Source organism: Enterobacter sp. B79-1 (assembly GCF_057444735.1).
This window is the reverse complement of the sequence record NZ_JBYAZJ010000004.1, coordinates 282,707-339,392: the sequence shown is the minus strand read 5'-3', so window position 1 is coordinate 339,392 and position 56,686 is coordinate 282,707. Positions and strand designations below refer to the sequence as shown.

Genomic DNA, 56,686 nt, shown 5'->3' with positions numbered 1-56,686 from the left:
ATAAGCGTTCTGTATTCCACTGCTGCTTAATTGATCTGGTATAACAGGTATAAAGGTATGTCGTTATAACAAACACACGTTCGATTGAGGTAACTATGGCAACGCAATTACGCGGCGTAATGGCCGCACTCCTGACCCCGTTTACTCAGCAGCAAATGCTGGATAAAGAGAGCCTGCGCCGTCTGGTGCAGTTCAATATTGAGCAGGGCATCGACGGGCTTTATGTGGGTGGCTCAACGGGAGAGGCTTTTGTGCAAAGCCTTTCAGAACGCGAGCAGGTAATGGAGATCGTGGCGGATGAGGCGAAGGGGAAAATCACCCTCATTGCCCATGTTGGCTGTGTCAGCACCGCTGAAAGCCAGCAGCTGGCAACGGCTGCCGCCCGCTTTGGGTTTGACGCCGTGTCCGCCGTCACACCGTTCTACTATCCCTTCAGCTTTGAAGAACACTGCGACCACTACCGTGCAATTATTGATTCCGCGGATGGTTTGCCAATGGTGGTCTATAACATCCCGGCGCTGAGCGGCGTCAAACTGACCCTTGACCAAATCAACACGCTGGTGACGCTGCCGGGTGTTGGCGCGCTGAAGCAAACCTCTGGCGATCTCTTCCAGATGGAGCAGATCCGCCGCGCGCATCCGGATCTGGTGCTCTACAACGGCTACGATGAGATCTTCGCTTCCGGCCTGCTGGCAGGCGCTGACGGAGGGATCGGCAGTACGTACAACATTATGGGCTGGCGCTATCAGGCGATCGCTAAAGCGGTTCGGGAAGGGGATAACGCCACCGCGCAGCGTCTGCAAGGCGAGTGCAACAAGGTTATCGACCTGCTGATTGGCGCTGGCGTCTTCCGTGGTCTGAAAACGGTGCTGCACTATATGGACGTGGTCTCGGTACCGCTGTGCCGCAAGCCGTTTTCACCCGTGGACGAAAAATTCGTGCCCGCGCTAAAAGCCCTGGCAGAGCAGCTAATGGCGGAAAAACGCTAACGCATTACGTAGGCCGGGCAAGGCACAGCCGCTGTCCGGCAAAACGACAGAGAAATCGTCGGGAGAGTGAAATGAGTATATCTACCCAAAGCATCCCGTGGTACCGCCATCTTAGCCGCCCGCAGTGGCGTGCCTTCTCCGCTGCCTGGCTGGGATATTTGCTTGATGGCTTCGATTTTGTACTGATTGCCTTAGTTCTGACGGAAGTGAAAAGCGAGTTCGGCCTGACGACGGTGGAAGCCGCGAGCCTGATTTCGGCGGCCTTTATCTCACGCTGGTTCGGTGGCCTGCTGCTGGGGGCGATGGGCGATCGCTATGGCCGCAAGCTGGCGATGATTACCAGCATTGTTCTTTTCTCCTGCGGCACCCTGGCCTGCGGGCTTGCGCCGGGCTACGTCACCATGTTTATCGCCAGAATGGTGATCGGCATGGGGATGGCGGGCGAATACGGCTCCAGCGCAACCTACGTGATCGAAAGCTGGCCAAAGCAGCTGCGCAACAAGGCGAGCGGCTTTTTGATTTCCGGTTTCTCCGTGGGGGCCGTCATCGCCGCACAGGTCTACAGCCTCGTGGTTCCCGTCTGGGGCTGGCGCGCGCTGTTCTTAATCGGCATCTTGCCTATCGTCTTTGCCCTGTGGCTGCGCAAAAACATCCCGGAAGCCGAGGACTGGAAGGCGAAGCACGCTGGCAAAGCGCCGGTACGCACGATGGTCGATATTCTTTATCGCGGTAAGTACCGCGTAATCAATATTGCCATGACGCTGTTTGCCGGTGCGGCGCTGTGGCTCTGCTTTGCCGGAGAGCTAAACAACGTTGGGATGGTGGTCATTCTGGGGCTGCTGTGCGCCGTCGTTTTTATCAGCTTTATGGTGCAAAGCAGCGGTAAACGCTGGCCTACTGGCGTAACGCTGATGGTTGTGGTGTTGTTTGCCTTTCTCTATTCATGGCCAATTCAGGCGCTGCTGCCAACCTATTTGAAAACGGAGCTGGCCTACGATCCGGCTACGGTGGCCCGCGTGCTGTTCTTCAGCGGATTTGGTGCGGCGGTGGGCTGCTGCGTAGGCGGTTTTCTTGGCGACTGGCTGGGCACGCGTAAAGCGTACGTCTGCAGCCTGCTGGCCTCGCAGCTGCTTATTATTCCGGTGTTTGCGATCGGCGGCGCGAATATCTGGGTGCTCGGGCTGTTGCTCTTTTTCCAACAGATGCTGGGTCAGGGCATTTCCGGGATCTTACCTAAGCTCATCGGCGGCTATTTCGATACCGACCAGCGGGCGGCCGGGCTTGGATTTACCTATAACGTCGGCGCGCTGGGCGGGGCGCTTGCACCGGTGATCGGCGCTCTGCTGTCCCAGCGGATGGAGCTGGGAACCGCGCTGGGATCGCTCTCCTTTGGCCTGACATTTGTCGTGATCCTGTTGATCGGCCTCGATATGCCGTCCCGCGTTCAGCGCTGGATCAGGCCGGAAGCGCTGCGCACTCACGACGCCATCGACGGTAAACCGCTGAGCGGAGCCTTTCCTGCGGGCGCGGTCAAACGCGAGCAGGTGATGAAATGACGACGCTGGCACTTGATATTGGCGGCACGAAGCTCGCTGCCGCCCTGGTTGAAGGGGACGTTCTGTTGATGCGCAGGGCGTGCCCGACCCCCGGCAGCCAGACGCCGGGCGCGCTTGAGGAGGCGCTACGTGCCCTGGTTTTACCTCTGGTAAGGCATGCCGGGCGCGTGGCGGTGGCATCGACAGGGATTATTCATAACGGCGTGCTCACCTCCATTAATCCGGCCAACCTGGGTGGCCTGGATCACTTTCCGCTGGTCGCCTTTCTGGAAGCTGCCACGCAATTACCGGTCACGGCGGTTAACGACGCGCAGTCCGCCGCATGGGCAGAGTTTTGCGCGCTGCCCGTGAGGGACGATATGGTGTTCCTGACGGTTTCAACTGGCGTGGGCGGCGGCGTTGTACTCAACGGAAAACTTCAGACGGGCAGCGGGGGGCTGGCCGGGCATCTTGGGCATACGCTGGCCGATCCCGCCGGGCCGCTTTGTGGCTGTGGACGAAGAGGATGCGTTGAAGCCATTGCCTCAGGCCGGGGCATTGCTGCTCAGGCGCAGGGCGAACTGGCAGGGCTGGATGCAAAGGCGATATTCAGCCGGGATACGACGCAGGCTCGCAGGCTGGTGGCAAATTCGGCACACGCGCTGGCGCGACTGATCGCCGACGTTAAAGCCGTTACCGACTGTCAGGTTATCGTGGTCGGCGGCAGCGTGGGGCTGGCGGAAGGGTATCTCCCTCTGGTGAAAGCCTATTTATCGCAGGAGCCAGAAGTGTATCAGGTGCCCCTTCGGGCGGCGCATTATCGTCACGACGCCGGGCTATTGGGCGCGGCGCTGTTAGCTACAGGAGATGCATTATGATGATGGGAGAGCTGCAGTCACTGGCATCGTCGGGCCTGCCCGCCGCACTGGTGAATGCTCTCACGCTGGCGGTTGCCGCCCGGCCAAAGGAGAAAGCGCCGGGTCACTACGAACTGCAGGGTGATGCTATCTTTATGAATGTTATGCAGTTTGCTACACAAGCCCCGGAGCTGAAAAAGGCAGAGCTGCACGCGGAGTATATTGATATCCAGCTCCTGTTAGCCGGTGAAGAGCGGATTCTGTTTGGCGTTGCGGAGTCCGCGCGCGGGTGCGAGGAAATGCATAGCGCCGAGGATTATCAGCTTTGCAGCCGCATTGAAGGGGAGCAGTCGGTAGCGTTAAGACCGGGGATGTTCGTGGTGTTTATGCCGGGGGAGCCGCATAAGCCAGGGTGCATCACCGACTCGGTGGGAGAGATTAAAAAGGCCGTGGTGAAGGTTCGCGCCAGCCTGTTAACCGCATAAAAAAGCCGGATGGTTTTCCATCCGGCTCGATCTTTTACACTTCCAGGTAGTTCAGTATACCGTCAGCGGCTTTACGCCCTTCGGCAATCGCCGTGACCACCAGGTCAGAACCGCGAACAATATCGCCACCGGCGAAGATTTTCGGGTTGCTGGTCTGGAATGCGTTGTCGCTGCCTTCAGGTGCAATCACGCGGCCCTGTGAATCCAGCTCAACGCTGTGCTTCGCAAGCCATTCCATGCTGTGAGGACGGAAACCAAACGCCATGACGACGGCATCGGCCGGGATCACATGTTCGGAGCCTGCCACGATCTCCGCGCGACGACGGCCTTTCGCATCCGGCGCGCCCATCTCAGTGCGCGCCATCTTCACGCCGCTCACTTTACCGTTAGCATTCACTTCAATGCCCAGAGGCTGGATGTTGAACTGGAACTCCACGCCCTCTTCACGCGCGTTTTTCACTTCGCGTTTAGAGCCCGGCATGTTCTCTTCGTCACGACGATAGGCGCAGATCACGTGTGCCGCGTTCTGACGAATAGACGTACGCACGCAGTCCATCGCAGTATCACCGCCGCCCAGCACCACCACGCGTTTGCCTTCCATGCTGACGAACGGCTCATCGGCGGTTTCGCCGTAGCCCATGATCTGCTTGGTGTTGGCAATCAGGAACGGCAGGGCATCATAAACACCTGGTGCCTCTTCGTTTTCCAGACCGCCGCGCATGGACTGGTAGGTGCCCACGCCGAGGAACACGGCGTCGTAATCCTTCAGCAGGTCGTCGAGCTGCACGTCGCGGCCCACTTCCACATTCAGTTTGAACTCAATGCCCATGCCGGTGAAGATTTCACGGCGACGGGTCATGACCTCTTTTTCCAGCTTGAAGGCCGGGATACCGAAGGTCAGCAGACCGCCGATTTCCGGATGACGGTCAAAGACCACCGCCTTCACGCCGTTGCGGGTCAGCACGTCCGCACAGGCCAGGCCCGCCGGGCCCGCGCCGATGATGGCCACGCGCTTGTCGGTTTGACGCACGCCGGTCATGTCCGGGCGCCAGCCCATCTCGAACGCTTTATCGTTGATATAGCGCTCGATGTTGCCGATGGTCACCGCGCCAAATTCGTCGTTCAGCGTACAGGAGCCTTCACACAGGCGGTCCTGAGGACACACGCGGCCGCACACTTCCGGCAGGGTGTTGGTCTGGTGAGACAGCTCGGCGGCTTCAAAAATACGTCCTTCGTTGGCCAGTTTCAGCCAGTTTGGGATGTAGTTGTGGACCGGGCATTTCCATTCGCAGTAAGGGTTACCGCAGGACAGGCAGCGGTCTGCCTGTGCTTTGGCCTGGCCTTCTGAAAACGGCTCGTAGATTTCTACAAATTCAATTTTGCGGATCTTCAGCGGTTTCTTTGGCGGATCAACACGCTGCAGGTCGATAAACTGGTATACGTTCTGGCTCATCTGAATTCCTTACTGCGCCTGCACGCGCAGCTCTGCTGCGCTACGACTACGGTGACCCAACAGGGCTTTAACATCGCTGGACTTCGGTTTAACCAGCGCGAATTTCGCTGAGAACGCAGGCCAGTTCGCCAGGATCTCTTCACCGCGCGAAGAACCGGTATGCTGCACATGCTCGGTAATCAAGCCGCGCAGGTGTTCTTCGTGGATGGCCAGCGTTTCAACGTCCAGCACTTCCACCAGTTCCGGGTTCACGCGTTTGCGGAACTCACCGTCTTCGTCCAGGACGTACGCAAAACCGCCCGTCATGCCCGCGCCGAAGTTCACGCCGGTTTTACCCATTACGCAAACAATCCCGCCCGTCATGTATTCACAACCGTTATCGCCAATGCCTTCCACCACGGTGATAGCACCAGAGTTACGCACCGCAAAACGCTCGCCCGCACGACCTGCTGCGAACAGACGACCGCCGGTCGCGCCGTACAGGCAGGTGTTACCGATGATGCTCGCTTCATGGCTGCGGAAGGCTGAGCCGACCGGAGGACGCACCGCCAGCAGACCGCCTGCCATGCCTTTACCGACGTAGTCGTTGGCATCACCAGTCAGGTACAGCTCAACGCCGCCTGCGTTCCACACGCCGAAGCTCTGACCCGCGGTACCGCTGAAGTGCGCAGTAATCGGATCCGCCGCCAGCCCCTGGTCACCGTGCGTTTGCGCGATATAACCGGAGAGGGAGGCACCCACGGAGCGGTCGGTGTTGCGGATATCAAACCAGAACGTTTTGCTCTGCTTGTCGTCCACGTACGGTTTCGCCTGCTGCAGCAGCTGCGCGTTCAGCACGCCGTTATCGAACGGCGGGTTGTTCTCGGTGCAGTAAACCGCTTTGCCAGGATGCGGCTGTGCGGTTTCCAGCAGCTTAGACAGCTCCAGCTTCTGCTGCTTCGCGGTGAAGCCTTCCAGCTCTTTCAGCAGGTCGGTACGGCCAATCAGGTCCACCAGGCGTTTCACGCCCAGCTGCGCCATCAGCTCGCGGGTTTCACGGGCGATGAAGTCAAAGTAGTTGGTCACTTTGAACGGCAGGCCGTGATAGTGGTTCTTACGCAACTTCTCGTCCTGGGTAGCTACGCCGGTTGCGCAGTTGTTCAGGTGGCAAATACGCAGGTATTTACAGCCCAGCGCAACCATCGGGCCGGTACCGAAGCCGAAGCTTTCCGCGCCGAGGATTGCCGCCTTGATAATGTCGAGGCCAGTTTTCAGACCACCGTCCACCTGCAGACGGATCTTGTGACGCAGGCCGTTCGCCACCAGCGCCTGCTGGGTTTCCACCAGGCCAAGCTCCCACGGGCAGCCCGCGTATTTCACGGAGGAGAGCGGGCTTGCGCCGGTACCGCCGTCGTAACCGGCGATGGTGATCAGGTCAGCATAGGCTTTCGCCACGCCGGTAGCGATGGTGCCGACGCCCGGTTCGGAAACCAGCTTCACGGAGATCATCGCTTTCGGGTTGACCTGTTTCAGGTCGAAAATCAGCTGCGCTAAGTCCTCGATAGAGTAGATATCGTGGTGCGGCGGCGGGGAGATCAGCGTCACGCCCGGTACGGAATAGCGCAGTTTGGCGATGTAAGGCGTGACTTTATCACCCGGCAGCTGACCGCCTTCGCCCGGTTTAGCACCCTGAGCGACTTTAATCTGAATCACGTCGGCATTGACCAGGTACGCAGGCGTCACGCCAAAGCGACCGGATGCCACCTGCTTGATACGGGAGACCTTGTTAGTGCCGTAACGCGCTGGGTCTTCACCGCCTTCGCCGGAGTTAGAGTTGCCGCCGATGCTGTTCATGGCTTCCGCCAGCGCTTCGTGGGCTTCCGGGCTCAGCGCGCCGATGGACATCGCCGCGGTATCGAAGCGTTTGAACAGCTCGGTTGCAGGCTCTACGTCGTCGATGCTGACGGCTTCGTCACCCGGGTTCAGGGCAATGAGGTCGCGCAGCGTTGCCGCCGGACGGTTGTTTACCAGCTCAGCGTACTGCTGATAATCGCTGTATTCACCGCTCTGAACCGCCTGTTGCAGCGTGCGCACCACGTCCGGGTTATAGGCGTGGTATTCGCCGCCGTGAACGTATTTCAGCAGACCGCCCTGATCCAGCGGCTTACGTGCCAGCCAGGCGCGTTTTGACAGGTTCACCAGATCCTGCTGGAAGTCAGCAAAACCGGCGCCGCCGATGCGGCTGATCACGCCCTGGAAGCAGAGATTTGCGACATCGTCATGCAGGCCGACCGCTTCAAACAGCTTCGAACAGCGGTAAGAGGCGATAGTCGAGATGCCCATTTTGGACATGATCTTGTACAGGCCTTTGTTGATGCCGTTGCGGTAGTTCAGCATTACCGCGCGGTAATCTTTGTCGATCGCGCGGGTATCCACCAGACGGGCCAGCGTTTCGTAGGCCAGATACGGGTAGATCGCCGTCGCGCCAAAGCCTAACAGCACGGCAAAGTGGTGCGGGTCGCGGGCGCTGGCGGTTTCAACAATGATGTTGGCGTCGCAGCGCAGGCTCTTATCGACCAGACGCGTCTGGATAGCACCCACCGCCATTGGCGCAGGTACCGGCAGACGGTTTTTCGCGATATTGCGGTCAGACAGCACCAGCAGAACGGTACCGTTACGCACCATCTGTTCAGCTTTATCACACAGCGCATTCACCGTCTCTTCGAGGGTCGCCTCGGTCACGTCGAACGTAATATCGAGCGTGTCGGCGCGGTAGTGATCCTCTTTCAGCGTAGTGAGCTGTTTGAAATCGGAGTACAGCAGGATCGGCGATTTAAAGGTCAGACGGTGCGCCTGGCCTTCGGCTTCGCAGAAGACGTTCATCTCGCGGCCGATGCTGGTTGCCAGCGACATCACGTGCGCTTCACGCAGCGGATCGATCGGCGGGTTGGTGACCTGCGCGAACTGCTGACGGAAGTAGTCGTAAATAATGCGCGGCTGGCTGGAGAGCACGGCAAACGGGGTATCGTCACCCATGGAGCCGACCGCTTCCTGACCGTTTTCACCCAGTACGCGGATGACGGAGTCAAGCTCTTCCGCGCTGTAGTTAAACTGCTTCTGGAAGCTTGCGAGGGTATCGTCGTCCAGCTCGCGGCTGCCCACTTCTTCGTCCGGCAGATCTTCGAACGGCACCAGACGACGGACGTTTTTCTCCATCCACTCTTTGTACGGATGGCGGCTTTTCAGATCGTTGTCGGTTTCGGCGGAGTGCAGGATACGCCCACCGCGGGTGTCGATAACCATCAGCTCGCCCGGACCGACGCGGCCCTTCTCGACCACTTCGTCAGGCTGGTAATCCCAGATCCCGACCTCAGACGCGCAGGTGATGAGCTTATCTTTGGTGATGACGTAGCGCGCCGGACGCAGACCGTTACGGTCCAGGTTACAGGCGGCAAAACGGCCGTCGGACATCACGATGCCAGCCGGGCCGTCCCACGGCTCCATGTGCATGGAGTTAAAGTCGAAGAACGCGCGCAGCTCAGGGTCCATATCCGGGTTGTTCTGCCATGCCGGCGGCACAAGCAGACGCATGGCGCGCACGATGTCCATCCCGCCTGCCAGCAGCAGTTCCAGCATGTTATCCATGGAGCTGGAGTCAGAGCCGGTTTCGTTCACGAACGGCGCGGCATCATGCAGGTCAGGGATCAGTGGCGTCTGGAACTTATAGGTACGGGCGCGGGCCCACTGGCGGTTACCGGTGATGGTGTTGATCTCGCCGTTGTGCGCCAGATAGCGGAACGGCTGAGCCAGCGGCCAGCGTGGAACGGTGTTGGTGGAGAAGCGCTGGTGGAACAGGCAAATGGCCGATTCCAGACGCAGATCCGCCAGGTCCAGGTAGAAGCGCGGCAGGTCAGCCGGCATACACAGACCTTTATAGATGTTCACCAGGTTAGAGAGGCTACAGACGTAGAACTCTTTATCGTCCTGGAGACGTTTTTCAATGCGGCGGCGGGCGATAAACAGACGGCGTTCCATATCACGCGGACGCCAGCCCGCAGGCGCGTTAACGAAAATCTGTTCAATACGAGGCAGCGAGGAGAGGGCGATTTCACCGAGCACCCCTTCGTTGGTTGGCACATTGCGCCAGCCGACAATCGACAGGGTTTCACGCTGAAGTTCTTCTTCGACGATGCGGCGTGAGGCAGCAGCCTTTTCAGGATCCTGGTTCAGGAACAGCATGCCGACAGCGTAGTTTTTGGCTAAACGCCAGCCGCGCTCTTCCGCTACGATGCGGAAGAAACGATCCGGTTTTTGCAGCAGCAGGCCGCAACCGTCGCCGGTTTTACCATCGGCAAGGATGGCGCCACGGTGCTGCATTCGGGCCAGTGCGTGAATAGCAGTACGCACTACCTTGTGGCTAGGTTCGCCTTCTATGTGGGCGATCAGGCCGAAACCACAGTTATCCTTCTCAAGGGATTTATCGTACAACATATCAGTGAACCTCCCCAGGCTCGTCGGGCTTCCCACTGAACTTTACCGTGGCGCACAGGCACAGAAAGAGCATGGCGACGGGGTTTGCGTTTCATACGCGGACCTCGCATTCGCCCTCTTTTTCATCCTTTCGCGCAGGTAAACAAGTTTGAGGACTTGCTTCAGAGGGAATCTCAATTACTGCATAAATATGATGAGCAGGCCGCTCATCCAGAAAGCTTCCAGCGGATTTCCAACTTATCGGGAATTGGTACACAGGTCAAATGGCAATCTTATTTATACAAAAATGTGCTAAAGAGAGTTTATCTGATTGTAATTAAAGGGTATTTAACTATTTTTACATTGATTGTATGCCCTGACAGGACGCAGCGGAGTGTGATCTGACTCACTATATGAAAGCGGTATTATCAATGTAGCGTGCTGAGTAGCCGTTTTATAGCAGAATAATAATCTGGCATTGAATGCAAGCCCGCATAAACCCACTGTTTTTCAGTGATGGCGCTATAAATGAAAAAAACAATCAGAACATAAGGAAAAGTAATCACGAATGGCGTGAATGGAATTGCAGTAATCTTGAGTATTTATTCATATGGATAAAGGCCGTCCAGGGCGATTGATCCAGGTCATCGCCGACAGAGGCTAAAAATGGCAGGCTTGTCCCCTTTCTCCGGGACGGTCTATCAGATTATGCAGTTACAGAAATTAGTCAATATGTTTGGTGGGGATCTTTTGCAGCGATACGGACAAAAGGTTCATAAGCTGACGCTGCACGGCGGGTTTAGCTGCCCGAATCGCGATGGCACCATCGGGCGCGGCGGCTGCACCTTCTGTAACGTTGCGTCCTTTGCTGACGAAGCTCAGCAGCATCACTCTATCGCGGAACAGCTCGCGCATCAGGCGAGCCTGGTGAACCGCGCGAAGCAGTATCTGGCCTATTTCCAGGCCTACACCAGCACGTGGGCGGAGGTGCAGGTGCTGCGCTCGATGTATCAGCAGGCGGTCAGCCAGGCTAACATCGTAGGGCTGTGCGTGGGGACGCGCCCGGACTGCGTACCGGACGCGGTGCTGGACCTGCTCAGCGAGTACAAAGAACAAGGCTACGAGATCTGGCTGGAGCTGGGCTTGCAAACCGCGCACGACAAAACCCTGCACCGCATCAATCGCGGTCATGATTTCGCCTGCTACCAGCGCACCACGCGGCTGGCCCGTGAGCGTGGGCTGAAAGTCTGTTCGCATCTGATTGTTGGGTTACCCGGCGAAGGTCAACAGCATGGTCTTGAAACGCTGGAAAAGGTGGTTGAGACCGGCGTGGACGGCATTAAGCTGCATCCGCTGCATATCGTTACGGGAAGCATTATGGCGAAAGCCTGGGAAGCAGGGCGGTTAAGCGGTATTGAGCTCGACGACTATACGGTGACGGCAGGGGAGATGATTCGCCACACGCCGCCGGAAATTGTCTACCACCGCATCTCCGCCAGCGCCCGCCGTCCAACGCTTCTGGCACCGCTATGGTGTGAGAACCGCTGGACGGGGATGGTGGAAATCGACCGCTATCTACAAGAGAACGGTGTACAGGGGTCGGCGCTTGGCCGCCCGTGGGTTCCCCGTCTACCGGCGACGGCCGCCTAACAGGCTTCCCAGCATGCCGCGCACTATCTGATTGGTGACCTGTCGTGCGGCGCTTTTCGCCATGGTTTGTACCACGCCGTCGCGCTTGCCGCCGCGCGGCCCGGTGCTGCCGAACAGGATGTCTTTGAGCCCCCCGAGAATACCGTCATCCACGGCGACAGACTGCCCTTTTGCGGCAGGCGCATCCTGCGATTCCGTTGTCGCCTGAACCCCTTTTTGCAGCATCTCGAACGCGGACTCCCGGTCCACTTCGTCTTCGTACTTTCCGTAAACCGGAGAGTGGTTAATCAGGCCGTTGCGTTCATCGTCGGTAACCGGCCCCATGCGCGAGCAGGGCGCGATCACCATAGCGCGTTCCACCACGGACGGGCTGCCCTTTGCATCCAGGAACGAGATCAGCGCTTCACCGGTGCCTAACGCCTGAATCGCCGCTTCGGTATCAAAGGCCGGATTGGCGCGCATGGTTTGCGCGGCGGCTTTTACTGCTTTCTGATCTTTTGGCGTAAAGGCGCGCAGGGCGTGCTGCACGCGGTTACCAAGCTGACCGAGCACGTTATCCGGGATATCCGACGGGTTTTGTGACACAAACCAGACGCCAACGCCTTTGGAGCGGATCAGGCGAATGACCTGTTCAATTTTATCCAGCAATACCTGCGGCGCGTCGTTAAACAGCAGGTGCGCTTCGTCAAAGAAGAAGACCAGCTTCGGTTTTTCCAGATCGCCCGCTTCGGGTAACTGTTCGTACAGTTCGGAGAGCATCCACAGCAGGCTGGCGGCGTAGAGCTTTGGCATCTGGTAGAGCTTTTCTGAACTCAGAATGTTGATGATGCCTTTGCCGCTGCTGTCGGTGCGCATCCAGTCTTTGATATCCAGCATCGGCTCGCCGAAGAAGTGTTCGGCCCCCTGTTGCTCCAGGGTCAGCAACCCACGCTGAATGGCCCCTACCGAGGCGCTGCTGATGTTGCCGTACTGGTTCTGGAAGGATTTGGCGTTATCGCCGATATACTGCGTAATGGCGCGCAGATCTTTGAAATCAAGCAGAAGCAGTCCCTGATCGTCGGCAATGCGGAAGATAATGTTCAGCACGCCGGACTGTACGTCGTTGAGGTTAAGCAGACGGGCCAGCAGCAGCGGGCCGAGATCGGAGACGGTGGCGCGCACCGGGTGGCCTTTTTCACCAAAGATATCCCACACTACCACCGGATTGCTGTGCGGCGTCCAGTCCGTGATGCCAATATTCTTCAGCCGTTCGAGCAGTTTTTCAGAGGCCGTCCCTTCCTGAGCCACACCGGTTAAATCGCCTTTCACGTCAGCCATAAAGACCGGTACGCCAATCTCCGAAAGCGACTCCGCCAGCTTTTGCAGGGTGACGGTTTTTCCCGTCCCGGTCGCTCCGGTGATCAGACCGTGGCGGTTCGCCATCGCGGGCAGTAAATACAGCTCTTTTTCCAGCGTCCGGGCGATTAACAATGGTGTACTCATGATGCGCTTCCTCTCTTTGTCCTGGGTGGAGTATAGGCAACCTGGCCGCAATTTGGTTGAGTAAATTCCTGACTTTGCGGCGCATTATCCAGCGCGGACTATGCTTTTGCATACGGTTCACAACATTTTGGGAATGTATGTCCAGATTCTTTTTTAATGATCGCAAACAACTGGTCAACGATGCTATTGAAGGCATTCTGATTTCTGCTCCGCACGGAAACCTCGTCAAGCTTGATGTTGATCCTGCCATTCGAATTGTTGCGCGCGGTGACTGGGATAAAAGCCGCGTAGCGGTGATCTCCGGTGGGGGTTCCGGCCACGAACCGGCGCACGCTGGGTTTGTCGGAAAAGGGATGCTCACGGCGGCGGTATGTGGCGACCTGTTTGCCTCGCCGAGTGTGGATGCGGTGTTGAATGCCATTGTGGCGGTCACGGGCGATCGCGGCTGCCTGCTGATCGTCAAAAATTACACCGGTGACCGCCTGAATTTTGGTCTGGCGGCAGAAAAGGCCAAACGCTACGGCCTGAAGGTGGAGATGGTGATTGTGGCGGACGATATCGCGCTGCCGGACAACAAGCAGCCGCGCGGTATTGCCGGTACGGCGCTGGTGCATAAGATTGCGGGCTATGCGGCGGAGCACGGGAAATCGTTGAGTGAGGTGCGGGATATTGCGCAACAGGCCTGCGACAACCTCTGGAGCCTGGGCGTTGCGATGCAAACCTGCAACCTGCCGGGCAGCGATGATGAAGAGGGGCGCATCAAGCAAGGCCAGGTGGAGCTGGGGTTGGGTATTCACGGCGAGCCGGGGGCCTCCGTCGTGGATACACAAAACAGCAAAGACATTATCGACACGCTGGTCACGCCGCTTAAGGCGCAGGCCGGTGAGGGGCGCTTTGCGGTACTGATTAACAACCTCGGCGGCGTTTCTGCGCTCGAAATGGCGCTGCTGACCAAAGAGCTGGCGCATTCGGCGCTGAAAAAGGACATTGGGTATTTGATTGGCCCGGCGCCTCTGGTGAGCGCGCTGGACATGAAAGGCTTTTCTCTGACGCTGCTGAAGCTCAACGATTTCTTCGAAAAGGCGATTCACGCCGAGGTCGAGACGCTGGGATGGCAGAAGCCCGTGCCGTTTGCACCTTTGCGTACCGTTGCGCATAGCGCTATTCACGATCGCGTGGAATATAGCCCGTCGGAAAACCCGCAGGTGAAGGAGTACGTATCTTCAGTGACGAAGACGCTAATCCAGCTGGAAAATCGCCTTAACGCGCTGGATGCCAAAGTCGGAGACGGTGATACGGGCTCCACATTTGCGCAAGGCGCGCGGGATATTGCGCAGCGTCTGGAGGATCGCAAGCTCCCGCTTGATAACGTATCGACGCTGCTGCTTCTGGTGGGCGAGCGGCTGGCCACGGTGATGGGCGGATCGAGCGGGGTGCTAATGTCGATCTTCTTTACCGCGGCCGGTCAAAAGCTTCACGATGGCCAGCCGCTGCCCGAGGCATTGCTCAGCGGGCTGGCGCAGATGAAGCAATACGGTGGCGCAGATCTCGGCGATCGTACCCTGATCGACGCGCTGCAGCCGGCGCTGGAGGCGTTGCGGAAAGGCGATATCGAGTCAGCGGCGAAGGCCGCACAGCAGGGGGCTGAAGCGACTGCGAAGATGATGAAAGCGGGCGCGGGGCGCTCGTCGTATGTGAATAAAGAGAACCTGGACGGGGTAATGGACCCGGGGGCGGTCGCGGTGGCAGAGGTGTTTTCTGCACTGGTGCGATAGGTGAGAATAGCCCGGTGGCGCTGCGCTTACCGGGCCTACAAAATCAGATCCAGGCCGGGTAAGGCGAAGCCGCCACCCGGCACTGTCACATCAAAAATCCGCTTTCAACACCACGCGGTAGCGGGCTTTGCCGTCACGCACGTGCTGGATCGCTTCGTTGATTTTCGACATTGGATACAGTTCGGTGGTCGGGGCCACCCTGGTGCGTCCGGCAAACTTCATCAGTTTGCGCAACTCAAACGGCGTACCGGTCGCGGAGCCTGACACGCTGCGATCCCCGCCGATCAGGGTAAACGCCGGCACCGGCAGCGGCTTCATTACCGCACCCACGGTGTGGAAGTTACCGCCGTAGGCCAGCGCTTCAAAGTACGGCTGCCAGTCAAGATCGACATTCACGGTGTTAATGATCAGATCAAACTGACCCGCCAGCGCGTTCAGTGCTTCCGGATCGCGGCTGTTCACCACTTTATCCGCACCCATCGCCAGCACTTCTTTCTCTTTCGCCGGGTTAGAACTGAATGCCGTCACTTCGCAACCCATCGCATGCAGCAGTTTGATGGCGATATGGCCCAGGCCGCCAATACCGATCACGCCCACACGACTGGTGGCGGTGATATGGTGCATCAGCAGCGGTTTGAAGACGGTGATACCGCCACACAGCAGCGGACCGGCGGATTTGATATCAATGCTGTCCGGCAGCGGGATGACCCATTGCCAGTCGGCGCGCAGCTTGTCGGCAAAACCGCCTTTATTCAGGATGGTGGGAACGGCGCCTTCGAGGCAGTTGATTTGGTTGCCGCTGATACAGGCGTCGCAGTGACCACAGCTGCGTGCCGTCCAGCCAATGCCCACGCGCTGGCCTACCTTCAGCCCTTTGTCCTGCGCGGCGCTACCGAGCGCCACGACGCGGCCAATGACTTCGTGCCCGGCAACCAGCGGGTAGCTGGAGAAGCCCCATTCGTTGTCGATCATCGAGAGATCCGAGTGGCAGATCCCGCAGTAATCAACCTGTACTTCGACGTCTTCTGCTTTTAGTTCGCCCGCATCGTACTCGTACAGCTCAAGTTCTGCACCCGCCTGCGGTGCGGCGTAGCTTTTTATCTTCGACATCGTGTTTCCCCTGTTATGGTGTGAACTGTGAGTGTAGAGCATCCAGTTTACAGCCGCTTAACAGAAGAGGGCAGGAACGAAAGTTACAGACTTTTCAGCATTCTGACTTCGCAGTCAACGTGGCCGGTACAGCCTAGCGGCGCATCGATATGCTCAAAGCCGAGATGCTCATACAGGCCGATGGCCTCTTTGAGGAAGGCGGTGGTTTCGAGGTAACAGCGTTTGAAACCCTGAGTGCGCGCATGTTCCAGGGCGACCAGCGCCAGCTTTTTCGCCAGACCCTGTCCGCGAACCGACGGCAGAAAATACATTTTCTGCAGCTCACAAATATCCGGCTCGCTGCAGCTCAGTGGTGCCACGCCGCCGCCGCCCACGACCTTGCCATTCTGCTCAATAACCCAGTAGGCATGGCCAGGCTGGTTGTACAGATGGAAAAGCTCATCGAGATTAGGATCGGCCACGGTGTAGCCTTTATCGGCTGTCAGGCCATATTCGGCGGAAACCGCGCGGATAACAGCGGCAATGGCCGGGTTGTCCTGCTCAGTGATCCGACGCATTGTCGTCGCGACGGGGGTAATCACGCTCATAGCATTACTCATGACAAAAATTGACACACAACTGCTGTTAATAGCACCGCAGAAAGGGGAGTGCAAGCGAGGAGTTTTCAGGAAGGTTACCCCTTACACCCTGAAGCGTAAGGGGTAAAAGCATTACAGGGCGGCAATAACCGCCTGCTGCTCAATCAGTTTGGTCTTCGCATCAGCGAAAGCAACCAGACGTTCACGCTCTTTGGCGATGACCGCTTCCGGCGCGCGGGCCACAAAGCCTTCGTTCGCCAGTTTGCTTTCGATTTTGCCAATTTCCACGTCGACTTTCGCCACTTCTTTCGCCAGACGCGCCAGTTCGGCGTCTTTGTCGATCAGGCCTGCCATCGGGATCAGCAGCTCGGCACCGTCGATGATTTTGGTCACGGAAACCGGACCTTTTTCATCAGCAGGCAGCACGGTGATGCTTTCCAGACGCGCCATGGTCTTGAGGAAGGTATTGTTCTCGCTGACGCGACGCACAGCAGCCTCGCTGCAGCCGCGCAGCAGCAGCTCCAGCGGTTTGCCCGGGGCAATGTTCATTTCAGCACGGATGTTACGTACCGCAACGATCGCCTGTTTCAGCCACTCGGTGTCCGCAGACGCCGCTTCATCAACCTTCGCCGCATCGAATTCCGGGAACGGCTGCAGCATGATGGTGTCAGCGTTGATGCCTGCAATCACCTTCACGCGCTGCCAGATGGTTTCGGTGATGAATGGAATGACCGGATGCGCCAGGCGCAGCAGACCTTCCAGAACGGTAATCAGCGTGTTGCGCGTGCCGCGCAGCTCCGCCTCAGAACCACCGTTCATCACCGGCTTCGCCAGCTCCAGATACCAGTCACAGAACTGGTTCCAGGTAAATTCGTACAGGATGCCCGCGGCGATATCGAAGCGGTAGCTGTCCAGCGCGTCGCGGAATGCTTTCACCGTCTGGTTGAATTCCGCCAGGATCCAGCGGTCCGCCAGAGACAGCGTCATCTCGCCGCCGTTGAAGCCGCAATCCTGATCTTCGGTGTTCATCAGCACGAAGCGGCTGGCGTTCCACAGCTTGTTACAGAAGTTACGGTAACCTTCCAGACGCTTCATGTCCCAGTTGATATCACGGCCGGTAGAGGCCAGCGCCGCCAGGGTGAAGCGCAGGGCGTCGGTACCGTGAGACTCGATCCCGTTCGGGAACTGCTTCTCGGTGCGCTTGCGGATTTTCTCAGCCAGCTGCGGCTGCATCATGTTGCCGGTACGTTTTTCCAGCAGGTCTTCCAGAGAGATACCGTCAACCATGTCCAGCGGGTCAATAACGTTACCCTTGGACTTGGACATTTTCTGCCCTTCGTCGTCGCGGATCAGACCGGTCATGTAGACGGTATGGAACGGAACCTGCGGCTTGCCGTCTTCGTCTTTGATGAAGTGCATGGTCATCATGATCATGCGGGCGATCCAGAAGAAGATAATGTCGAAACCGGACACCATCACGCTGGTTGGGTGGAACTGACGCAGCGCGTCGGTGTTTTCCGGCCAGCCGAGCGTGGAGAAGGTCCACAGCGCGGAGGAGAACCAGGTGTCCAGCACGTCTTCGTCCTGACGCAGGGCAACGTCAGCGCTCAGGTTGTTTTCCTGACGCACTTCGTCTTCGGTGCGGCCAACGTAGACATTGCCTTCGTTGTCGTACCATGCCGGGATGCGGTGACCCCACCACAGCTGACGGGAGATACACCAGTCCTGAATGTCGCGCATCCAGGAGAAGTACATGTTTTCATACTGCTTCGGCACGAACTGGATGCTGCCGTTCTCAACCGCTTCCACAGCCGGTTTCGCCAGCACGTCGGCACGCACGTACCACTGGTCAGTCAGCATCGGCTCGATAACCACGCCGCCACGGTCGCCGTACGGCACGGTCAGATCGTGAGGTTTTATCTCTTCCAGCAGGCCGAGCGCGTCGACGGCAGCCACAATCGCTTTACGCGCGGCAAAACGTTCCAGCTTCTGGAACTCAGCCGGGATGTCGCTGGAGTAAACGTCAGACTCTTCGCCTTTGGTGTCGTACACTTCTGCGCTTTCACGGATATCACCGTCAAAGGTCAGGATGTTGATCATCGGCAGGGCGTGACGACGGCCGACTTCGTAGTCGTTGAAGTCGTGCGCTGGGGTGATTTTTACGCAGCCGGTGCCTTTTTCCATGTCGGCGTGTTCGTCGCCCACAATCGGAATACGGCGGTTTACCAGCGGCAGCACCACGAATTTGCCGATCAGATCTTTATAACGCGGATCTTCCGGGTTAACGGCTACGCCGGTATCGCCCAGCAGGGTTTCCGGACGGGTCGTGGCGACCACCAAGTAATCTTTGCCGTCGGCGGTTTTCGCGCCGTCGGCCAGCGGATAGCGGATGTGCCACATGGAGCCTTTAGACTCGCGGTTTTCCACTTCCAGGTCAGAGATGGCGGTGCGCAGTTTCGGATCCCAGTTTACCAGGCGCTTGCCGCGGTAAATCAGGTCTTCTTTATACAGGCGCACGAAGACTTCTTTCACGGCGTTGGACAGGCCTTCGTCCATGGTGAAGCGCTCGCGCTCCCAGTCCACGGAGTTGCCGAGACGGCGCATCTGGCGGGTAATGGTGCCGCCGGATTCTGCCTTCCACTGCCAGATTTTGTCGATGAACGCGTCGCGACCGTAGTCGTGGCGGGTTTTACCTTCTTCAGCGGCAATTTTACGCTCAACCACCATCTGGGTTGCGATACCCGCGTGGTCAGTCCCCGCCTGCCACAGGGTGTTTTTACCCTGCATGCGCTGGTAGCGGATCATGGTGTCCATGATGGTCTGCTGGAAAGCATGTCCCATATGCAAACTGCCGGTGACGTTCGGCGGCGGGATCATGATGCAGAAGGACTCTTTGCTTTCGTCGCCGTTAGGCTTGAAATAGCCCTGCTGTTCCCAGTGCTCGTAAAGCGGCTGTTCGATATCGCGTGGGTTATATGTCTTTTCCATTATTTCCAGGTTGCCGTATTCAGGTTAAAACCAGCCAGGCGGTACGCTTTATAGCGTTCGCGCGCCAGTTGTTTCAAAGATTCTTCGTAAGGGACAAAGTCTACCACTTCTGTGAAAGCGGTGGCAAAATCTGCAAAGTCTACCCGCAGGCTAATGAGAATATCGCGCGCGCTGCTGTTGCGCTTCTGCGGCCAGGCAATTTCAACCGGCGCGCCACCGCGCGGGCCTTCGCCCGACAGGTTATGCGGCACAAAACTCTCCGGCGGGCGGGCCCACAGCGCTTCATCAAGGCGAATCGCCTGCTGCTCATCTTCACAGGCAATCAACACGCGTTTACCTGCGCGCCAACGTTCTGCGGCAATGTCACACACCAGCTGTTCGACGGCGGTGAGGCCATCCTGATGCGTGTCGTTGTCCAGAAGGTAGAACGTTGCATTCTTCATATATGGGGCTTCTTGTCGTGGATTTAAATGCAAAGCCGGGTGGCGCTACGCTTACCCGGCCTACGGTTGAGTGACGCTGTAGGCCGGGTAAGGCGAAGCCGCCACCCGGCGTTTTTCATCACTCGTCGCCGTTAAAACCCGCACGATTAAGCAGGAACTGCGACAGCAGCGCGACCGGACGACCGGTTGCGCCTTTGGCTTTACCGGAACGCCATGCGGTGCCCGCGATGTCCAGGTGCGCCCAGTTGTACTTGCGGGTGAAGCGCGCCAGGAAGCAGCCCGCGGTGATCGCACCGCCAGGACGACCGCCGATGTTCGCCATATCCGCAAAGTTGGACTCCAGCTGCTCCTGGAACTCATCGCCCAGCGGCAGACGCCACGCGCGGTCACCGGCCTGTTCGGACGCGCCGATAAGCTCGTGTGCAAGCGGGTTGTGGTTCGACATCAGGCCGGTGATGTGGTGACCCAGCGCAATCACGCAGGCGCCGGTCAGCGTTGCCACGTCGATTACCGCTTCAGGTTCGAAGCGCTCAACGTAGGTCAGCACGTCGCACAGCACCAGACGGCCTTCGGCGTCGGTATTCAGCACTTCAACAGTCTGGCCGGACATGGTGGTCAGGACGTCACCCGGACGGTAAGCGCGACCGCCTGGCATGTTTTCACAGCCCGCCAGCACGCCGATGACGTTAATCGGCAGCTGAAGCTCAGCGACCATGCGCATGACGCCGTAAACCGCCGCCGCACCGCACATGTCGTACTTCATCTCGTCCATGCCTTCGGCAGGCTTGATGGAGATACCGCCGGAGTCGAAAGTCAGGCCTTTACCGACCAGCACGATCGGGCGCGCGTCTTCGGACGGGTTGCCCTTGTACTCAATCACCGACATCAGAGATTCGTTCTGCGAGCCGTTGCCGACCGCCAGATAAGAGTGCATTCCCAGCTCTTTCATCTGCTGTTCGCCGATGACGCGAGTGATGACATTCTTGCTGTAGGAATCCGCCAGCTGACGCGCCTGAGAGGCCAGGTACGCGGCGTTACAGATGTTTGGCGGCATGTTGCCGAGATCTTTAGCGGCTTTAATACCGGCGGCAATCGCCAGACCGTGCTGAATAGCGCGCTCGCCGCTGGTCAGCTCACGGCGGGTAGGCACGTTGAAGACCATTTTACGCAGCGGGCGGCGCGGCTCGCTTTTATTGGTCTTGAGCTGGTCGAAGCTGTACAGGCTCTCTTTTGCGGTTTCGACGGCCTGGCGCACTTTCCAGTAGGTGTTACGGCCTTTGACGTGCAGTTCAGTCAGGAAGCAGACGGCTTCCATTGAGCCGGTATCATTCAGGGTATTAATCGTTTTCTGAATCACCTGCTTATACTGACGCTCATCCAGCTCACGCTCTTTGCCGCAGCCAATCAGCAGAATGCGTTCGGACAGGACGTTCGGAACATGGTGCAGTAACAGCGTCTGCCCAGGTTTACCTTCCAGTTCGCCACGGCGCAGCAGGGCGCTGATGTAGCCGTCACTGATTTTATCGAGTTGTTCGGCGATCGGGGAGAGTCGGCGCGGTTCAAACACGCCCACAACGATGCAGGCACTCCGCTGTTTCTCCGGGCTACCGCTTTTTACACTGAACTCCATGCACTACGCTCCTGAATCTTAAAGACAACGGCGGCAGCTACGGATAGAATTGAAACCTTTCGTAACTCATGTCCGCGGTTGTGGTGACTTCGTGTTAATCTTACGTTACTACGGTTTCGGCACGTCATTAAATGTTCTGAAGCGCGAATCCGCCGGGTTTTTTAATCTTAGCGATGATTTCGACGACTCAAGAGAATAAATGACGTTTAAGCCATGAAACAAGCTAAATTCCTGCAAAAGACGAGTTTTAACGGGCGTATTTAAAGTGATAATCATAAGATATCTGGTGCGGGAGACGCTGAAGAGCCAACTGGCGATCCTCTTTATCCTTCTTCTGATCTTTTTCTGTCAGAAGCTGGTCAAGATCCTCGGCGCGGCGGTTGACGGTGAAATCCCAACAAATCTGGTGCTTTCTCTGCTCGGATTAGGCGTGCCTGAAATGGCGCAGCTCATTCTGCCGTTAAGCCTTTTCCTCGGTTTACTGATGACGCTCGGTAAGCTGTATACCGAAAGTGAAATCACGGTGATGCACGCCTGCGGCTTAAGCAAAGCCGTGTTGGTGAAAGCGGCTATGGTGCTGGCGTTGTTCACGGGGATCGTTGCTGCCGTAAACGTCATGTGGGCAGGCCCGGCGTCATCTCGTCACCAGGACGAAGTGCTGGCGGAAGCAAAAGCTAACCCGGGGTTGGCCGCGCTGGCACAGGGTCAGTTCCAGCAGGCCACCGACGGTAACTCTGTTCTCTTTATCGAAAGCGTTGACGGCAGCCGCTTCAACGATGTGTTTCTTGCTCAGTTGCGTACTAAAGGTAACGCCCGTCCTTCCGTGGTGGTCGCCGATTCTGGTCAACTGGCACAGCGTAAAGATGGTTCCCAGGTTGTGACCCTGAACAAAGGGACGCGCTTTGAAGGCACAGCGATGCTGCGCGATTTCCGTATCACCGATTTCCAGAACTACCAGGCGATTATTGGTCATCAGGCCGTCGCGCTCGATCCGACTGACACCGAACAGATGGATATGCGTACCCTGATCAACACCGATACCGATCGTGCGCGTGCTGAACTGCACTGGCGCATCACGCTGGTATTCACCGTGTTTATGATGGCATTGATGGTTGTTCCGCTGAGCGTGGTGAATCCGCGTCAGGGACGCGTGCTGTCGATGCTTCCGGCCATGCTGCTGTATCTGGTGTTCTTCCTGCTCCAGACGTCAATTAAGTCCAACGGTGGCAAAGGGAAAATTGACCCGGTTGTCTGGACCTGGGTAGTGAATGGTCTGTATCTGCTGCTGGCGGTGGGCCTCAACTTGTGGGATACGGTGCCAATGCGTCGAATCCGTGCCCGGTTTACGCGTAAAGGAGCCATCTAATGCAGGCATTTGGCGTTCTTGACCGCTATATCGGTAAAACGATTTTTACCACCATCATGATGACCCTGTTCATGCTGGTGTCGCTCTCCGGCATTATCAAGTTTGTCGACCAGTTGAAAAAAGCCGGGCAGGGGAGCTATGACGCGCTGGGCGCGGGGATGTATACCTTGCTCAGCGTGCCAAAAGACGTGCAAATCTTCTTCCCGATGGCGGCCTTGCTCGGCGCGCTGCTGGGGCTGGGGATGCTGGCGCAGCGTAGCGAACTGGTGGTGATGCAGGCTTCCGGCTTTACCCGTATGCAGGTTGCGCTGTCCGTCATGAAAACCGCGATCCCACTGGTGCTGTTGACCATGGCGATTGGCGAGTGGGTGGCGCCGCAGGGCGAACAGATGGCGCGTAACTACCGCGCTCAGGCCATGTACGGCGGCTCACTGCTCTCAACGCAGCAAGGTCTGTGGGCGAAAGACGGTAATAGCTTCGTCTATATCGAGCGCGTGAAAGGTGATGACGAACTGGGCGGTGTGAGTATTTACACCTTTAATGATGAACGTCGTTTGAAGTCTGTGCGTCACGCCTCCTCTGCAAAATTTGATGCTGAACACAAACAGTGGCGTCTCTCTCAGGTGGATGAATCTGACCTGAACGATCCGAAACAGATCACCGGGACGCAGACGGTTTCCGGTACCTGGAAAACCAACCTGACGCCGGACAAGCTGGGCGTGGTTGCGCTGGATCCTGATGCGCTCTCTATCAGCGGCCTGCATAACTACGTGAAGTATCTGAAGTCGAGTGGACAAGACGCCGGGCGTTATCAGCTCAATATGTGGAGCAAAATTTTCCAGCCGATGTCTGTCGCGGTAATGATGCTGATGGCGCTGTCGTTTATCTTCGGTCCATTGCGTAGCGTGCCGATGGGCGTGCGCGTCGTGACCGGTATCAGCTTCGGATTTGTGTTCTACGTCCTCGACCAGATCTTCGGTCCGTTGACGCTGGTTTACGGTATCCCGCCGATTATCGGTGCGCTGCTGCCAAGCGCCAGCTTCTTCCTGATCAGCCTCTGGCTGCTGCTAAAACGTTCCTGATTGTTCTCTCCTCGCTTCCGGTTTGCCGGAAGCGAGGCTAATCTCCTGTTTCACCCCGCACTTTTTCTCACAACCTTCAACGCCTCGCTGCGAATTTGAGTATTATTGAGCGATAACGTCGTGAAGGGATCCCCTATGAAGCAAATTCGAATGCTGGCCCAGTATTACGTCGATCTGATGATGAAGCTCGGGCTGGTGCGTTTCTCCTTACTGCTGGCACTGGCGCTGGTCGTTCTGGCGATTGTCGTGCAAATGGCCGTGACTATGGTTCTGCATGGTCAGGTTGAAAGCATCGACGTGATCCGCTCTATTTTCTTCGGCCTGTTGATCACGCCGTGGGCGGTCTATTTCCTGTCGGTGGTAGTTGAGCAACTGGAGGAGTCCCGTCAGCGTTTATCAAAACTGGTGGATAAGCTGGAAGAGATGCGCGAGCGCGATCTCAAGCTTAATGTCCAGCTCAAGGATAATATTGCGCAGTTGAATCAGGAGATTTCGGACCGCGAGAAGGCTGAAGCTGAACGTCAGGCTACGCTGGAGCAACTGAAAATCGAGATGAAAGAGCGCGAAGTGACGCAGATCCAGCTCGAACAACAATCCTCTTTCCTGCGCTCCTTCCTGGATGCCTCGCCGGATCTGGTTTTCTATCGTAACGAAGATAAAGAATTCTCCGGCTGTAACCGCGCAATGGAGCTGCTGACCGGCAAAAGTGAAAAACAGCTGGTTAACCTCAAACCGCAGGATGTCTATTCCGAAGAAGCGGCTGCCAAAGTGATGGAGACGGATGAAAAAGTCTTCCGCCACAACGTGTCGCTCACCTATGAACAGTGGCTGGATTATCCCGACGGGCGTAAAGCCTGCTTTGAGATCCGCAAAGTGCCGTATTACGACCGCGTGGGGAAACGCCACGGGCTGATGGGCTTTGGCCGCGATATCACCGAGCGTAAGCGCTATCAGGATGCGCTGGAACGCGCCAGCCGCGACAAGACCACCTTTATCTCAACCATCAGCCACGAACTGCGTACGCCGCTGAACGGCATCGTTGGGCTGAGCCGTATTCTGCTCGACACCGACCTGACCGGCGAGCAGGAAAAATACCTCAAAACGATCCATGTCTCGGCGGTCACGCTGGGCAATATCTTTAACGATATTATCGACATGGATAAAATGGAGCGCCGTAAGGTGCAGCTTGATAACCAGCCGGTGGATTTCACCGGATTCCTGGCCGATCTGGAGAACCTCTCCGGCCTGCAGGCCCAGCAAAAAGGGCTGAGCTTTGTGATGGAGCCAACCCTGCCGCTGCCGCATAAGGTGGTGACAGACGGCACGCGCCTGCGCCAGATCCTGTGGAACCTTATCAGCAATGCCGTGAAGTTTACCCAGAAGGGGCGGGTTGCGGTGCGTATTCGCTATGACGAAGGGGACATGCTGCACTTCGAGGTTGAGGACTCGGGTATCGGCATTCCGCAGGAAGAGCAGGATAAGATCTTTGCCATGTACTACCAGGTAAAAGACAGTAACGGCGGTAAACCGGCGACCGGGACCGGTATTGGTCTGGCGGTGTCGAAACGTCTGGCGAAAAGCATGGGCGGTGATATCACGGTTGCCAGCCACCCGGGCAAAGGTTCAACCTTTACCCTGACGGTGCATGCGCCCGCGGTGGCTGAAGAGGTGGAGGATACCTTTGAGAACGACGATATGCCGCTGCCCGCTCTGCACGTTCTGTTGGTGGAGGACATCGAACTGAACGTGATTGTGGCGCGTTCCGTACTGGAAAAACTCGGTAACAGCGTGGATGTGGCGATGACCGGTAAAGCGGCGCTGGAGATGTTTACGCCTGGCGAGTATGACCTGGTCCTGCTGGATATTCAGCTTCCGGACATGACCGGGCTGGATATCTCCCGTGAGCTTACGCGCAAATATGCTGCCGATGAGCTGCCGCCGCTGGTGGCGCTGACGGCGAACGTACTGAAAGACAAAAAAGAGTACCTCGATGCCGGTATGGATGATGTGCTCAGCAAGCCGCTGGCGGTGCCTGCCCTGACCGCCATGATCAAGAAGTTCTGGGATACCCGTGATGAAGAGGAGAGCACCATGACGTCTGTTGATAGCGCGAAAGCACATACCCTACTCGATACCGCGATGCTGGAGCAGTATATCGATCTGGTGGGGCCAAAACTGATTACCGATGGTCTGGCGGTATTCGAAAAAATGATGCCGGGCTACTTGAGCGTGCTTGAGTCCAACCTGACGGCGCGCGATCGGAAAGGTATCGTTGAAGAAGGGCACAAAATCAAAGGTGCGGCCGGCTCGGTGGGGCTACGCCATCTTCAGCAGCTGGGTCAACAGATTCAATCGCCTGATTTACCTGCGTGGGAAGATAATGTTGGTGAATGGGTTGAAGAGATGAAACAAGAGTGGCAAAACGATGTGGCGGTACTGAAAGCCTGGGTGGATGCCAGAAAAAAATGACCCCGGCTTAACCGGGGTGCGCGAATACTGCGCCAACACCAGGGAAATCGTGGCTGCGCCTGATTTTTCGTGTTGTTTTCGCTTGGACGCCGCCTGAATATTGAGGCCGCACGCAGATAAGATAGCAAATCTTAAATGGTTTGTTACATGAATCAGTGAAATGTGTGAAGCATAGCGGTTTAATCAGAATTTTTAATGTGCTTCAGCAGGTTGCAAAGAAGGAACGTCATAATGAAAAAGATTGGTGTCGTGCTGAGCGGTTGTGGTGTTTACGACGGTTCAGAGATACATGAAGCCGTATTAACGCTGCTGGCATTATCTCGTCAGGGCGCTGAAGCGATCTGCTTCGCGCCGGATAAAAGCCAGGCGGATGTGATCAACCATCTTACCGGCGAGCCGATGGCGGAAACGCGTAACGTCCTGATTGAAGCCGCGCGTATCGCCCGGGGTGCTGTCCAACCCCTGGCGCAGGCTGATGCCTCAACACTGGATGCGTTGATCGTGCCGGGTGGCTTTGGCGCAGCCAAGAATCTCAGCACCTTTGCTTCAGAAGGGGCAGAGTGCCTTGTCGATCCCGATTTAAAACGGCTCGCCCAGGCGATGCATGCAGCAGGCAAGCCGCTGGGTTTCATCTGTATTGCCCCGGCCATGCTGCCCCGGATCTTTGACTTCCCGCTGCGCCTGACCATCGGGACCGATATTGATACCGCAGAGATCGTCGAAGATATGGGCGGCGAGCATGTTCCTTGTCCGGTGGATGATATTGTGGTCGATGAAGACAACAAGATTGTCACCACGCCCGCCTATATGCTGGCGCAATCCATCGCTGAAGCAGCCACGGGCATTGATAAGCTGGTGGACAGAGTGCTGGTTCTCTCGCAATGAGCCGTAAATTTGCTGCGGGTACGTGGATAAAACGTACCCTGTTACGCGTTGTGCTTGTACTGGCCGTCTTCTGGGGCGGCGGGATTGCCTTATTCAGCATTCTGCCGGTACCCTTTTCCGCCGTGATGGTTGAGCGCCAGCTCAGCGCGTGGTTGACCGGTGATTTCGGCTATGTCGCCCATTCGGACTGGGTAAGCATGGATGAGATCTCACCGTTCATAGGGCTGGCCGTGATTGCGGCAGAAGATCAGAAATTCCCGGAGCACTGGGGTTTTGACATGGCGGCCATCGAGAAGGCGCTCGCCCACAACGAGCGTCACGAGAATCGCGTGCGCGGTGCGTCGACGTTGTCGCAGCAGACGGCCAAAAACCTGTTTTTATGGGATGGTCGAAGCTGGGTGCGAAAAGGGCTGGAAGCGGGGTTAACCCTGGGGATGGAAACGGTCTGGAGCAAAAAGCGCATTCTGACCGTCTATCTCAACGTCGCTGAGTTTGGCGACGGCATATTCGGCGTGGAAGCTGCCGCGCAACGTTATTTTAATAAGCCAGCCAGCCGTCTGAGTATGTCAGAAGCGGCGCTATTGGCCGCTGTTTTACCGAATCCCATCCGTTTTAAAGCGAGTGCGCCGTCAGGGTACGTGCGAAGCCGTCAGGCGTGGATCATGCGCCAGATGCGTCAGCTAGGTGGGGAAGGGTTTATGCAGCGAAATAATCTTATGTAGGGCGGGTAAGCGCAGCGCCACCCGCCTGACTGGCAGACCTTAATCTTCGTCGAACCCTGCGTTGAACAGGGCAATCACCGCCGCCAGCGCTTCCTCTTCCTGGGGGCCGGTGGCCTCGACTTCAATCTGGCGACCTTTGGCAGAGTCCAGCATCAGCAGTGCGATCACGCTGTTGGCCTCTGCCTCTGTACCTTCATCGTTACGCAGCAGAACCTCCGCATCAAAACCTTGCATCAGTTCAAACAATTTCATTGCCGGGCGTGCATGCATGCCCAGCTTGTTGGTGATCTCAACGGTTTGTTTTACGGTCATGTTTTACGTTTTTCCAGCGTGCGATGACGGGACTGAACGTTCTTTCCGCGTGAGCGGAAGTAGTCGGCCAGCTGTTCGGCGATATAAACCGAACGATGTTTACCGCCGGTACAGCCAATCGCTACCGTCAGATAGCTACGATTGTTTGTCTCCAGCATAGGTAACCATAGCTCAAGGTAGCTTCGCGTCTGGTAGATAAAATTGTGAACTTCTGTGTGTCTGTCGAGGAAGGCCGCTACGGGCTTATCCAGACCGGTCATTGGACGCAGTTTGGGATCCCAGTGCGGGTTCGGCAGGAAGCGCACGTCGAAAACATAATCCGCATCGATAGGAATGCCGTGCTTAAAGCCGAAGGATTCAAACACCATCGTCAATTCACGCTCGCGTTTACCCAGCAGACGGGTTCGCAGCATTTCCGCCAGTTCGTGCACGGACATTTCGGAGGTGTCAACAATCAGGTCGGCCCGGGAGCGCAGTGGTTCCAGCAGATCGCTCTCTTCGTCGATGGCACTTTCCAGCGAAAGGTTTTTACTGGAAAGCGGGTGCAAACGACGGGTATCGCTGTAGCGACGGATCAGGGTGTTACGATCGGCATCAAGGAACAACAGCTGAGGCGAGAAGCACTCTGGCAGATTGCTCATGGCCTGTTCAAAGACCTCAGGTGATTCTGGCATGTTACGGACATCGATGCTGACGGCGGCAGAAATTTGTCTGTCCGCTAGCGTCCGCGCCAGATCGGGCAACAGCACCACCGGCAGGTTATCTACGCAGTAAAACCCCATATCTTCCAGCGCGCGCAGGGCGACGGATTTCCCCGACCCCGAGCGACCGCTGACGATCATCAGCACCATGTTCCGTTTCTCCTCAGGACAACAGATGTGAAGGCCATCTCCCGGTTACGCATCATCCTGATTGCCTTCTGCTTCAGTGATAATCTGGAAGAGCTCTTCATCACTTTGCGCTGAACGCAGTCGACGGCAAATGGTTTTATCGGCCAGGCGTTTAGCGACCAGCGACAACGTATGCAAATGGGTCTTTGTCTGGTCTGCTGGCACCAGCAGCGCGAAGAGGAGATCGACGGGCTGGTTATCAATGGCATCAAAGGCGATGGGTGTTTCAAGCTGCACAAACACGCCGACGGCACGCAAGGTGTCTTCTTCGAGTTTGCCATGCGGGATCGCGATGCCGTTGCCGATGCCGGTACTGCCCATTTTTTCACGGGTCAGGATAGCTTCGAACACCACCTGTGGCGGCAGGCCCAGCTGTTTTGCGGCCAGTTCACTGATGATCTCCAGCGCACGTTTTTTGCTCTGGCAGTGAACACCACTGCGGGTACATTCCTGGTTAAGGACATTGCTCAGTTGAAGAGCCGAATCGTTGTTCATCATAATTTCACCTAAGCGCTAACTGTACAAATGGCCTGTTGTGTCGCACAACAGGCCGTCCTGCACCCGTTAACTGCCCGGACAATTAGTGTTGTTTCAGTTTATCTTTATGTTTATTGAGCTGTCGCGCAAGCTTATCAATCAAGCCGTCGATAGCCGCGTACATGTCTTGCCCTTCCGCACTGGCATGGAGTTCACCCCCGTTAACGTGTAGGGTTGCATCCGAGATATGAGTCACTTTCTCCACTTTCAACACAATATAGACCTGATTGATCCTTTCGAAATACTGTTCGAGCTTCGCGAACTTCGTGTTCAGAAACTCGCGTAAAGCCTCAGTAATCTCGACGTTGTGTCCTGTGATGTTGAGCTGCATAGTGTCTTCCTTATCGGTTGTGTCAAACCAGTTGTTTACGCTGGTTGGACGGCGGAATGGATAAAGACTCTCGATACTTCGCAACAGTACGACGTGCCACCATAATACCCTGGTCGGACAGCATGGTGGTTAACTTACTGTCACTCAGTGGCTTCGCGGGGTTCTCCGCGGCGATCAACTTCTTCACCAGTGCGCGAATGGCCGTTGACGAGGCTTCGCCGCCGCCTTCGGTATTCACATGGCTGGAGAAGAAATACTTAAGCTCAAAAATACCGCGTGGACTGTGCAGATACTTCTGCGTGGTCACGCGAGAAATGGTTGATTCATGCATCTCGACGGCCTGGGCGATGTCCGCCAGTACCATCGGTTTCATAAACTCTTCGCCCTGCTCAAAAAAAGCCTGCTGTTGTTCAACAATACAGCGGCTCACGCGCAGCAGCGTGTCATTTCGACTCTCCAGACTTTTAATCAGCCAGCGTGCTTCCTGCAAATTGCTACGAATATATTGATTATCGGAGTCATTGCGCGCGCTGGTGCACATGGAGGCATACTGCTGGTTGATTTGCAGGCGAGGAATGCTGTCTGAGTTCAGCTCGACCACCCAGCGACCGTTGTGTTTTCTGACTAACACATCCGGAATGACATATTCCGGTTCGCTGGTCTGGATCGACTGGCCGGGACGCGGATCGAGAGACTGGATCAGATTCACCGCCTCTTTCAGCACCTCTTCCTTCAGGCGCGTGACGCGCATCAGGGAGCGGAAATCGTGGTTAGCCAACAGATCCAGATGATCGCTGATGATTAAGCGGGCTTCTTCAATCCACGGCGTCTCTTTGGCGAACTGCGACAGTTGGATCAGCAGGCAATCGCGGAGATCTTTCGCGGCCACACCGACCGGGTCGAAACGCTGAATGCGCTTCAGAACCGCTTCGATCTCTTCGAGTTCGATCTCGTCGTCGCCGATACTTTCCAGGATATCGTCCAGGGTTACGGTTAAATAACCCGTATCGTCAACGGCATCGACAATCGAGGTCGCAATGGCGCGGTCGGTATCAGAGAAGGGGGTCAACTCCACTTGCCACATCAGGTAATCCTGTAGTGACTGGGTGGTTTCACCCTGATAAACCGGTAGCTCGTCGTCCTGGTAGTCTGCACGCGTGCCGGAAGGTGTTCCGGCGGTGTAGATTTCATCCCAGCTGGCGTCCAGCGGCAGCTCGTCCGGCATCTCTTTTTGTTCGAGCGCATCAGCGGTGTCGAGCGTTTCAGTGTCCTGCGTTTGCTGGGTTTCTACCTCGTCATGAAGATCGGTTTGCTCCAGCAACGGATTACTGTCCAGCGCCTGCTGGAGCTCCTGCTGGAGTTCTAACGTGGACAGCTGCAACAGACGAATCGCCTGCTGTAGCTGCGGCGTCATCGCCAGTTGTTGGCTGAGCCTTAATTGCAAACCTTGCTTCATGTTCAGAGCATTTTTCTCCGGTTCGGCGTTACGTTACCTCTACCCTATCAGAGTCTGAAGTCTTCCCCAAGGTACACGCGCTTAACATGCTCATCTTCGAGGATTTGCTGCGGTGTACCGTGGGCAATCAGATGGCCCTGGCTCACTATGTAGGCGCGTTCACAGACGGCCAGCGTTTCACGGACGTTGTGGTCGGTGATCAGCACGCCAAGCCCGCTGTCGCGCAGGTGTTCGATAATGCGTTTGATATCAATAACGGAGATCGGGTCAACGCCCGCGAAGGGTTCATCCAGCAGGATGAATTTCGGGTTGGCGGCCAGCGCACGGGCAATCTCGACACGACGACGCTCACCCCCGGACAACGCCTGACCAAGACTGTCGCGAAGATGTTCGATATGAAACTCTTCCATCAGCTCGTTGGCGCGGTCGGTGCGCTGCTCGCTGGTCAGGTCGTCACGGATCTGCAGCACGGCCATCAGGTTGTCGTAGACGCTCAAACGACGAAAGATTGAGGCTTCCTGCGGCAGGTAGCCGATACCACGGCGCGCGCGCGCGTGCAGCGGCAGCAGGCTAATGTCTTCGTCATCAATGATGATGTTGCCAGCATCACGCGGCACAATGCCCACCACCATGTAGAAGGTGGTGGTTTTCCCTGCACCGTTAGGGCCAAGCAAACCCACAATTTCGCCGGAGTTGACGGTCAGGCTGACATCTTCGACGACACGGCGGCCCTTATACGCTTTCGCGAGGTTTTTTGCAGTTAATGTTGCCATAACGAATTAGTTACTCTTCTTTTGTGCCGGAGCCTGGCCTTTGCCTTTATCCTGCAGCTGCGATGGAACCAGCACGGTGGTGACGCGTTTGCCTTTCTCGCTGGAGGCCTGCATTTTCTGCTCTTTGACCAGATAGGTGATCTTGTCGCCGGTAATATTGCTGTCCAGCTGTTCCAGATAGGCATTACCGGTCAGGATGACCAGATCCTTCGCCAGCTCATAGTGCATATGCGACGCGCGGCCTTTCACCGGTTTGCCGTTGTCCTGCATCTGGTAGAACGTGGCCGGATTACCATAGCCATCAATAATCTCTTTGCCCTGCTCGCCGCCCGGACGGGTAACGACCACTTTATCGGCGTTAATTTTGATGGTGCCCTGGGTCATCACGACGTTACCGGTGAAGGTGACGACGTTACCTTGCATATCAAGGGACTGAGTGTCGGATTCGATATGAATCGGCTGTTCGGTATCGCCAGTCACAGCAATCGCGGGAAGACTGGCCGCCAGCAGTGCGCTGGCGATAATGGCTTTAAGGCTGAGTTTGTTTGTTTTGAATTTCATAGGAGGTTCTAACCTTTTCAATCAGCTCGGCGTTTTTGCTGCGTAAGTTCCCGCGCATTCTTAAACCGCTGGAATTAAATGTTGTGCCATACAGTGTGACCAAATCTTGCGAAGTCACGTCCTGGGTCACCAGGTTGATCTGGGCGTTATCCGTCGTAATTTTGCGCAGTTGTGAGTCAGCGGTCAGGGCGTTGACTTCAACGTGGCCGTACAGATAAAGCATACGGTCATTTGTCAGTTTTGCCCGGTCTGACTTAATTGACCATGTCGGGGTTTTGTCAGTATCAAATGTGGTCATCACCGGTTGGGTAAACCACGAGATACCGTCATCGGAAAAATATTCCACGTGCTGGGCAATCAGGCGATAGTTCAGCGCACCTTCAGGGCTATACACCACAGTATCACTGTGATCGCTTTTATAGGTTGGCTCGCTCGTATTAACCACTTCTGTTTGTGCATCGTCACGGTCGGCAAGGTTCACGCCAATCAGTACCAATGCGACAAGCGAAAGCAGAATGATAACCCAACGTCTGGTTTTACTCATATCGATTGCCCTTTGGCCTCATCAAGCTTGCCCTGCGCGAGCAGAAGCAGATCGCAGACTTCACGGACCGCCCCACGTCCACCGTTGATCCGAGTGACGTAATCCGCGCGTGGGAGAAGCAGCGGGTGTGCGTCAGCAACCGCTACGCTCAGACCCACTTCCGCCATCACCGGCCAGTCGATCAAATCATCGCCAACATAGGCCACGTTCTCAGGTGCGACTGCCAGCTTCGCCAGCAAATCGTTAAAGGCGACCATTTTATCGGACTGCCCCTGATACAAATGGGTAATGCCCAGCGTTTCGCAGCGGTCTTCTAAAAGTTTAGCTTTCCGTCCGGTGATAATAGCAACTTCAATGCCGGACGTGAGCGCGCAACGAATGCCGTACCCGTCGCGAACGTTAAATGCTTTCAGCTCTTCGCCGCTATTGCCCATATAAATCAGGCCATCGGAGAGCACGCCATCCACATCAAGGATCAACAGACGGATGTTTTCCGCCTTTGCCATCATGTGCGCGCTTACCGGACCATAACAGGTTGCAAGAGATGCACCCGCATTACTCATTTTCTTATCCTTCATTACACTACGCCTGCGCGCAGAAGATCATGCATATGTACCACACCCAGCAACTGGTCGCCATCGGCAACCATCACTGCGGTAATATGACGGGACTGCATCAGGTTCAGGACATCTACCGCAAGGATGCCCGGACGCACGCGAATTCCGCCTGGCGTCATGACGTCTGCGATACCCAATGTGCGAACGTCCACGCCCATATCGAACACCCGGCGTAAGTCGCCGTCGGTGAATATTCCCTGAATTTTCATCAGATCGTCGCACACCACCGTCATACCCAGATTTTTACGGGTAATTTCCAGTAACGCGTCGCGCAGGGAAGCCTCTTTGCTGACGTGAGGGATCTCATCGCCCGTGTGCATAATATCGTTGACCCTGAGCAGCAGCTTACGGCCCAGCGCACCGCCTGGGTGAGAAAGCGCAAAATCCTCAGGGGTAAAACCACGGGCTTCAAGCAGCGCAACGGCAAGGGCATCGCCCATCACCAGTGCTGCCGTCGTGCTGGACGTTGGCGCAAGGCCAAGCGGGCAGGCTTCTTTGGGCACTTTTACGCACAGATGAATATCCGCCGCACGCGCCATGCTGCTTTCCGGGCGGCTGGTCATACAGATAAGCGGGACCTGTAGTCTCTTCAGTACCGGGATCAGGGCCAGGATCTCATTGGATTCACCGGAATTCGACAGTGCGATAACCACGTCCTGCGGGGTGACCATCCCGAGGTCGCCATGCGCCGCTTCCCCTGGGTGCACGAAGAACGATGACGTTCCCGTGCTGGCAAAGGTCGCCGCCATTTTGCGTCCAATGTGGCCGGACTTGCCCATTCCCATTACCACGACTTTACCGGCACAGTAGAGAATCTTCTCACATGCCAGACTAAAATCCTGATTAATGTACTGATCTAACTGCGCCAGACCTTCACGTTCAATCTCCAGAACCTCTTTTCCTGCTTTCTGAAAGTCAAAACCCGGCTGCAATTCTATTTGCGACATAATGCGTTTCCGTTTACCCAGAGAGAAGCGGCGAGAGCCAGTACAGCATCGCCATCCATACGATAAATCCACCCGTCAGCAGGGCGCCTGCGCCTTTGCCAATTTGTCGTTGCCGCCGCCAGCAGAGCAGGGCAAAAATGACGCTGACAAGCAACATCACTCCGTAATCGCGCGTGAACGCCATCGGGTTAAACGGCCCCGGTGAGATCAGGGCGGGCAGGCCCGTCACGATCGCGATATTGAAAATATTCGAGCCGATGATATTACCAATGGCGATATCATCTTCACCTTTACGCGCGCCCGCGATGGCGGTGGCCAGCTCAGGCAGACTGGTACCGATAGCAATCACCGTCAGGCCGATTGTCAGTTCGCTCATGGCGAAATAGTTTGCCAGCACCGTCGCGTTATCGACGACCATGCGCGTTGCCATCGGCATAATGATTAGCGCGACGCCCAGCCACAATAACGCCACAGGCAACGTACCTTCACGCGGGAGTTCGGCAACCTGTTCTCGGGTCAGGCTGTCGTGCCCCTGTTTTTCTGCCTGACGGGCGATTTTAACACTATACAGCAGCCATATCCCGGCGAGGGCGAGCAAGAAAATGCCATCATCGTAGCTCAGCACCCCGTCATACAGCACATAGCCCGCCAGCAAACTTACGATTAACATTAGCGGCAATTCACGGCGCAGAACATCGGAATGCACGCGAAATGGGTGCAGCAATGCGGCTAAACCTAAAATCAGTAGGATATTAACGATGTTGGAGCCAATCGCGGTGCCAATAGCAAGGTCTGTCTGGTCATGCAGCGATGCCGTGACAGAGACGATGATTTCAGGGAGTGATGTGCCGACGCTAACCACCGTCATTCCGATGACGAGAGGGGGGACGCCAATCAGTCGGCACAAAATTGATGCGGCAAACACTAAACGGTCAGCACTGTAGACCACCAAAAGTAAACCAATTATTAACAGTGCTGTTGCTAAAAGCATCAAAAGTCCTTTCTTCAGGTATACTTGCCGGTCCACCGCGCAGGAATTGTTGGCGCTGCATACAGCCTGAGTCGTAACGAATTCCTAATTTTGACTTTATGCGCTGGAAAAGTAAAACAAATGCCAGCTTTCGCTAACCGCTACAGGCAATATTCTGTAAAAATGTGGCGTTTAGGGCTGATTTAAGCCTCATGCTTAGCCTGAGGCAGGGTAAGAAAGGAACCATAAATGAGCCAAACGATGGCGAATTTAGTCGATGTCCGTGGTGTCAGTTTCTCTCGCGGCAACCGATTGATATTTGATGATATTTCGCTGACCGTGCCGCATGGCAAAATCACCGCCATTATGGGCCCGTCAGGGATCGGTAAAACGACGTTGCTGCGTCTTATTGGGGGGCAAATTCCCCCGGACGGCGGCGAAATCCTCTTCGACGGCGAGAACGTCCCGGAGATGTCGCGCTCGCGTCTGTATACCGTCCGCAAACGCATGAGCATGCTCTTTCAGTCGGGGGCTTTGTTCACGGATATGAACGTCTTTGACAACGTGGCGTACCCGCTGCGTGAACATACCCATCTGCCGCCCGAACTGCTGAAAAGCACCGTCATGATGAAGCTTGAAGCCGTTGGTCTGCGTGGCGCAGCAAAATTGATGCCGTCTGAACTCTCTGGCGGTATGGCGCGCCGTGCCGCGCTGGCGCGTGCCATTGCGCTTGAACCTGATTTAATCATGTTTGACGAACCGTTTGTGGGACAAGACCCTATCACCATGGGCGTGCTGGTGAAGTTAATTTCTGAATTAAACAGCGCGCTGGGCGTCACCTGCATTGTGGTATCTCACGATGTGCCGGAAGTGTTGAGCATTGCCGATTACGCCTACATCGTGGCTGACAAAAAGATCGTCGCACACGGTAGCGCCCAGGCGCTGCAGGAAAATTGCGATCCGCGGGTGCGGCAGTTCCTCGACGGTATTGCAGATGGCCCTGTGCCATTCCGCTACCCGGCTGGCGACTATCGTGACGATTTACTGGGAATAGGGAGTTAAGCCACTCATGCTGTTAAATGCGTTGGCTGCGCTCGGACACCGTGGCATAAAAACCATCAGGACGTTCGGGCGTGCCGGATTGATGTTATTCAACGCGCTGGTCGGCAAACCGGAATTCCGCAAGCACGCGCCTTTGCTGGTGCGGCAACTTTATAATGTCGGCGTGTTGTCGATGCTGATCATCATCGTGTCCGGTCTGTTTATTGGTATGGTGCTTGGGCTGCAAGGCTACCTGGTGCTGACAACCTACAGTGCGGAAACCAGCCTCGGAATGCTGGTGGCGCTCTCGCTGCTGCGTGAGCTGGGGCCGGTCGTTGCTGCGCTGCTGTTCGCCGGACGCGCGGGCTCTGCCTTAACGGCAGAAATCGGATTGATGCGCGCCACCGAGCAACTTTCCAGTATGGAAATGATGGCGGTCGATCCGCTGCGTCGCGTCATCTCACCGCGTTTTTGGGCGGGTGTGATTTCGTTACCGCTGCTGACTATCCTCTTTGTGGCGGTCGGTATCTGGGGTGGGTCGTTAGTCGGCGTGCACTGGAAAGGTATTGATGCCGGTTTCTTCTGGTCCGCGATGCAGGACGCCATCGACCTGCGGATGGATCTTGTGAACTGTCTAATCAAGAGCGTGGTCTTTGCCATTACGGTCACCTGGATTGCGTTATTCAACGGGTATGATGCTATTCCAACCTCGGCAGGCATCAGCCGTGCAACGACACGTACCGTCGTTCATTCGTCGCTGGCCGTACTGGGTCTGGATTTTGTGCTCACCGCACTGATGTTTGGGAATTGAGTTCATGCAAACGAGAAAAAATGAAATTTGGGTTGGCGTATTCCTGTTACTGGCGCTGCTGGCAGCCCTGTTTATCTGCCTGAGAGCGGCGGATATCACCTCTGTCCGCACCGAGCCGACGTATCGCGTTTATGCCACCTTCGATAACATCGGTGGCCTGAAGGCGCGCTCACCGGTCCGTATTGGCGGCGTGGTGATTGGACGCGTATCAGACATTACGCTGGATGAGAAAACCTATCTGCCGCGCGTGGCGATGGATATTGAAGAGCGTTATAACCACATTCCCGATACCAGCTCGCTCTCCATCCGCACCTCCGGTCTGCTTGGCGAACAATATCTGGCACTTAACGTTGGCTTTGAAGATCCTGAGCTGGGAACGACTATCCTTAAAGACGGGAGCGTGATCCAGGATACGAAGTCCGCGATGGTGCTGGAAGATATGATTGGTCAGTTCCTTTACAACAGTAAGGGGGATGATAAAAAGTCTGACACTGCCCCTGCGCAGAGTGAAGACCCTACCAATGTTGCGCCAACCCCTGGTGCTGCGAATTAATTTCAGGAGAAGTCATTCATGTTTAAACGACTGCTAATGGTTGCCATGCTGGTCATTGCCCCTCTCACTGCGGCACAGGCTGCAGATCAGAGCAACCCGTACAAACAGATGGACGCGGCCGCGAAGAAAACCTTCGATCGTCTTAAAAACGAACAGCCGAAGATTCGTGCTAATCCTGATTACCTGCGTGATGTGGTCGATCAGGAACTGTTGCCGTATGTGCAGATCAAATATGCAGGCGCGCTGGTGCTGGGCCGTTACTACAAAGATGCGACCCCTGCACAGCGTGAGGCTTACTTTGCTGCGTTCCGTGAATACCTGAAACAGGCTTACGGCCAGGCGCTGGCGATGTACCACGGCCAGACCTACCAGATTGCGCCTGAACAGCCGCTGGGCGATGCCACCATCGTGCCTATCCGCGTGACGATTAACGATCCTAACGGCCGTCCGCCGGTTCGTCTGGACTTCCAGTGGCGTAAAAACAGCCAGACTGGAAACTGGCAGGCGTATGACATGATTGCCGAAGGGGTGAGCATGATCACCACCAAACAGAATGAGTGGAGCGACCTGCTGCGCACGAAAGGCATTGATGGCCTGACCGCACAGCTGCAGTCTATCTCTCGTCAGAAAATTACCCTGGACGAGAAAAAGTAATGTCGCAGCAACTGAGCTGGTCGCGTGAAGGCGAGACGTTAAAGCTGTCTGGTGAGCTCGATCAGGATCTGCTGAACCCGCTGTGGGATAAACGCCACGAAGCCATGCTGGGCGTGACGCTGATTGATTTAAGCGATGTCTCGCGGGTCGATACGGCGGGTGTTGCGCTGCTCACCCATCTGATCGCAGTGGGTAAAACGCAGGGTGCAAACGTCAGGCTTCACGGCGCGAGCGATAACGTCATGACCCTGGCGCAGCTTTATAATCTGCCTCAGGACGTTTTACCGCACTAATATTTTCAGTGCGTTACTTCTGAAAGCCCTGACAGTTTCATCGTCGGGGCTTTTTGCTTGTTTAAGACGACGCCACTTTGCTCTAAGATGTTGGGCTTGTTTTCACTATCAGATGATATAGACCCCATGGAAAATAATGAAATCCAGGCAGTGCTGATGAATGCGCTCACCCTTCAGGAAGCCCACGTCTCTGGCGATGGCAGTCACTTCCAGGTTATTGCTGTGGGTGAGATCTTTGACGGGATGAGTCGTGTGAAGAAACAGCAGGCTGTCTATGCGCCGCTGATGGAATACATTGCGGATAACCGCATCCACGCCCTGTCGATTAAAGCGTTCACCCCGCAAGAGTGGGCACGCGATCGCAAACTAAACGGTTTTTGAGCTGAGGGCGAGACGCCCGCAGCACGGTTGAATTTATAAGAGAGCAATTACATGGACAAATTTCGTGTACAGGGGCCAACGCGTCTCCAGGGCGAAGTCACAATTTCTGGCGCAAAAAACGCTGCGCTGCCCATCCTCTTTGCTGCATTGCTCGCGGAAGAGCCGGTAGAAATTCAGAACGTACCTAAGCTGAAAGATATCGACACCACCATGAAGTTGCTCACCCAGTTGGGCACGAAAGTCGAGCGTAACGGCTCCGTCTGGATCGACGCCAGCAACGTCAACAACTTCTCTGCGCCATACGATCTGGTGAAAACCATGCGCGCATCCATCTGGGCGCTTGGCCCTCTGGTGGCGCGTTTTGGTCAGGGTCAGGTATCACTGCCGGGCGGCTGCGCCATCGGTGCGCGTCCGGTTGACCTGCACATCTTTGGCCTGGAGAAACTGGGCGCGGAGATCAAACTGGAAGAAGGTTACGTCAAGGCGTCCGTTAATGGTCGTCTGAAAGGTGCGCACATTGTCATGGACAAAGTGAGCGTGGGCGCTACCGTCACCATTATGTCTGCGGCGACGCTGGCAGAAGGCACGACCATCATTGAAAACGCCGCGCGTGAACCGGAAATTGTGGATACCGCAAACTTCCTCGTGGCGCTGGGTGCGAAGATTTCCGGCCAGGGTACCGACCGTATCACCATCGAAGGCGTTGAACGCCTGGGCGGCGGTGTCTATCGCGTTCTGCCGGACCGTATCGAAACCGGTACCTTCCTGGTCGCTGCAGCGATCTCTGGCGGAAAGATTGTTTGTCGCAACGCTCAGCCTGATACCCTGGATGCGGTGCTGGCTAAACTGCGCGATGCGGGTGCGGATATCGAAATCGGCGAAGACTGGATCAGCCTTGATATGCACGGCCAGCGTCCAAAAGCCGTCAATGTGCGTACTGCACCGCATCCGGCGTTCCCGACGGACATGCAGGCTCAGTTTACGCTGTTAAACCTGGTTGCTGAAGGCACTGGCTTCATCACTGAAACCATCTTCGAGAACCGCTTCATGCACGTGCCGGAACTCATCCGTATGGGCGCACACGCTGAGATCGAAAGCAACACGGTCATTTGCCACGGCGTGGAAAAACTGTCTGGTGCGCAGGTGATGGCAACCGATCTTCGCGCGTCTGCAAGCCTGGTGCTGGCGGGCTGTATCGCGGAAGGGACGACTGTTGTTGACCGTATCTACCACATCGATCGTGGCTACGAGCGTATCGAAGACAAACTGCGCGCGCTGGGTGCAAATATCGAGCGTGTGAAAGGCGAGTAATCGTTCTTGCACCCCCCTGGCCTGTAAAGGCCGGGGGATTGCTGATGCTGTTAAATTTGCAGTGTTACTCCGACTGCTCCTTCTGCAACTTCTTCTGGCGCATCGTGCGCGTTCTGTCGATAAATTCGTGAGTTATGGGGTCGTGATAGCGTGACGGCCAGATGATCCACGGGTGCGTTTCCAGCGCCGTCGCAATAATCAATTCTCCCTTCGGCCACGGGCGAGTCAGTGCGTTTGCCAGCGTCGATGAGCTCAACCCGTTACGGCGCGATTCCGCCGCCAGTGATGTCCCTTTTTTGCGCAGTGCCGCAATAATATCCGCTGAGTGCCAGTCGATCAGTTTCATATCCATAAAGCTGTCCTTGTGTTCGTTTTCACCCACGCCATTTCTCCTGAAATGACAGGGCTACTATACCTTCTTCGAACATGTGTTCTAAAAAGTTCGCGTTACTGGAAGCAATATTCAGAATATGACATGGCTTTATTCATGCGGAATGTAAGCCGATGATTTAACGTGATTAGGGAATTTATTGGTGCTTATTAGAATCTCCCCGTGTGGCCACGGGGAGAAGAGGGAAGGATTAACGATCGCGTTGTACGGCGATGTGGGCAAGGCCAATCAGCGCGTCACGCCACGGGCTGTCCGGAATCACCTGAAGTGCTTCGATGGCTTTATCTGCCTCTTCTTCAGCACGCTGACGCGTCCATTCCAGCGATCCGCAGAGTGCCATTGTTTCCAGTACAGGTTCCAGAAGATGGCGACCATTTCCTTGCTCGATCGCTTCACGGATCAGTTTCGCCTGCTCGGGGGTGCCGTGACGCATTGCATGGAGCAGCGGCAGCGTTGGTTTGCCTTCGTTCAGGTCATCCCCAACGTTTTTGCCGAGCGTTTCGCCATCGGCACTGTAGTCCAGCAAATCATCGATCAGCTGGAAGGCAGTCCCCAGATAACGGCCATAATCCTGAAGCCCTTTTTCCTGGGCTTCAGTGCAGCCAGCAAGGATGCCAGAGCATTGCGCCGCCGCTTCAAACAGGCGCGCCGTCTTGCTGTAAATCACGCGCATGTAGTTTTCTTCGGTGATATCCGGGTCGTTAACGTTCATCAACTGCAGGACTTCACCTTCAGCGATAACGTTTACCGCTTCAGACATCACTTCCAGCACTTTCAGCGAGCCGAGGCTGGTCATCATCTGGAAAGCACGGGTATAGATGAAATCCCCCACCAGAACGCTGGCTGCGTTGCCAAATGCTGCGTTCGCGGTTGCTTTGCCACGGCGCATGTCTGATTCATCCACCACGTCATCATGCAGCAGCGTGGCTGTGTGGATAAATTCGATCAGGGCCGCAATCGTGACGTGGGCATTTCCCTGATAGCCAACGGCGCGAGCGGCCAGAATGGCAATCATCGGGCGAATGCGTTTACCGCCGCCGCTAACGATGTAATAGCCCAACTGATTGATCAGCTGAACATCAGAGTTGAGTTGCTCCAGGATTGCTGCATTCACACCCGCCATATCTTGCGCGGTTAACTCGTTGATTTTTTCTAAATTCATCGCAAAAGCCGGGCTTTTTATCCTGTTTATCCCACGGAGTGTGGGTTCACAAAGGGTTTCGGTTTATCAATAGTATCGCTGATTGTACTGAAAAAACGGCTCAGATAAACGTTACCGTACGTGTTGTGTTTTTTTTCTTCATGTATTGATGGTAGCACTTGTCAAAGGCTCGCGTTTTGCGTAATATTCGCGCCCTATTGTGAATATTTATAGCGCACTCTGATTCATACGAGGATGTGCGCGGAAGCGGAGTTTATATGTACGCGGTTTTCCAAAGTGGTGGTAAACAACACCGAGTAAGCGAAGGTCAGACCATTCGCCTGGAAAAGCTGGACATCGCAACTGGCGAATCTGTTGAATTCGCTGAAGTTCTGATGATCGCAAACGGTGAAGAAGTCAAAATCGGCGTTCCTTTCGTTGATGGCGGCGTGATCAAAGCTGAAGTTGTTGCACACGGTCGTGGCGAGAAAGTTAAAATCGTTAAGTTTCGTCGTCGTAAGCACTACCGTAAGCAGCAGGGCCACCGTCAGTGGTTCACTGATGTGAAAATTACTGGCATCAGCGCCTAAGACCTGAGGAGAGATTTAAATGGCACATAAAAAGGCTGGCGGCTCCACACGTAACGGTCGCGATTCAGAAGCTAAACGCCTTGGCGTTAAGCGTTTCGGTGGCGAATCCGTTCTGGCGGGTAGCATCATCGTTCGTCAACGTGGTACCAAATTCCACGCTGGCAACAACGTAGGTTGCGGTCGTGACCACACTCTGTTTGCTAAAGCAGACGGTAAAGTGAAATTTGAAGTTAAAGGCCCGAACAACCGTAAATACATCAGCATCGTTGCTGAGTAAGGTTTTCTCGGTCCGGTAACGGATTAAAGCCCCGCAACGTGTTGCGGGGCTTTTTACATTGGAAACCCGGAAAATTTTCTGTAGGGAAAACGGGCATGAAGCAGCAGGCCGGCATAGGTATTCTTTTGGCGCTCACCACCGCAATGTGCTGGGGTGCACTGCCAATTGCAATGAAGCAGGTACTGGACGTGATGGAGCCGCCGACGGTAGTGTTTTATCGCTTCCTGATGGCAAGCATAGGCCTCGGTGCCATTCTGGCGATCAAAGGTAAGCTTCCACCGCTGCGTCTCTTCCGAAAGCCGCGCTGGCTGGTTTTACTGGTTATTGCGACGGGCGGCCTGTTCGGTAACTTCATCCTGTTTAGCTCCTCCCTGCAATATCTCAGCCCCACGGCGTCGCAGGTGATCGGCCAGCTTTCACCGGTCGGCATGATGGTCGCCAGCGTCTTTATCCTCAAGGAGAAGATGCGCGGAACGCAGATTATCGGGGCGAGCATGCTGCTCTGTGGTCTGGTGATGTTTTTCAACACCAGCCTGGTTGAGATTTTCACCCGCCTGACGGATTACACCTGGGGTGTAATTTTCGGTGTCGGGGCAGCAACGGTCTGGGTGAGTTATGGCGTCGCACAAAAGGTGTTATTGCGTCGTCTGGCCTCACCGCAGATCCTCCTTTTGCTGTACACTTTGTGTACAGTAGCATTACTGCCGTTAGCAAAGCCGGGTGTGATTACTCAGCTTAGCGACTGGCAACTGGCGTGCCTCATCTTTTGTGGGCTTAATACGCTGGTCGGTTATGGCGCGCTGGCTGAGGCAATGGCGCGCTGGCAGGCAGCGCAGGTAAGTGCGTTAATCACGCTGACTCCGCTGTTTACGCTGTTATTTTCAGATTTGTTATCAATGGCCTGGCCCGATGTCTTCGTCAAGCCGATGCTCAACTTGTTGGGTTATCTCGGTGCGTTTGTCGTGGTTGCGGGTGCGATGTATTCCGCCATTGGTCATCGTCTCTGGGGGCGTTGGCGCAAAAATGAAGCGGTCGTAGTAGTCCCCCGCTCAGGCGAATGAGTTACGGAGAGTAAAATGAAGTTTGTTGATGAAGCGACGATTCTGGTCGTGGCAGGTGATGGCGGTAACGGTTGTGTAAGCTTCCGCCGTGAAAAATATATTCCTCGTGGCGGCCCTGACGGCGGTGACGGTGGCGATGGTGGTGACGTGTGGCTGGAGGCGGATGAAAACCTCAACACGCTGATCGACTACCGTTTCGAAAAATCTTTCCGTGCCGAGCGCGGCCAGAACGGCCAGAGCCGTGACTGTACGGGTAAACGTGGTAAAGACGTCAACATCAAGGTTCCGGTCGGTACGCGAGTGATTGACCAGGGCACCGGTGAAACCATGGGTGATATGACCAAACACGGTCAGCGCCTGCTGGTTGCTAAAGGTGGCTGGCACGGTCTGGGTAACAGCCGTTTCAAATCATCGGTTAACCGTGCTCCGCGTCAGAAAACCATGGGGACACCGGGCGATACGCGCGAGCTGCAGCTGGAACTGATGCTGCTGGCTGACGTCGGTATGCTGGGTATGCCTAACGCCGGTAAATCGACGTTTATCCGTGCTGTATCAGCCGCTAAGCCAAAAGTGGCGGATTATCCGTTTACGACGCTGGTGCCAAGCCTGGGCGTTGTCCGTATGGACCACGAAAAGAGCTTTGTTGTCGCTGATATCCCTGGTTTGATCGAGGGCGCGGCAGAAGGCGCAGGACTGGGTATTCGCTTCCTGAAACACCTTGAGCGCTGCCGCGTATTGCTGCACATCGTTGACATTAATCCAATCGATGAGTCCGATCCGGTCGAAAACGCCCGTATCATCATTGGCGAACTGGAAAAATACAGCGAAAAACTCGCAGGTAAGCCACGCTGGCTGGTCTTTAACAAGATCGACCTGATGGATAAAGCCGAAGCTGAAGCAAAAGCGAAAGCCATTGCTGAAGCGATGGGTTGGGAAGATAAATATTACCTGATCTCTGCGGCAAGCCAGGTTGGCGTGAAAGATCTCTGCTGGGATGTGATGACCTTTATCATCGAGAACCCAATCGTTCAGGCGGAAGAGGCTAAACAGCCTGAAAAAGTCGAATTCATGTGGGATGACTACCACCGTCAGCAGCTCGAAGAGTTGGAAGCGGAAGACGATGATGAAGACTGGGACGATGACTGGGATGAAGACGACGAAGAAGGCGTTGAGTTCATCTACAAGCATTAATACCTGAAAGAAGCCCCGCTAAGGGGCTTTTTTTTATCCTAACGTCGACGGCAACCAGCAGCTGGCGATTAAGCCGCCCTCAGCGCCGTTCTCCAGCATTAAATTACCATGGTGGAGTTGAACGATACGCTGAACAATACTCAGCCCCAGGCCGCTGCCACCGTAGCGCTGGTCGAGCCGACGGAAAGGCTCGGTAATGGACTGTCGATGTGCCTCATCGATTCCGGGGCCCTGATCCACCACGCTGACCTGCGTTCCGCCGTCAATTTCCACTAATTTGACTTCGATGGTTGTCCCTTTTGGGCTATAGCGGGCGGCATTCTCCAGCAAATTTCTGAGCATCAGGCGCAGGAGTACGGCGTCTCCCTGCACGGTTAGAGTGCTTTTAGCAGGCCATATCACCGTATGGTCTTTGGCTTCGTGCTCAAGACCCAGCGGCGCAATAATATTCTCTGTCCAGTGGACCGTATCGTAGTGACCGCTTGCCATCGCCTGTCCGGCTCGCGCCAGCATGAGCAGTTGCTCAACGGTGTGCATCAACTGATCGATACGACTAATCAACGTGGTGGCTTGTGGTGAGCCAGACTGGGCCATTAATTCCAGATGCAACCGAATCCCGGCAAGCGGTGTGCGTAGCTCGTGTGCGGCATCAGCGGTGAAAAGACGCTCCTGCTGTAAGGTATGATCAAGACGCGCCAGCAGTTGGTTTAGCGATGTCGTCACTGCGCCAATTTCTTCCATATCGGAATACATGGGCAGCGGCGTTAGATTGTCGGCTGACCGGTTGGCCAGGCTGGCACGTAATTTGTTAAGCGGCCGGGTTATCCAGGTCACCGCCCAGAAGGAGAATAGCAGGGTAAAACCGACCATCACCAGAGAAGGGACCAGCAGCGACGCAATCGCTTCACGGATCTCTTTCTCAACGTGCTTGTTACGTGCTTTCGCCGAGAGTGTTTCATTCACCAGAAAGCCAATCTGTTCACGGCTTTCATGCCATAACCAAATCACGCTGATAAGTTGAAAAAACAACAGGATAATCGCCAGCAAAACCATGAGTCGCCGACGCATACTGTTCATTTCTGGCTCTCCAGGCGGTATCCGACGCCACGGACTGTTTTGATCCGTTCTTTGCCGAGCTTGCGGCGCAGATTGTGAATATGAACTTCAAGGGTATTTGAACCCGGATCGTCCTGCCAGGAGTAGATATCCTGCTGCAGCGTCTCGCGATGTACCGTTTGACCGCTCCGCATGATGAGACGCGTCAGGAGGGCAAATTCTTTTGGGGTCACTTCGACAGGCTGGGACTTACGCAACACCTGTTGTGTCTGGAGATTCAGCGTAATATCACCATCGGTCAGCATGTTATCGCTGTGTCCCTGATAGCGGCGGATCAATGCCCGCACACGCGCCTGAAGTTCTGCGAGGGCAAAAGGTTTCACCAGATAATCATCCGCACCGGAGTCCAGACCGTGAATGCGGTCTTCAATGGCATCGCGCGCCGTGAGGATCAGCACTGGATTTTCAACGCTACGGCGGCGCCATTGGCTGAGCAGCGTCGCGCCGTCTTTATCCGGTAAACCTAAATCGAGGATCACCAGGCTATATTCACCGCTCTGGATCAGCGCATCGGCTTCTGCCGCCGTGGCGGCGCAATCGAGCGCGTATCCTTCATTCGCCAGCGCGAGCGCCAACCCTTCCTGCAATAACAAATCGTCTTCAACTATGAGTAGTTTCATCGTTAGTTATTCTGGTAGATGTCCTTGTATAGCCTGCTTTCGAAGCGCACCAGCGGAATACGGCGATTACGCTGATCGGTCGGTTCGACGGCATAGCCGGAAAGATACTGCACGAATGCCATGCGTTGTCCGCTGGCTGTGGTGATAAAGCCTGCAAGGTTATAAACCCCCTGCAGCGAACCTGTTTTCGCTGACACTTTGCCATCAACACCCGCAGCATGAAGCCCTGCCCGATACTGAAGCGAACCGTCATGCCCGGCAAGTGGCAGCATCGAAATAAAGTTTAGCTCAGTGTCATGTTGGGCAATGTACTGAAGCACTTGCATCATGGTGGCTGGGGAGATCAGATTGTGACGCGATAACCCGGAGCCATCGACGGCGATGGTATTACCAAGATCGATCCCCGCCTGCTGGCGCAGGATCTGACGAACGGCGTCTGACCCCGCACGCCAGGTACCGGGTACGCCGAAACGGGCGTGACCAATCATGCGGAACACGGTGTCAGCAATCATGTTATCTGACTTTTTCAGCATAATCCTAAGCAGGTCATGTAGCGGCGCAGACTGTTTGCTGGCGATGACGGTACCCGGTTGATTAACCTGTGTCTGACGCATCAGTGAGCCAGAATAGGTGATGCCAGCCTGTTTCAGTTCGTCTTTCAGTATCGCACCCGCATAACCCGCTCCGTCCTGAATGGCGAAGGCCAGCGGTAACGGATCGGCACGCTGCGTCAGGCAGCCGGTGAGAGTGAAACGGTTAAGATCGCCCGGCACGACGTCCAGTTCGCAATACTGCGCATCCGGCGATCCTTTTGCTAATGTGCGTACCTGGCTGAACATCGTGACCGGGTAGTAGGACGCCACGCGTATAAAGGCTAAATCATCCGGCTTGGGGGCGCTGTAGAGCGACACGGAGAAACAGTTACGGTCAACGATGGCCGCAGCAGGCGGGGCGCTAAAGCACTGCGTCATGTCATTCCACGGCCAGCCGGGCGCTTTATCGTGGCTGGCGAAAATGGAGGTATCGATCAGCACGTTGCCATCGATTTTTGTTACGCCGGATTTTTTCAGCACCGCCACCATATTGCGGATATCCTGGCGCTTGAAGGTTGGATCACCCCCAAAGCGGGCAATCAGATCGCCTTTCAGTTCGCCACTTTCGACATTACCTTTGGTCTCAAGCGTGGTAGTAAACCGGAAGTCAGGGCCAAGCTGAAGCAGGGCGGCGAGCGCAGTGATCACCTTCTGGGTACTGGCAGGCAGCGCCATCTGTTGACTGTGAAAGTCAATGTCAGGGGCCTGGGCGCCAACCTTCTGCACCATTAGCGCAAGGTTAGCGCCTGCGGGCAGCTGATTAATGTACTCATCAACGTTCGCGGCCTGGGCGGCGAACGCCATACTGGTAGTCAATCCGATGATAAAACTGGAAAATCGCATAATCTCGCGCTAACAACCCGAAAACAAACCGTCATACTACGGTGCATAGCACTGCAAAGTAAACGATGACCCATAGTGAACTTCGCGGTAAAATGCGTATCAAATTGAAAAATTGCTGCTGACCTGGGGCGTTGCTCCCGGGTCGGTTTTCTTTTTGCTTCTTGCCCGCTTAGGGGGGCAGGAGCAGGGAACACTGCTCCCAACAGGAATGTTTAAGAGGTATAACAAATGCAAGCTATTCCGATGACCTTACGTGGTGCCGAAAAACTGCGCGAAGAGCTGGATTTCCTGAAATCCGTGCGTCGCCCTGAAATCATCGCCGCTATCGCGGATGCGCGCGAGCATGGCGACCTGAAAGAGAACGCTGAATACCATGCGGCGCGTGAGCAGCAGGGCTTCTGTGAAGGGCGTATTAAAGACATCGAAGCAAAGCTGTCTAATGCTCAGGTGATCGACATCACTAAGATGCCAAACAATGGCCGCGTGATCTTTGGTTCTACCGTAAGTGTCCTGAACCTGGACAACGACGAAGAGCAAACGTATCGCATCGTGGGTGACGATGAGGCAGACTTTAAGCAGAACCTCATTTCAGTGAACTCACCCATCGCGCGTGGCCTGATTGGCAAAGAGCAAGACGATGTGGTCGTGATCCGTACCCCAGGTGGTGAAGTGGAATACGAAATTATTAAGGTCGAGTACCTGTAATTCGCTTCTCCACTGAGATGTTGATACATTGTAAAGAAAAGAAAAAGGCCGCATAGCGGCCTTTTAACAACTCAAGGAGCGTGGCATTTTGCTCACCTGCTGACAGAAATCCCTCGTTTTACACAGAAAATGTGTTCGATTAGGGATATCCTTAACGTGGCAGCGAGATTTTGCGCTCTTTAGATGGGCGGTAGAGCACCAGCGTTTTACCGATGACCTGTACATTACAGGCGCCGGTTTCGCGCACGATGGCTTCCACGATCAGGTTTTTAGTGTCTCTGTCTTCAGAGGCGATTTTCACCTTGATCAGCTCGTGGTGTTCCAGCGCTTGTTCAATCTCGGCAAGCACCCCTTCGGTCAAACCATTGTTGCCAAGCATAACTACAGGCTTGAGCGGATGTGCCAGACCTTTAAGGTGCTGTTTTTGTTTAGTACTCAGATTCATCGTATATTTTTGCTTACGTTGGGATTGAAAACGGTTCATTCTACCGCCATCTCCCTAATATCGCCAAATAGCAGCGTAGAAATTTACGTCAAAGGTAAGCAACGATGAACCCGGACGGAAAAGTTAAATGACAGGTAAAAAGCGTTCTGCCAGTTCCAGCCGCTGGCTTCAGGAACACTTTAGCGATAAATATGTTCTGCAGGCGCAGAAAAAGGGGTTACGTTCCCGCGCCTGGTTTAAACTTGATGAAATACAGCAAAGTGACAAACTTTTTAAACCGGGGATGACGGTTGTTGACCTCGGTGCTGCCCCTGGCGGATGGTCCCAGTATGCGGTAACGCAGATCGGCGGAGCGGGTCGAATCATCGCATGCGATCTTTTACCAATGGATCCCATCGTCGGTGTCGACTTCCTTCAGGGCGATTTTCGTGATGAATTAGTGCTAAAAGCGTTACTTGAACGTGTGGGTGACAGTAAGGTCCAGGTTGTCATGTCTGATATGGCACCAAATATGTGCGGAACACCGGCGGTGGATATCCCCCGCGGCATGTATCTGGTGGAGCTAGCGTTAGAAATGTGTCGTGATGTACTAGCGCCTGGTGGTAGTTTTGTTGTGAAGGTGTTTCAGGGCGAAGGTTTCGAGGAGTACCTTAAGGAAATTCGCTCCCTGTTTGCGAAGGTTAAAGTTCGTAAGCCGGACTCTTCCCGGGCGCGTTCCCGTGAAGTGTATATTGTAGCGACCGGGCGAAAATGATAACCGGTAGATTTCAGGCGAAAGTTTGAATGAAACTGGATATAGAGTATCCTGACGCTGTTTTTAACACAGTTGTAATGTGAGGTTAATCCCTTGAGTGACATGGCGAAAAACCTAATTCTCTGGCTGGTCATTGCCGTCGTGCTGATGTCAGTATTCCAGAGCTTTGGGCCCAGCGAGTCGAATGGCCGCAAGGTGGATTATTCTACCTTCCTGCAGGAGGTCAATCAGGACCAGGTTCGCGAAGCGCGTATCAACGGACGTGAGATAAACGTTACCAAGAAAGATAGTAACCGTTACACGACCTACATCCCGGTGAACGATCCTAAGCTGCTCGATAACCTTCTGACTAAAAACGTCAAAGTGGTTGGCGAGCCGCCAGAAGAACCAAGCCTGCTGGCTTCTATCTTCATTTCCTGGTTCCCGATGCTGCTTCTTATCGGCGTCTGGATCTTCTTTATGCGTCAGATGCAGGGCGGCGGTGGCAAAGGTGCCATGTCGTTCGGTAAGAGCAAAGCGCGTATGCTGACGGAAGATCAGATCAAGACCACGTTTGCTGACGTTGCAGGTTGTGACGAAGCAAAAGAAGAAGTGGGCGAACTGGTTGAATACCTGCGTGAGCCGAGCCGTTTCCAGAAACTGGGCGGTAAGATCCCGAAAGGCGTTCTGATGGTGGGTCCTCCGGGTACCGGTAAAACCCTGCTGGCGAAAGCTATCGCGGGTGAAGCGAAGGTGCCGTTCTTTACTATTTCAGGTTCTGACTTCGTCGAAATGTTCGTGGGTGTGGGTGCATCTCGTGTGCGTGACATGTTCGAACAGGCCAAGAAGGCAGCACCGTGCATCATCTTCATCGATGAAATCGACGCCGTAGGCCGCCAGCGTGGCGCAGGTCTGGGCGGTGGTCATGATGAACGTGAGCAGACGCTGAACCAGATGCTGGTTGAAATGGACGGCTTCGAAGGTAACGAAGGTATTATCGTTATCGCGGCGACTAACCGTCCGGACGTACTTGACCCAGCGCTGCTGCGTCCAGGCCGTTTCGACCGTCAGGTCGTGGTGGGGCTGCCGGATGTTCGCGGTCGTGAACAGATTCTGAAAGTCCACATGCGTCGCGTACCGCTGGCGCCAGATATCGACGCAGCAATTATTGCGCGCGGTACCCCGGGCTTCTCCGGTGCGGACCTGGCTAACCTGGTCAACGAAGCTGCCCTGTTTGCCGCTCGCGGTAATAAGCGCGTGGTGTCCATGGTGGAGTTCGAGAAAGCGAAAGACAAAATCATGATGGGTGCGGAACGTCGCTCCATGGTGATGACGGAAGCGCAGAAAGAGTCCACGGCATACCACGAAGCCGGTCACGCGATTATCGGTCGCCTGGTACCGGAACACGATCCGGTGCATAAAGTGACGATTATCCCACGTGGTCGCGCGCTGGGTGTGACCTTCTTCCTGCCTGAAGGCGACGCGATCAGCGCCAGCCGTCAGAAGCTGGAAAGCCAGATCTCGACCCTGTACGGCGGTCGTCTGGCAGAAGAGATTATCTATGGTGTGGAACATGTTTCTACCGGTGCGTCCAACGACATCAAAGTCGCGACAAACCTGGCACGTAACATGGTGACGCAGTGGGGCTTCTCCGACAAACTCGGTCCGCTGCTGTATGCAGAGGAAGAGGGGGAAGTGTTCCTGGGCCGTTCTGTGGCTAAAGCGAAACATATGTCCGATGAGACGGCACGTATCATCGACCAGGAAGTAAAATCTTTGGTAGAGCGTAACTATGCACGTGCTCGCCAGATCCTGAACGACAATATGGACATCCTGCATTCGATGAAAGATGCGCTCATGAAATATGAGACCATCGATGCACCGCAGATTGACGACCTGATGGCGCGCCGTGAAGTGCGTCCGCCAGCTGGCTGGGAAGATCCAGGTGCTTCCAACAATTCTGACAACAATGGCACCCCGCGTGCGCCGCGCCCGGTTGATGAACCGCGTACGCCAAACCCGGGTAATACCATGTCAGAACAGTTGGGCGACAAGTAAGTCTCTTCTGTTGAAATGTTTGTCTGTACCTCAAACCCTGGAGCTTGCTCCGGGGTTTTTCTTATCCATTAAACCTTATAAATACCAGGGATTTTAGCCATGAAACTCTTCGCCCAGGACTCGCATCTCGAGCTCTCGCATCCGCATGTGATGGGGATCCTGAATGTTACCCCTGACTCCTTCTCTGACGGCGGCACGCATAACACGCTTATCGAGGCGGTTAAGCACGCAAATTTAATGATCAATGCAGGTGCCACCATCATTGATGTCGGTGGGGAATCGACGCGCCCGGGCGCGGCGGACGTTTCTGTGGAAGAAGAGCTGGCGCGCGTGGTGCCCGTGGTTGAGGCTATTGCTCAGCGATTTGAGGTGTGGATCTCCGTTGACACGTCGAAACCTGAGGTGATTCGTGAAGTGGCGAGAGTGGGCGCTCACATTATCAATGACATTCGCTCACTGACTGAGCCTGGGGCGATTGAGGCGGCTGCGGAAACTGGCCTACCGGTCTGCCTGATGCACATGCAGGGGCAGCCGAAAACCATGCAGGAAGCGCCGAAGTATGACGATGTCTTTGCCGACGTGAATCGCTTCTTTATTGAGCATATTGCGCGCTGCGAGCGTGCGGGTATCGCAAAAGAGAAATTGCTGCTCGACCCGGGGTTCGGTTTCGGTAAAAATCTCTCTCACAATTATGCGCTGCTTGCGCGCTTATCAGAATTTCATCACTTCGGCCTGCCGTTGCTGGTGGGGATGTCGAGAAAGTCGATGATTGGGCAGTTGCTGAATGTGGGGCCGAGCGAACGCCTGAGTGGTAGCCTGGCCTGCGCGGTGATCGCAGCGATGCAAGGCGCGCACATTATTCGTGTCCATGACGTAAAAGAAACAGTAGAAGCCATGCGTGTGGTGGAAGCCACACTGGCAGCGAAGGAAAACAAACGCTATGAGTAATCGTAAATATTTTGGTACCGATGGTATCCGTGGGCGCGTAGGCGATGCTCCAATCACCCCTGATTTTGTCCTGAAGCTGGGCTGGGCTGCTGGCAAGGTGCTGGCACGTCATGGTTCCCGTAAGATCATCATCGGTAAAGACACCCGTATTTCAGGCTATATGCTGGAATCTGCGCTGGAAGCCGGTCTGGCAGCTGCGGGGCTTTCTGCCTCCTTTACAGGCCCAATGCCAACGCCTGCTGTGGCTTACCTGACGCGCACCTTCCGTGCGGAAGCGGGGATTGTTATCTCGGCTTCTCATAACCCGTTCTACGACAACGGCATCAAGTTCTTCTCCATTGACGGCACCAAGCTGCCGGATGATGTTGAAGAGGCCATTGAAGCGGAAATGGAAAAAGAGATCACCTGTGTCGACTCCGCTGAGCTGGGCAAAGCGAACCGTATCGTCGATGCCGCGGGTCGCTATATCGAATTCTGCAAAGGCACCTTCCCGAATGAGCTGAGTCTGGCCCATCTTAAAATTGTGGTGGACTGTGCAAACGGTGCGACCTACCACATTGCTCCGAATGTTTTCCGCGAGTTGGGTGCGAAAGTCATCACCATCGGCTGTGAGCCGGATGGTCTTAACATCAACGAAGAAGTGGGAGCGACGGACGTGCGTGCCCTGCAGGCGCGCGTGCTGGCGGAAAAAGCCGATCTGGGTATTGCTCTCGATGGCGACGGTGACCGTGTGATCATGGTCGACCACGAAGGTAACAAGGTCGACGGCGATCAGATCCTCTACATCATTGCACGTGAAGGTCTGCGTCAGGGGCAGCTGCGTGGCGGCGCGGTAGGTACGCTGATGAGCAACATGGGCCTTGAGCTGGCGCTGAAACAGCTCGGTATTCCGTTTGTCCGCGCGAAAGTGGGAGACCGCTATGTACTGGAAAAATTGCAGGAGAAGGGCTGGCGAATCGGTGCGGAAAACTCCGGTCACGTGATCCTGCTCGATAAAACCACCACCGGTGACGGCATCGTGGCGGGTCTGCAGGTTGTTGCTGCCATGGCGCGCAACCATATGAGCCTGCACGATCTCTGCAGCGGTATGAAGATGTTCCCGCAAATCCTTGTTAACGTGCGTTTCACAGCGGGTAAAGGCGATCCGCTTGAAAATGACAACGTGAAAGCGGTGATGGCTGACGTTGAAGCGGCCCTGGGCAATCGTGGCCGTGTACTGCTGCGTAAATCGGGTACCGAGCCACTGATTCGCGTGATGGTTGAAGGCGAAGACGAAGCGCAGGTGACTGAATTCGCGCATCGTATTGCGGATGCGGTGAAAGCTGCATAACTTTTCACAGTAAGTGTTTAAAAAGGCGGCGCTTGCCGCCTTTGTTTTAAGCATTTAATGGCTTTTTGCTGTTTTTTTCCGCAGTTGATACAATGCGTCGAAAATGCCCTTGCGAAGGTCATTCGCTTTGGTTAGTATTCACACCCGCTTCAGTGGGAAACAAAAATCCTGCTAATTGGTCGAAGCATTGGTATGCGGCAAATCCGCAAGGAACAGGTTGATTATGTACGAAGCTCTTTTAGTTATTTTCCTTATTGTAGCCATCGCTCTTGTAGCGCTGATCATGCTGCAGCAAGGTAAAGGCGCTGATATGGGAGCCTCCTTCGGAGCAGGCGCTTCCGGTACGCTGTTTGGTTCAAGTGGTTCTGCGAACTTCATGACCCGTACGACGGCGATTCTGGCTACGCTGTTCTTCATCATCAGTCTGGTGCTGGGTAATATCAACAGCAACAAGACCAGTAAAGGAAGCGAGTGGGAAAATCTGAGCGCGCCAGCGAAAACTGAGCAAACTCAGCCAGCTGCACCGGCTAAGCCGACCAGCGATATCCCGCAGTAAGTATTCCGTACCGAGGTGGTGGAATTGGTAGACACGCTACCTTGAGGTGGTAGTGCCCTAACGGGCTTGTGGGTTCGAGTCCCATCCTCGGTACCAATATTCCAGAAGAAAGACGTCGCAAGACGTCTTTTTTTTCGTCTGTATATCGTTTGTCTCCGATCTTTTGTAGGGCGGGTAAGCGCAGCGCCACCCGCCATGTTGCCCGGTGGCGCTGCGCTTACCGGGCCTACGAAGAGCATAAAAAAGGCGCCCATTGGGCGCCTTCTGCATTTCTGAGTAACTATTACTTCTTATCGCTGTGTTCCAGGTTTTCAACCTGCGGCAGGCCGTTACCGGAACTGGCGGAGAGCAGGCCATTCTCAACATAGTTGAACAGCTTCTCGCGGGTATCGGTGATGTCCAGGTTACGCATGGTCAGTTGACCGATACGGTCATCCGGAGAGAAGACCGAATCACCTTTCTCCATGGTTAGACGTTCTGCTTTATAGGTCAGGTTGTCAGACACGGTATTCAGGATGGAGTAGTCATTGCCGCGACGCAGTTCCAGCGTTACTTCACCAGTGATCGCGCTTGCCACCCAACGCTGCAGTGCATCACGCAGCATCAGCGCCTGCGGATCGAACCAGCGGCCCTGGTACAGCAGTTTACCCAACTGACGACCATGAGAGTGATACTGTTCAATAGTGTCTTCGTTATGAATACCGGTCAGCAGGCGCTCGTAAGCGATGTGCAGCAGCGCCATTCCCGGGGCTTCATAGATGCCACGGCTTTTCGCTTCGATGATACGGTTTTCAATCTGATCGCTCATGCCCAGACCGTGACGACCGCCAATGCGGTTAGCTTCCAGCATCAGCTCAACGTCGTCTGAGAACGTTTTACCGTTCAGCGCAACCGGATGGCCGCGCTCGAAGCGTACGGTGACTTCTTCAGCCTGAATTTTGACGTTCTCGTCCCAGAACTTCACGCCCATGATCGGGTTAACGATCTTCACGCTGGAGTTCAGGAATTCCAGGTCTTTCGCTTCGTGCGTTGCACCTAGCATATTGGAGTCGGTGGAGTACGCTTTTTCGACGGACATCTTATAGTCAAAACCGCAGGCAATCATGAATTCAGACATCTCATGACGACCACCCAGTTCGTCGATGAAGTCGGTATCCA

Annotated in this window: 54 protein-coding genes and 1 tRNA gene (1 of these 55 only partly in view); 29 read left to right on the top strand and 26 right to left on the bottom strand. The window is 55.4% G+C overall.

Annotation, left to right across the window (positions count from 1 at the left end; all coding sequences use genetic code 11):
- Nucleotides 1–95 precede the first annotated feature (95 nt).
- From nanA to nanQ, 4 genes are all read left to right on the top strand, one after another.
- On the top strand, nt 96–989 hold the full coding sequence (gene nanA / locus AC2T6E_RS14515) for an N-acetylneuraminate lyase (protein ID WP_108416113.1): 894 nt from the start codon (nt 96–98) through the stop codon (nt 987–989).
- A gap of 71 nt (nt 990–1,060) precedes the next feature.
- Nucleotides 1,061–2,545 carry an MFS transporter gene (locus AC2T6E_RS14510; RefSeq protein ID WP_214594697.1) on the top strand — a complete coding sequence of 495 codons (1,485 nt, stop codon included), beginning with the start codon at nt 1,061–1,063 and terminating at the stop codon, nt 2,543–2,545.
- Nucleotides 2,542–3,402 (top strand): N-acetylmannosamine kinase, encoded by an 861-nt coding sequence (nanK, locus tag AC2T6E_RS14505; RefSeq protein WP_486692282.1) that lies wholly within the window; start codon nt 2,542–2,544, stop codon nt 3,400–3,402. Before AC2T6E_RS14510 ends, nanK begins: the two co-directional genes overlap by 4 nt.
- On the top strand, nt 3,399–3,866 hold the full coding sequence (nanQ, locus tag AC2T6E_RS14500) for an N-acetylneuraminate anomerase (RefSeq protein ID WP_486692280.1): 468 nt from the start codon (nt 3,399–3,401) through the stop codon (nt 3,864–3,866). Before nanK ends, nanQ begins: the two co-directional genes overlap by 4 nt.
- 34 nt (nt 3,867–3,900) lie before the next feature.
- Here nanQ and AC2T6E_RS14495 read toward each other — a convergent pair whose 3' ends face one another.
- Nucleotides 3,901–5,319 (bottom strand): glutamate synthase small subunit, encoded by a 1,419-nt coding sequence (locus tag AC2T6E_RS14495; RefSeq protein WP_148401070.1) that lies wholly within the window; start codon nt 5,317–5,319, stop codon nt 3,901–3,903.
- A 9-nt stretch (nt 5,320–5,328) separates the two neighbouring features.
- The gene (gene gltB / locus AC2T6E_RS14490) at nt 5,329–9,789 is read right to left on the bottom strand and encodes a glutamate synthase large subunit (RefSeq protein ID WP_108416117.1); all 4,461 of its coding nucleotides are present in this window, start codon (nt 9,787–9,789) and stop codon (nt 5,329–5,331) included.
- A gap of 687 nt (nt 9,790–10,476) precedes the next feature.
- On the opposite strand from gltB, the gene mnmL reads away from it, so the two are divergent.
- Entirely contained in the window at nt 10,477–11,418 is a 942-nt protein-coding gene (gene mnmL, locus AC2T6E_RS14485) for a tRNA modification radical SAM protein MnmL/YtqA (RefSeq protein WP_100166565.1), read from the top strand.
- Here mnmL and AC2T6E_RS14480 read toward each other — a convergent pair.
- Nucleotides 11,398–12,900, bottom strand: a complete 1,503-nt coding sequence (locus tag AC2T6E_RS14480) for a helicase HerA-like C-terminal domain-containing protein (RefSeq protein WP_109492456.1) — start codon at nt 12,898–12,900, stop codon at nt 11,398–11,400. The genes mnmL and AC2T6E_RS14480 overlap by 21 nt on opposite strands.
- Nucleotides 12,901–13,037: 137 nt before the next feature.
- On the opposite strand from AC2T6E_RS14480, the gene AC2T6E_RS14475 reads away from it, so the two are divergent.
- Nucleotides 13,038–14,675 carry a glycerone kinase gene (locus tag AC2T6E_RS14475; protein ID WP_486692277.1) on the top strand — a complete coding sequence of 546 codons (1,638 nt, stop codon included), beginning with the start codon at nt 13,038–13,040 and terminating at the stop codon, nt 14,673–14,675.
- Between the two features lie 90 nt (nt 14,676–14,765).
- Here AC2T6E_RS14475 and ahr read toward each other — a convergent pair whose 3' ends face one another.
- The 5 genes from ahr to pepA all read right to left on the bottom strand — a co-directional run bounded on the left by ahr (nt 14,766) and on the right by pepA (nt 21,424).
- Nucleotides 14,766–15,785: an NADPH-dependent aldehyde reductase Ahr gene (gene ahr, locus AC2T6E_RS14470; RefSeq protein ID WP_486692275.1), complete on the bottom strand. Its 1,020-nt coding sequence runs from the start codon at nt 15,783–15,785 to the stop codon at nt 14,766–14,768.
- An 83-nt stretch (nt 15,786–15,868) separates the two neighbouring features.
- A complete protein-coding gene (locus tag AC2T6E_RS14465) occupies nt 15,869–16,372 on the bottom strand; it encodes a GNAT family N-acetyltransferase (protein ID WP_238458508.1) in 504 nt (167 codons plus the stop codon).
- Nucleotides 16,373–16,495: 123 nt separating this feature from the next.
- A complete protein-coding gene (locus AC2T6E_RS14460) occupies nt 16,496–19,351 on the bottom strand; it encodes a valine--tRNA ligase (RefSeq protein ID WP_108416122.1) in 2,856 nt (951 codons plus the stop codon).
- The gene (holC, locus tag AC2T6E_RS14455; RefSeq protein ID WP_120159696.1) at nt 19,351–19,794 is read right to left on the bottom strand and encodes a DNA polymerase III subunit chi; all 444 of its coding nucleotides are present in this window, start codon (nt 19,792–19,794) and stop codon (nt 19,351–19,353) included. Before holC ends, AC2T6E_RS14460 begins: the two co-directional genes overlap by 1 nt.
- 118 nt (nt 19,795–19,912) lie before the next feature.
- Nucleotides 19,913–21,424 (bottom strand): leucyl aminopeptidase, encoded by a 1,512-nt coding sequence (gene pepA / locus AC2T6E_RS14450; protein WP_010436084.1) that lies wholly within the window; start codon nt 21,422–21,424, stop codon nt 19,913–19,915.
- A 265-nt stretch (nt 21,425–21,689) separates the two neighbouring features.
- On the opposite strand from pepA, the gene lptF reads away from it, so the two are divergent.
- The 5 genes from lptF (at nt 21,690) to mtgA (ending at nt 27,948) form a co-directional block, all read left to right on the top strand.
- Entirely contained in the window at nt 21,690–22,790 is a 1,101-nt protein-coding gene (lptF, locus tag AC2T6E_RS14445; protein ID WP_089597752.1) for an LPS export ABC transporter permease LptF, read from the top strand.
- Nucleotides 22,790–23,872 (top strand): LPS export ABC transporter permease LptG, encoded by a 1,083-nt coding sequence (lptG, locus tag AC2T6E_RS14440; protein ID WP_010436079.1) that lies wholly within the window; start codon nt 22,790–22,792, stop codon nt 23,870–23,872. The genes lptF and lptG overlap by 1 nt, the downstream gene beginning before the upstream one ends.
- A 135-nt stretch (nt 23,873–24,007) precedes the next feature.
- Complete coding sequence (gene arcB, locus AC2T6E_RS14435) at nt 24,008–26,341, top strand: aerobic respiration two-component sensor histidine kinase ArcB (RefSeq protein ID WP_100166525.1); 2,334 nt, start codon at nt 24,008–24,010, stop codon at nt 26,339–26,341.
- A gap of 231 nt (nt 26,342–26,572) precedes the next feature.
- Nucleotides 26,573–27,226, top strand: coding sequence for an isoprenoid biosynthesis glyoxalase ElbB (gene elbB, locus AC2T6E_RS14430; RefSeq protein ID WP_120159695.1), 654 nt, complete (start codon nt 26,573–26,575; stop codon nt 27,224–27,226).
- Complete coding sequence (gene mtgA / locus AC2T6E_RS14425; protein ID WP_278435498.1) at nt 27,223–27,948, top strand: monofunctional biosynthetic peptidoglycan transglycosylase; 726 nt, start codon at nt 27,223–27,225, stop codon at nt 27,946–27,948. The genes elbB and mtgA overlap by 4 nt, the downstream gene beginning before the upstream one ends.
- A gap of 39 nt (nt 27,949–27,987) precedes the next feature.
- Here the strand turns inward: mtgA and npr are convergent, their stop codons facing one another.
- The 11 genes from npr to AC2T6E_RS14370 form a co-directional block, all read right to left on the bottom strand.
- Complete coding sequence (npr, locus tag AC2T6E_RS14420; protein WP_003861872.1) at nt 27,988–28,260, bottom strand: PTS phosphocarrier protein NPr; 273 nt, start codon at nt 28,258–28,260, stop codon at nt 27,988–27,990.
- Nucleotides 28,257–29,111, bottom strand: coding sequence for an RNase adapter RapZ (gene rapZ / locus AC2T6E_RS14415; protein WP_010436066.1), 855 nt, complete (start codon nt 29,109–29,111; stop codon nt 28,257–28,259). Before rapZ ends, npr begins: the two co-directional genes overlap by 4 nt.
- Before the next feature lie 45 nt (nt 29,112–29,156).
- Nucleotides 29,157–29,648, bottom strand: a complete 492-nt coding sequence (gene ptsN / locus AC2T6E_RS14410) for a PTS IIA-like nitrogen regulatory protein PtsN (RefSeq protein ID WP_010436064.1) — start codon at nt 29,646–29,648, stop codon at nt 29,157–29,159.
- A gap of 82 nt (nt 29,649–29,730) precedes the next feature.
- Nucleotides 29,731–30,018 carry a ribosome hibernation promoting factor gene (hpf, locus tag AC2T6E_RS14405; protein ID WP_010436063.1) on the bottom strand — a complete coding sequence of 96 codons (288 nt, stop codon included), beginning with the start codon at nt 30,016–30,018 and terminating at the stop codon, nt 29,731–29,733.
- A 22-nt stretch (nt 30,019–30,040) separates the two neighbouring features.
- On the bottom strand, nt 30,041–31,474 hold the full coding sequence (gene rpoN, locus AC2T6E_RS14400) for an RNA polymerase factor sigma-54 (RefSeq protein ID WP_089597748.1): 1,434 nt from the start codon (nt 31,472–31,474) through the stop codon (nt 30,041–30,043).
- Between the two features lie 47 nt (nt 31,475–31,521).
- A complete protein-coding gene (gene lptB / locus AC2T6E_RS14395) occupies nt 31,522–32,247 on the bottom strand; it encodes an LPS export ABC transporter ATP-binding protein (protein ID WP_010436061.1) in 726 nt (241 codons plus the stop codon).
- 6 nt (nt 32,248–32,253) lie between these two features.
- Nucleotides 32,254–32,808 (bottom strand): lipopolysaccharide ABC transporter substrate-binding protein LptA, encoded by a 555-nt coding sequence (gene lptA, locus AC2T6E_RS14390; RefSeq protein WP_010436059.1) that lies wholly within the window; start codon nt 32,806–32,808, stop codon nt 32,254–32,256.
- Nucleotides 32,777–33,352 carry an LPS export ABC transporter periplasmic protein LptC gene (gene lptC, locus AC2T6E_RS14385; protein ID WP_108416125.1) on the bottom strand — a complete coding sequence of 192 codons (576 nt, stop codon included), beginning with the start codon at nt 33,350–33,352 and terminating at the stop codon, nt 32,777–32,779. Before lptC ends, lptA begins: the two co-directional genes overlap by 32 nt.
- Nucleotides 33,349–33,915, bottom strand: a complete 567-nt coding sequence (gene kdsC / locus AC2T6E_RS14380) for a 3-deoxy-manno-octulosonate-8-phosphatase KdsC (protein WP_108416126.1) — start codon at nt 33,913–33,915, stop codon at nt 33,349–33,351. The genes lptC and kdsC overlap by 4 nt, the downstream gene beginning before the upstream one ends.
- Nucleotides 33,916–33,929: 14 nt before the next feature.
- Nucleotides 33,930–34,916 (bottom strand): arabinose-5-phosphate isomerase KdsD, encoded by a 987-nt coding sequence (kdsD, locus tag AC2T6E_RS14375; RefSeq protein ID WP_010436053.1) that lies wholly within the window; start codon nt 34,914–34,916, stop codon nt 33,930–33,932.
- Nucleotides 34,917–34,929: 13 nt separating this feature from the next.
- Nucleotides 34,930–35,907, bottom strand: a complete 978-nt coding sequence (locus AC2T6E_RS14370) for a calcium/sodium antiporter (protein WP_010436050.1) — start codon at nt 35,905–35,907, stop codon at nt 34,930–34,932.
- 228 nt (nt 35,908–36,135) lie between these two features.
- Between AC2T6E_RS14370 and mlaF the strand changes: the two genes are divergently transcribed.
- From mlaF to murA, 7 genes are all read left to right on the top strand, one after another.
- On the top strand, nt 36,136–36,948 hold the full coding sequence (gene mlaF, locus AC2T6E_RS14365; protein WP_010436047.1) for a phospholipid ABC transporter ATP-binding protein MlaF: 813 nt from the start codon (nt 36,136–36,138) through the stop codon (nt 36,946–36,948).
- 7 nt (nt 36,949–36,955) lie between these two features.
- On the top strand, nt 36,956–37,738 hold the full coding sequence (gene mlaE / locus AC2T6E_RS14360) for a lipid asymmetry maintenance ABC transporter permease subunit MlaE (protein WP_010436044.1): 783 nt from the start codon (nt 36,956–36,958) through the stop codon (nt 37,736–37,738).
- Between the two features lie 4 nt (nt 37,739–37,742).
- A complete protein-coding gene (gene mlaD / locus AC2T6E_RS14355) occupies nt 37,743–38,291 on the top strand; it encodes an outer membrane lipid asymmetry maintenance protein MlaD (RefSeq protein WP_316383021.1) in 549 nt (182 codons plus the stop codon).
- A gap of 18 nt (nt 38,292–38,309) precedes the next feature.
- Nucleotides 38,310–38,945 (top strand): phospholipid-binding protein MlaC, encoded by a 636-nt coding sequence (gene mlaC, locus AC2T6E_RS14350; protein WP_010436040.1) that lies wholly within the window; start codon nt 38,310–38,312, stop codon nt 38,943–38,945.
- A complete protein-coding gene (gene mlaB, locus AC2T6E_RS14345) occupies nt 38,945–39,238 on the top strand; it encodes a lipid asymmetry maintenance protein MlaB (protein ID WP_486692262.1) in 294 nt (97 codons plus the stop codon). Before mlaC ends, mlaB begins: the two co-directional genes overlap by 1 nt.
- 126 nt (nt 39,239–39,364) lie before the next feature.
- Nucleotides 39,365–39,619 carry a BolA family iron metabolism protein IbaG gene (gene ibaG, locus AC2T6E_RS14340; RefSeq protein WP_108416128.1) on the top strand — a complete coding sequence of 85 codons (255 nt, stop codon included), beginning with the start codon at nt 39,365–39,367 and terminating at the stop codon, nt 39,617–39,619.
- A gap of 51 nt (nt 39,620–39,670) precedes the next feature.
- On the top strand, nt 39,671–40,930 hold the full coding sequence (gene murA / locus AC2T6E_RS14335) for a UDP-N-acetylglucosamine 1-carboxyvinyltransferase (RefSeq protein ID WP_089597743.1): 1,260 nt from the start codon (nt 39,671–39,673) through the stop codon (nt 40,928–40,930).
- A 64-nt stretch (nt 40,931–40,994) separates the two neighbouring features.
- Here the strand turns inward: murA and sfsB are convergent, their stop codons facing one another.
- Nucleotides 40,995–41,282, bottom strand: coding sequence for a DNA-binding transcriptional regulator SfsB (sfsB, locus tag AC2T6E_RS14330; protein ID WP_120159724.1), 288 nt, complete (start codon nt 41,280–41,282; stop codon nt 40,995–40,997).
- Between the two features lie 229 nt (nt 41,283–41,511).
- Complete coding sequence (ispB, locus tag AC2T6E_RS14325) at nt 41,512–42,483, bottom strand: octaprenyl diphosphate synthase (protein ID WP_010436028.1); 972 nt, start codon at nt 42,481–42,483, stop codon at nt 41,512–41,514.
- A 257-nt stretch (nt 42,484–42,740) separates the two neighbouring features.
- On the opposite strand from ispB, the gene rplU reads away from it, so the two are divergent.
- From rplU to cgtA, 4 genes are all read left to right on the top strand, one after another.
- Nucleotides 42,741–43,052, top strand: a complete 312-nt coding sequence (gene rplU, locus AC2T6E_RS14320; RefSeq protein ID WP_010436026.1) for a 50S ribosomal protein L21 — start codon at nt 42,741–42,743, stop codon at nt 43,050–43,052.
- A gap of 19 nt (nt 43,053–43,071) precedes the next feature.
- Nucleotides 43,072–43,329, top strand: a complete 258-nt coding sequence (gene rpmA / locus AC2T6E_RS14315) for a 50S ribosomal protein L27 (RefSeq protein ID WP_004385076.1) — start codon at nt 43,072–43,074, stop codon at nt 43,327–43,329.
- Between the two features lie 95 nt (nt 43,330–43,424).
- Nucleotides 43,425–44,390: a DMT family transporter gene (locus AC2T6E_RS14310; RefSeq protein ID WP_486692256.1), complete on the top strand. Its 966-nt coding sequence runs from the start codon at nt 43,425–43,427 to the stop codon at nt 44,388–44,390.
- 15 nt (nt 44,391–44,405) lie between these two features.
- On the top strand, nt 44,406–45,581 hold the full coding sequence (gene cgtA / locus AC2T6E_RS14305; RefSeq protein ID WP_029739622.1) for an Obg family GTPase CgtA: 1,176 nt from the start codon (nt 44,406–44,408) through the stop codon (nt 45,579–45,581).
- Nucleotides 45,582–45,614: 33 nt separating this feature from the next.
- On the opposite strand, the gene pmrB is transcribed toward cgtA, so the two are convergent.
- Genes pmrB through dacB form a run of 3 tightly spaced genes read right to left on the bottom strand, consistent with a single transcriptional unit; the run spans nt 45,615 to nt 48,753 of the window.
- Entirely contained in the window at nt 45,615–46,658 is a 1,044-nt protein-coding gene (pmrB, locus tag AC2T6E_RS14300; protein WP_486692254.1) for a two-component system sensor histidine kinase PmrB, read from the bottom strand.
- Nucleotides 46,655–47,317 carry a two-component system response regulator PmrA gene (gene pmrA, locus AC2T6E_RS14295; RefSeq protein ID WP_486692252.1) on the bottom strand — a complete coding sequence of 221 codons (663 nt, stop codon included), beginning with the start codon at nt 47,315–47,317 and terminating at the stop codon, nt 46,655–46,657. The genes pmrB and pmrA overlap by 4 nt, the downstream gene beginning before the upstream one ends.
- A 2-nt stretch (nt 47,318–47,319) precedes the next feature.
- Nucleotides 47,320–48,753, bottom strand: a complete 1,434-nt coding sequence (gene dacB / locus AC2T6E_RS14290; RefSeq protein WP_120159690.1) for a serine-type D-Ala-D-Ala carboxypeptidase — start codon at nt 48,751–48,753, stop codon at nt 47,320–47,322.
- A gap of 228 nt (nt 48,754–48,981) precedes the next feature.
- On the opposite strand from dacB, the gene greA reads away from it, so the two are divergent.
- A complete protein-coding gene (greA, locus tag AC2T6E_RS14285; protein WP_010436008.1) occupies nt 48,982–49,458 on the top strand; it encodes a transcription elongation factor GreA in 477 nt (158 codons plus the stop codon).
- A 151-nt stretch (nt 49,459–49,609) separates the two neighbouring features.
- Here the strand turns inward: greA and yhbY are convergent, their stop codons facing one another.
- A complete protein-coding gene (gene yhbY, locus AC2T6E_RS14280) occupies nt 49,610–49,903 on the bottom strand; it encodes a ribosome assembly RNA-binding protein YhbY (protein ID WP_003861814.1) in 294 nt (97 codons plus the stop codon).
- Nucleotides 49,904–50,030: 127 nt separating this feature from the next.
- Here yhbY and rlmE point away from each other — a divergent pair, with 127 nt between their 5' ends.
- From rlmE to AC2T6E_RS14250, 6 genes are all read left to right on the top strand, one after another.
- Nucleotides 50,031–50,657: a 23S rRNA (uridine(2552)-2'-O)-methyltransferase RlmE gene (rlmE, locus tag AC2T6E_RS14275; protein ID WP_010436004.1), complete on the top strand. Its 627-nt coding sequence runs from the start codon at nt 50,031–50,033 to the stop codon at nt 50,655–50,657.
- Between the two features lie 102 nt (nt 50,658–50,759).
- On the top strand, nt 50,760–52,694 hold the full coding sequence (gene ftsH, locus AC2T6E_RS14270; RefSeq protein WP_010436002.1) for an ATP-dependent zinc metalloprotease FtsH: 1,935 nt from the start codon (nt 50,760–50,762) through the stop codon (nt 52,692–52,694).
- A 99-nt stretch (nt 52,695–52,793) separates the two neighbouring features.
- Nucleotides 52,794–53,642, top strand: a complete 849-nt coding sequence (gene folP / locus AC2T6E_RS14265; RefSeq protein WP_100166518.1) for a dihydropteroate synthase — start codon at nt 52,794–52,796, stop codon at nt 53,640–53,642.
- The gene (gene glmM, locus AC2T6E_RS14260) at nt 53,635–54,972 is read left to right on the top strand and encodes a phosphoglucosamine mutase (protein WP_010436000.1); all 1,338 of its coding nucleotides are present in this window, start codon (nt 53,635–53,637) and stop codon (nt 54,970–54,972) included. The genes folP and glmM overlap by 8 nt, the downstream gene beginning before the upstream one ends.
- A 223-nt stretch (nt 54,973–55,195) precedes the next feature.
- Nucleotides 55,196–55,528 (top strand): preprotein translocase subunit SecG, encoded by a 333-nt coding sequence (secG, locus tag AC2T6E_RS14255; protein WP_003861803.1) that lies wholly within the window; start codon nt 55,196–55,198, stop codon nt 55,526–55,528.
- Nucleotides 55,529–55,537: 9 nt separating this feature from the next.
- Nucleotides 55,538–55,624: transfer RNA gene (locus AC2T6E_RS14250), tRNA-Leu, on the top strand.
- A gap of 187 nt (nt 55,625–55,811) precedes the next feature.
- On the opposite strand, the gene argG is transcribed toward AC2T6E_RS14250, so the two are convergent.
- Nucleotides 55,812–56,686: the 3' portion of an argininosuccinate synthase gene (argG, locus tag AC2T6E_RS14245; protein ID WP_006178761.1), read on the bottom strand. It continues 472 nt past the right edge of the window; 875 of the gene's 1,347 nt are visible here — the last part of the coding sequence; its start codon lies beyond the right edge, outside the window; its stop codon occupies nt 55,812–55,814.

Coding starts and splice junctions, on each gene's coding strand:
- nanA (WP_108416113.1), top strand. CDS start 96: ATGGCAACGCAATTACGCGGCGTAATGGCCGCACTCCTGACCCCGTTT.
- AC2T6E_RS14510 (WP_214594697.1), top strand. CDS start 1,061: ATGAGTATATCTACCCAAAGCATCCCGTGGTACCGCCATCTTAGCCGC.
- nanK (WP_486692282.1), top strand. CDS start 2,542: ATGACGACGCTGGCACTTGATATTGGCGGCACGAAGCTCGCTGCCGCC.
- nanQ (WP_486692280.1), top strand. CDS start 3,399: ATGATGATGGGAGAGCTGCAGTCACTGGCATCGTCGGGCCTGCCCGCC.
- AC2T6E_RS14495 (WP_148401070.1), bottom strand. CDS start 5,319: ATGAGCCAGAACGTATACCAGTTTATCGACCTGCAGCGTGTTGATCCG.
- gltB (WP_108416117.1), bottom strand. CDS start 9,789: ATGTTGTACGATAAATCCCTTGAGAAGGATAACTGTGGTTTCGGCCTG.
- mnmL (WP_100166565.1), top strand. CDS start 10,477: ATGCAGTTACAGAAATTAGTCAATATGTTTGGTGGGGATCTTTTGCAG.
- AC2T6E_RS14480 (WP_109492456.1), bottom strand. CDS start 12,900: ATGAGTACACCATTGTTAATCGCCCGGACGCTGGAAAAAGAGCTGTAT.
- AC2T6E_RS14475 (WP_486692277.1), top strand. CDS start 13,038: ATGTCCAGATTCTTTTTTAATGATCGCAAACAACTGGTCAACGATGCT.
- ahr (WP_486692275.1), bottom strand. CDS start 15,785: ATGTCGAAGATAAAAAGCTACGCCGCACCGCAGGCGGGTGCAGAACTT.
- AC2T6E_RS14465 (WP_238458508.1), bottom strand. CDS start 16,372: ATGAGCGTGATTACCCCCGTCGCGACGACAATGCGTCGGATCACTGAG.
- AC2T6E_RS14460 (WP_108416122.1), bottom strand. CDS start 19,351: ATGGAAAAGACATATAACCCACGCGATATCGAACAGCCGCTTTACGAG.
- holC (WP_120159696.1), bottom strand. CDS start 19,794: ATGAAGAATGCAACGTTCTACCTTCTGGACAACGACACGCATCAGGAT.
- pepA (WP_010436084.1), bottom strand. CDS start 21,424: ATGGAGTTCAGTGTAAAAAGCGGTAGCCCGGAGAAACAGCGGAGTGCC.
- lptG (WP_010436079.1), top strand. CDS start 22,790: ATGCAGGCATTTGGCGTTCTTGACCGCTATATCGGTAAAACGATTTTT.
- arcB (WP_100166525.1), top strand. CDS start 24,008: ATGAAGCAAATTCGAATGCTGGCCCAGTATTACGTCGATCTGATGATG.
- elbB (WP_120159695.1), top strand. CDS start 26,573: ATGAAAAAGATTGGTGTCGTGCTGAGCGGTTGTGGTGTTTACGACGGT.
- mtgA (WP_278435498.1), top strand. CDS start 27,223: ATGAGCCGTAAATTTGCTGCGGGTACGTGGATAAAACGTACCCTGTTA.
- npr (WP_003861872.1), bottom strand. CDS start 28,260: ATGACCGTAAAACAAACCGTTGAGATCACCAACAAGCTGGGCATGCAT.
- rapZ (WP_010436066.1), bottom strand. CDS start 29,111: ATGGTGCTGATGATCGTCAGCGGTCGCTCGGGGTCGGGGAAATCCGTC.
- ptsN (WP_010436064.1), bottom strand. CDS start 29,648: ATGATGAACAACGATTCGGCTCTTCAACTGAGCAATGTCCTTAACCAG.
- hpf (WP_010436063.1), bottom strand. CDS start 30,018: ATGCAGCTCAACATCACAGGACACAACGTCGAGATTACTGAGGCTTTA.
- rpoN (WP_089597748.1), bottom strand. CDS start 31,474: ATGAAGCAAGGTTTGCAATTAAGGCTCAGCCAACAACTGGCGATGACG.
- lptB (WP_010436061.1), bottom strand. CDS start 32,247: ATGGCAACATTAACTGCAAAAAACCTCGCGAAAGCGTATAAGGGCCGC.
- lptA (WP_010436059.1), bottom strand. CDS start 32,808: ATGAAATTCAAAACAAACAAACTCAGCCTTAAAGCCATTATCGCCAGC.
- lptC (WP_108416125.1), bottom strand. CDS start 33,352: ATGAGTAAAACCAGACGTTGGGTTATCATTCTGCTTTCGCTTGTCGCA.
- kdsC (WP_108416126.1), bottom strand. CDS start 33,915: ATGAGTAATGCGGGTGCATCTCTTGCAACCTGTTATGGTCCGGTAAGC.
- kdsD (WP_010436053.1), bottom strand. CDS start 34,916: ATGTCGCAAATAGAATTGCAGCCGGGTTTTGACTTTCAGAAAGCAGGA.
- AC2T6E_RS14370 (WP_010436050.1), bottom strand. CDS start 35,907: ATGCTTTTAGCAACAGCACTGTTAATAATTGGTTTACTTTTGGTGGTC.
- mlaF (WP_010436047.1), top strand. CDS start 36,136: ATGAGCCAAACGATGGCGAATTTAGTCGATGTCCGTGGTGTCAGTTTC.
- mlaE (WP_010436044.1), top strand. CDS start 36,956: ATGCTGTTAAATGCGTTGGCTGCGCTCGGACACCGTGGCATAAAAACC.
- mlaD (WP_316383021.1), top strand. CDS start 37,743: ATGCAAACGAGAAAAAATGAAATTTGGGTTGGCGTATTCCTGTTACTG.
- mlaC (WP_010436040.1), top strand. CDS start 38,310: ATGTTTAAACGACTGCTAATGGTTGCCATGCTGGTCATTGCCCCTCTC.
- mlaB (WP_486692262.1), top strand. CDS start 38,945: ATGTCGCAGCAACTGAGCTGGTCGCGTGAAGGCGAGACGTTAAAGCTG.
- ibaG (WP_108416128.1), top strand. CDS start 39,365: ATGGAAAATAATGAAATCCAGGCAGTGCTGATGAATGCGCTCACCCTT.
- murA (WP_089597743.1), top strand. CDS start 39,671: ATGGACAAATTTCGTGTACAGGGGCCAACGCGTCTCCAGGGCGAAGTC.
- sfsB (WP_120159724.1), bottom strand. CDS start 41,282: ATGGATATGAAACTGATCGACTGGCACTCAGCGGATATTATTGCGGCA.
- ispB (WP_010436028.1), bottom strand. CDS start 42,483: ATGAATTTAGAAAAAATCAACGAGTTAACCGCGCAAGATATGGCGGGT.
- rplU (WP_010436026.1), top strand. CDS start 42,741: ATGTACGCGGTTTTCCAAAGTGGTGGTAAACAACACCGAGTAAGCGAA.
- rpmA (WP_004385076.1), top strand. CDS start 43,072: ATGGCACATAAAAAGGCTGGCGGCTCCACACGTAACGGTCGCGATTCA.
- AC2T6E_RS14310 (WP_486692256.1), top strand. CDS start 43,425: ATGAAGCAGCAGGCCGGCATAGGTATTCTTTTGGCGCTCACCACCGCA.
- cgtA (WP_029739622.1), top strand. CDS start 44,406: ATGAAGTTTGTTGATGAAGCGACGATTCTGGTCGTGGCAGGTGATGGC.
- pmrB (WP_486692254.1), bottom strand. CDS start 46,658: ATGAACAGTATGCGTCGGCGACTCATGGTTTTGCTGGCGATTATCCTG.
- pmrA (WP_486692252.1), bottom strand. CDS start 47,317: ATGAAACTACTCATAGTTGAAGACGATTTGTTATTGCAGGAAGGGTTG.
- dacB (WP_120159690.1), bottom strand. CDS start 48,753: ATGCGATTTTCCAGTTTTATCATCGGATTGACTACCAGTATGGCGTTC.
- greA (WP_010436008.1), top strand. CDS start 48,982: ATGCAAGCTATTCCGATGACCTTACGTGGTGCCGAAAAACTGCGCGAA.
- yhbY (WP_003861814.1), bottom strand. CDS start 49,903: ATGAATCTGAGTACTAAACAAAAACAGCACCTTAAAGGTCTGGCACAT.
- rlmE (WP_010436004.1), top strand. CDS start 50,031: ATGACAGGTAAAAAGCGTTCTGCCAGTTCCAGCCGCTGGCTTCAGGAA.
- ftsH (WP_010436002.1), top strand. CDS start 50,760: ATGGCGAAAAACCTAATTCTCTGGCTGGTCATTGCCGTCGTGCTGATG.
- folP (WP_100166518.1), top strand. CDS start 52,794: ATGAAACTCTTCGCCCAGGACTCGCATCTCGAGCTCTCGCATCCGCAT.
- glmM (WP_010436000.1), top strand. CDS start 53,635: ATGAGTAATCGTAAATATTTTGGTACCGATGGTATCCGTGGGCGCGTA.
- secG (WP_003861803.1), top strand. CDS start 55,196: ATGTACGAAGCTCTTTTAGTTATTTTCCTTATTGTAGCCATCGCTCTT.